General features: G+C 65.4%; 62 protein-coding genes, 1 tRNA gene and 1 pseudogene (1 of these 64 only partly in view). 40 read left to right on the top strand and 24 right to left on the bottom strand.

Going from position 1 to position 53,310, the window contains the following annotated elements:
* From ACZLZY_RS14970 to ACZLZY_RS14950, 5 genes are all read left to right on the top strand, one after another.
* Positions 1-507, top strand: partial view of a hypothetical protein gene (locus tag ACZLZY_RS14970; protein ID WP_472934529.1) — the 3' portion only. It extends 219 nt beyond the left edge of the window; the window shows 507 of its 726 coding nt (coding positions 220-726); its start codon lies beyond the left edge, outside the window; its stop codon occupies positions 505-507.
* Between the two features lie 43 nt (positions 508-550).
* A complete protein-coding gene (locus tag ACZLZY_RS14965; protein WP_472934528.1) occupies positions 551-799 on the top strand; it encodes a hypothetical protein in 249 nt (82 codons plus the stop codon).
* Positions 800-926: 127 nt separating this feature from the next.
* Positions 927-1,262 carry a hypothetical protein gene (locus ACZLZY_RS14960; protein ID WP_472934527.1) on the top strand — a complete coding sequence of 112 codons (336 nt, stop codon included), beginning with the start codon at positions 927-929 and terminating at the stop codon, positions 1,260-1,262.
* Positions 1,259-1,879 (top strand): hypothetical protein, encoded by a 621-nt coding sequence (locus tag ACZLZY_RS14955; RefSeq protein WP_472934526.1) that lies wholly within the window; start codon positions 1,259-1,261, stop codon positions 1,877-1,879. The genes ACZLZY_RS14960 and ACZLZY_RS14955 overlap by 4 nt, the downstream gene beginning before the upstream one ends.
* Positions 1,880-1,942: 63 nt before the next feature.
* Complete coding sequence (locus ACZLZY_RS14950) at positions 1,943-2,467, top strand: BRCT domain-containing protein (protein WP_472934525.1); 525 nt, start codon at positions 1,943-1,945, stop codon at positions 2,465-2,467.
* Positions 2,468-2,485: 18 nt separating this feature from the next.
* On the opposite strand, the gene ACZLZY_RS14945 is transcribed toward ACZLZY_RS14950, so the two are convergent.
* Complete coding sequence (locus ACZLZY_RS14945; protein WP_472934524.1) at positions 2,486-3,556, bottom strand: DUF4062 domain-containing protein; 1,071 nt, start codon at positions 3,554-3,556, stop codon at positions 2,486-2,488.
* A gap of 449 nt (positions 3,557-4,005) precedes the next feature.
* Here ACZLZY_RS14945 and ACZLZY_RS14940 point away from each other — a divergent pair, with 449 nt between their 5' ends.
* Entirely contained in the window at positions 4,006-4,662 is a 657-nt protein-coding gene (locus ACZLZY_RS14940) for an SOS response-associated peptidase (protein ID WP_472934729.1), read from the top strand.
* A 40-nt stretch (positions 4,663-4,702) separates the two neighbouring features.
* Here ACZLZY_RS14940 and ACZLZY_RS14935 read toward each other — a convergent pair whose 3' ends face one another.
* Positions 4,703-5,902 (bottom strand): Shedu immune nuclease family protein, encoded by a 1,200-nt coding sequence (locus ACZLZY_RS14935; RefSeq protein WP_472934523.1) that lies wholly within the window; start codon positions 5,900-5,902, stop codon positions 4,703-4,705.
* Positions 5,903-6,012: 110 nt separating this feature from the next.
* The gene (locus ACZLZY_RS14930) at positions 6,013-6,525 is read right to left on the bottom strand and encodes a hypothetical protein (protein WP_472934522.1); all 513 of its coding nucleotides are present in this window, start codon (positions 6,523-6,525) and stop codon (positions 6,013-6,015) included.
* Between the two features lie 171 nt (positions 6,526-6,696).
* Between ACZLZY_RS14930 and ACZLZY_RS14925 the strand changes: the two genes are divergently transcribed.
* The 3 genes from ACZLZY_RS14925 to ACZLZY_RS14915 are packed head-to-tail and all read left to right on the top strand — an operon-like array spanning position 6,697 to position 8,242.
* Complete coding sequence (locus ACZLZY_RS14925) at positions 6,697-7,206, top strand: hypothetical protein (RefSeq protein ID WP_472934521.1); 510 nt, start codon at positions 6,697-6,699, stop codon at positions 7,204-7,206.
* A gap of 23 nt (positions 7,207-7,229) precedes the next feature.
* Positions 7,230-7,931, top strand: coding sequence for a hypothetical protein (locus tag ACZLZY_RS14920; protein WP_472934520.1), 702 nt, complete (start codon positions 7,230-7,232; stop codon positions 7,929-7,931).
* Positions 7,931-8,242 carry a hypothetical protein gene (locus tag ACZLZY_RS14915; RefSeq protein WP_472934519.1) on the top strand — a complete coding sequence of 104 codons (312 nt, stop codon included), beginning with the start codon at positions 7,931-7,933 and terminating at the stop codon, positions 8,240-8,242. The genes ACZLZY_RS14920 and ACZLZY_RS14915 overlap by 1 nt, the downstream gene beginning before the upstream one ends.
* A 55-nt stretch (positions 8,243-8,297) precedes the next feature.
* Here ACZLZY_RS14915 and ACZLZY_RS14910 read toward each other — a convergent pair whose 3' ends face one another.
* Together ACZLZY_RS14910 and ACZLZY_RS14905 are read right to left on the bottom strand one after the other, a co-directional pair.
* Complete coding sequence (locus tag ACZLZY_RS14910) at positions 8,298-9,272, bottom strand: abortive infection family protein (RefSeq protein ID WP_472934518.1); 975 nt, start codon at positions 9,270-9,272, stop codon at positions 8,298-8,300.
* Positions 9,269-9,526, bottom strand: a complete 258-nt coding sequence (locus ACZLZY_RS14905; protein ID WP_472934517.1) for a hypothetical protein — start codon at positions 9,524-9,526, stop codon at positions 9,269-9,271. Before ACZLZY_RS14905 ends, ACZLZY_RS14910 begins: the two co-directional genes overlap by 4 nt.
* A gap of 71 nt (positions 9,527-9,597) precedes the next feature.
* On the opposite strand from ACZLZY_RS14905, the gene ACZLZY_RS14900 reads away from it, so the two are divergent.
* Positions 9,598-10,101 (top strand): hypothetical protein, encoded by a 504-nt coding sequence (locus ACZLZY_RS14900; protein ID WP_472934516.1) that lies wholly within the window; start codon positions 9,598-9,600, stop codon positions 10,099-10,101.
* Positions 10,102-10,510: 409 nt separating this feature from the next.
* Here ACZLZY_RS14900 and ACZLZY_RS14895 read toward each other — a convergent pair whose 3' ends face one another.
* The gene (locus ACZLZY_RS14895) at positions 10,511-11,071 is read right to left on the bottom strand and encodes a hypothetical protein (protein WP_472934515.1); all 561 of its coding nucleotides are present in this window, start codon (positions 11,069-11,071) and stop codon (positions 10,511-10,513) included.
* Between the two features lie 110 nt (positions 11,072-11,181).
* Between ACZLZY_RS14895 and ACZLZY_RS14890 the strand changes: the two genes are divergently transcribed.
* Positions 11,182-12,147: an SAP domain-containing protein gene (locus ACZLZY_RS14890; protein ID WP_472934514.1), complete on the top strand. Its 966-nt coding sequence runs from the start codon at positions 11,182-11,184 to the stop codon at positions 12,145-12,147.
* Positions 12,144-12,524: a hypothetical protein gene (locus ACZLZY_RS14885; protein ID WP_472934513.1), complete on the top strand. Its 381-nt coding sequence runs from the start codon at positions 12,144-12,146 to the stop codon at positions 12,522-12,524. Before ACZLZY_RS14890 ends, ACZLZY_RS14885 begins: the two co-directional genes overlap by 4 nt.
* A 9-nt stretch (positions 12,525-12,533) precedes the next feature.
* Here the strand turns inward: ACZLZY_RS14885 and ACZLZY_RS14880 are convergent, their stop codons facing one another.
* The gene (locus tag ACZLZY_RS14880) at positions 12,534-13,235 is read right to left on the bottom strand and encodes a thermonuclease family protein (RefSeq protein ID WP_472934512.1); all 702 of its coding nucleotides are present in this window, start codon (positions 13,233-13,235) and stop codon (positions 12,534-12,536) included.
* Positions 13,236-13,273: 38 nt separating this feature from the next.
* Here ACZLZY_RS14880 and ACZLZY_RS14875 point away from each other — a divergent pair, with 38 nt between their 5' ends.
* Positions 13,274-14,383, top strand: a complete 1,110-nt coding sequence (locus ACZLZY_RS14875; RefSeq protein ID WP_472934511.1) for a DUF4268 domain-containing protein — start codon at positions 13,274-13,276, stop codon at positions 14,381-14,383.
* Between the two features lie 482 nt (positions 14,384-14,865).
* Here the strand turns inward: ACZLZY_RS14875 and ACZLZY_RS14870 are convergent, their stop codons facing one another.
* Positions 14,866-15,348, bottom strand: a complete 483-nt coding sequence (locus ACZLZY_RS14870) for a hypothetical protein (RefSeq protein WP_472934510.1) — start codon at positions 15,346-15,348, stop codon at positions 14,866-14,868.
* Between the two features lie 188 nt (positions 15,349-15,536).
* Here ACZLZY_RS14870 and ACZLZY_RS14865 point away from each other — a divergent pair, with 188 nt between their 5' ends.
* The 7 genes and pseudogenes from ACZLZY_RS14865 (at position 15,537) to ACZLZY_RS14835 (ending at position 20,485) form a co-directional block, all read left to right on the top strand.
* A complete protein-coding gene (locus ACZLZY_RS14865; protein WP_472934509.1) occupies positions 15,537-16,121 on the top strand; it encodes a hypothetical protein in 585 nt (194 codons plus the stop codon).
* Positions 16,114-16,302: a hypothetical protein gene (locus ACZLZY_RS14860; RefSeq protein WP_472934508.1), complete on the top strand. Its 189-nt coding sequence runs from the start codon at positions 16,114-16,116 to the stop codon at positions 16,300-16,302. The genes ACZLZY_RS14865 and ACZLZY_RS14860 overlap by 8 nt, the downstream gene beginning before the upstream one ends.
* A 15-nt stretch (positions 16,303-16,317) precedes the next feature.
* A pseudogene (locus ACZLZY_RS14855) lies at positions 16,318-17,043 on the top strand (phage terminase large subunit family protein); the annotation flags it as partial.
* Positions 17,035-18,318: a terminase gpA endonuclease subunit gene (locus ACZLZY_RS14850; protein ID WP_472934728.1), complete on the top strand. Its 1,284-nt coding sequence runs from the start codon at positions 17,035-17,037 to the stop codon at positions 18,316-18,318. The pseudogene ACZLZY_RS14855 and the gene ACZLZY_RS14850, both read left to right, overlap by 9 nt.
* Positions 18,312-18,575: a hypothetical protein gene (locus ACZLZY_RS14845; RefSeq protein ID WP_472934507.1), complete on the top strand. Its 264-nt coding sequence runs from the start codon at positions 18,312-18,314 to the stop codon at positions 18,573-18,575. Before ACZLZY_RS14850 ends, ACZLZY_RS14845 begins: the two co-directional genes overlap by 7 nt.
* A gap of 23 nt (positions 18,576-18,598) precedes the next feature.
* Entirely contained in the window at positions 18,599-20,170 is a 1,572-nt protein-coding gene (locus tag ACZLZY_RS14840) for a phage portal protein (RefSeq protein WP_472934506.1), read from the top strand.
* 39 nt (positions 20,171-20,209) lie between these two features.
* Positions 20,210-20,485: a hypothetical protein gene (locus ACZLZY_RS14835; protein ID WP_472934505.1), complete on the top strand. Its 276-nt coding sequence runs from the start codon at positions 20,210-20,212 to the stop codon at positions 20,483-20,485.
* Positions 20,486-20,488: 3 nt separating this feature from the next.
* Here the strand turns inward: ACZLZY_RS14835 and ACZLZY_RS14830 are convergent, their stop codons facing one another.
* The gene (locus tag ACZLZY_RS14830) at positions 20,489-21,121 is read right to left on the bottom strand and encodes a hypothetical protein (protein ID WP_472934504.1); all 633 of its coding nucleotides are present in this window, start codon (positions 21,119-21,121) and stop codon (positions 20,489-20,491) included.
* 127 nt (positions 21,122-21,248) lie between these two features.
* Here ACZLZY_RS14830 and ACZLZY_RS14825 point away from each other — a divergent pair, with 127 nt between their 5' ends.
* From ACZLZY_RS14825 to ACZLZY_RS14810, 4 genes are all read left to right on the top strand, one after another.
* Positions 21,249-22,085, top strand: coding sequence for a hypothetical protein (locus ACZLZY_RS14825; protein ID WP_472934503.1), 837 nt, complete (start codon positions 21,249-21,251; stop codon positions 22,083-22,085).
* Between the two features lie 130 nt (positions 22,086-22,215).
* A complete protein-coding gene (locus ACZLZY_RS14820) occupies positions 22,216-22,653 on the top strand; it encodes a LexA family protein (protein ID WP_472934502.1) in 438 nt (145 codons plus the stop codon).
* A complete protein-coding gene (locus ACZLZY_RS14815; protein WP_472934501.1) occupies positions 22,611-23,912 on the top strand; it encodes a Y-family DNA polymerase in 1,302 nt (433 codons plus the stop codon). The genes ACZLZY_RS14820 and ACZLZY_RS14815 overlap by 43 nt, the downstream gene beginning before the upstream one ends.
* Positions 23,913-24,070: 158 nt before the next feature.
* Positions 24,071-24,463: a hypothetical protein gene (locus tag ACZLZY_RS14810; protein ID WP_472934500.1), complete on the top strand. Its 393-nt coding sequence runs from the start codon at positions 24,071-24,073 to the stop codon at positions 24,461-24,463.
* A gap of 14 nt (positions 24,464-24,477) precedes the next feature.
* Here ACZLZY_RS14810 and ACZLZY_RS14805 read toward each other — a convergent pair whose 3' ends face one another.
* On the bottom strand, positions 24,478-25,527 hold the full coding sequence (locus ACZLZY_RS14805; RefSeq protein ID WP_472934499.1) for a hypothetical protein: 1,050 nt from the start codon (positions 25,525-25,527) through the stop codon (positions 24,478-24,480).
* Between the two features lie 486 nt (positions 25,528-26,013).
* On the opposite strand from ACZLZY_RS14805, the gene ACZLZY_RS14800 reads away from it, so the two are divergent.
* Positions 26,014-27,135: a DNA cytosine methyltransferase gene (locus tag ACZLZY_RS14800; protein ID WP_472934727.1), complete on the top strand. Its 1,122-nt coding sequence runs from the start codon at positions 26,014-26,016 to the stop codon at positions 27,133-27,135.
* 342 nt (positions 27,136-27,477) lie between these two features.
* Here ACZLZY_RS14800 and ACZLZY_RS14795 read toward each other — a convergent pair whose 3' ends face one another.
* A complete protein-coding gene (locus ACZLZY_RS14795) occupies positions 27,478-27,834 on the bottom strand; it encodes a winged helix-turn-helix transcriptional regulator (RefSeq protein ID WP_472934498.1) in 357 nt (118 codons plus the stop codon).
* Positions 27,835-27,928: 94 nt separating this feature from the next.
* Here ACZLZY_RS14795 and ACZLZY_RS14790 point away from each other — a divergent pair, with 94 nt between their 5' ends.
* Complete coding sequence (locus ACZLZY_RS14790; RefSeq protein WP_472934497.1) at positions 27,929-28,678, top strand: SDR family NAD(P)-dependent oxidoreductase; 750 nt, start codon at positions 27,929-27,931, stop codon at positions 28,676-28,678.
* A gap of 497 nt (positions 28,679-29,175) precedes the next feature.
* Here the strand turns inward: ACZLZY_RS14790 and ACZLZY_RS14785 are convergent, their stop codons facing one another.
* The 3 genes from ACZLZY_RS14785 to ACZLZY_RS14775 all read right to left on the bottom strand — a co-directional run bounded on the left by ACZLZY_RS14785 (position 29,176) and on the right by ACZLZY_RS14775 (position 31,139).
* The gene (locus ACZLZY_RS14785) at positions 29,176-29,505 is read right to left on the bottom strand and encodes a GFA family protein (RefSeq protein ID WP_472934496.1); all 330 of its coding nucleotides are present in this window, start codon (positions 29,503-29,505) and stop codon (positions 29,176-29,178) included.
* Between the two features lie 39 nt (positions 29,506-29,544).
* On the bottom strand, positions 29,545-29,736 hold the full coding sequence (locus tag ACZLZY_RS14780) for a DUF3606 domain-containing protein (protein WP_472934495.1): 192 nt from the start codon (positions 29,734-29,736) through the stop codon (positions 29,545-29,547).
* 356 nt (positions 29,737-30,092) lie between these two features.
* Entirely contained in the window at positions 30,093-31,139 is a 1,047-nt protein-coding gene (locus ACZLZY_RS14775) for a YihY/virulence factor BrkB family protein (protein ID WP_472934494.1), read from the bottom strand.
* A gap of 466 nt (positions 31,140-31,605) precedes the next feature.
* Between ACZLZY_RS14775 and ACZLZY_RS14770 the strand changes: the two genes are divergently transcribed.
* The 7 genes from ACZLZY_RS14770 to ACZLZY_RS14740 all read left to right on the top strand — a co-directional run bounded on the left by ACZLZY_RS14770 (position 31,606) and on the right by ACZLZY_RS14740 (position 37,954).
* On the top strand, positions 31,606-32,328 hold the full coding sequence (locus ACZLZY_RS14770) for a Bax inhibitor-1/YccA family protein (RefSeq protein ID WP_472934493.1): 723 nt from the start codon (positions 31,606-31,608) through the stop codon (positions 32,326-32,328).
* A 22-nt stretch (positions 32,329-32,350) separates the two neighbouring features.
* Positions 32,351-32,977: a DUF2076 domain-containing protein gene (locus tag ACZLZY_RS14765; protein WP_472934492.1), complete on the top strand. Its 627-nt coding sequence runs from the start codon at positions 32,351-32,353 to the stop codon at positions 32,975-32,977.
* 85 nt (positions 32,978-33,062) lie between these two features.
* Positions 33,063-33,725 (top strand): DedA family protein, encoded by a 663-nt coding sequence (locus ACZLZY_RS14760; protein WP_472934491.1) that lies wholly within the window; start codon positions 33,063-33,065, stop codon positions 33,723-33,725.
* 226 nt (positions 33,726-33,951) lie between these two features.
* A complete protein-coding gene (locus ACZLZY_RS14755; protein WP_472934490.1) occupies positions 33,952-35,514 on the top strand; it encodes a TerC family protein in 1,563 nt (520 codons plus the stop codon).
* Positions 35,511-37,421, top strand: coding sequence for a potassium transporter Kup (locus ACZLZY_RS14750; RefSeq protein ID WP_472934489.1), 1,911 nt, complete (start codon positions 35,511-35,513; stop codon positions 37,419-37,421). Before ACZLZY_RS14755 ends, ACZLZY_RS14750 begins: the two co-directional genes overlap by 4 nt.
* A complete protein-coding gene (locus tag ACZLZY_RS14745) occupies positions 37,421-37,756 on the top strand; it encodes a hypothetical protein (RefSeq protein WP_472934488.1) in 336 nt (111 codons plus the stop codon). Before ACZLZY_RS14750 ends, ACZLZY_RS14745 begins: the two co-directional genes overlap by 1 nt.
* A gap of 27 nt (positions 37,757-37,783) precedes the next feature.
* Positions 37,784-37,954, top strand: coding sequence for a hypothetical protein (locus ACZLZY_RS14740; protein ID WP_472934487.1), 171 nt, complete (start codon positions 37,784-37,786; stop codon positions 37,952-37,954).
* Between the two features lie 9 nt (positions 37,955-37,963).
* Here the strand turns inward: ACZLZY_RS14740 and ACZLZY_RS14735 are convergent.
* Positions 37,964-38,038 (bottom strand) — tRNA-Gly (locus ACZLZY_RS14735).
* Positions 38,039-38,149: 111 nt separating this feature from the next.
* Here ACZLZY_RS14735 and ACZLZY_RS14730 point away from each other — a divergent pair.
* Positions 38,150-39,097, top strand: coding sequence for a cation diffusion facilitator family transporter (locus tag ACZLZY_RS14730; protein WP_472934486.1), 948 nt, complete (start codon positions 38,150-38,152; stop codon positions 39,095-39,097).
* A 1-nt stretch (position 39,098) separates the two neighbouring features.
* Here ACZLZY_RS14730 and ACZLZY_RS14725 read toward each other — a convergent pair whose 3' ends face one another.
* Both ACZLZY_RS14725 and ACZLZY_RS14720 read right to left on the bottom strand, forming a co-directional pair.
* Positions 39,099-39,353, bottom strand: coding sequence for a hypothetical protein (locus tag ACZLZY_RS14725; protein ID WP_472934485.1), 255 nt, complete (start codon positions 39,351-39,353; stop codon positions 39,099-39,101).
* Between the two features lie 162 nt (positions 39,354-39,515).
* Positions 39,516-39,956 (bottom strand): DUF2383 domain-containing protein, encoded by a 441-nt coding sequence (locus tag ACZLZY_RS14720; RefSeq protein WP_472934484.1) that lies wholly within the window; start codon positions 39,954-39,956, stop codon positions 39,516-39,518.
* A gap of 166 nt (positions 39,957-40,122) precedes the next feature.
* Between ACZLZY_RS14720 and ACZLZY_RS14715 the strand changes: the two genes are divergently transcribed.
* The 6 genes from ACZLZY_RS14715 (at position 40,123) to ACZLZY_RS14690 (ending at position 44,834) form a co-directional block, all read left to right on the top strand.
* Positions 40,123-41,130, top strand: coding sequence for an SDR family oxidoreductase (locus ACZLZY_RS14715; RefSeq protein WP_472934483.1), 1,008 nt, complete (start codon positions 40,123-40,125; stop codon positions 41,128-41,130).
* 123 nt (positions 41,131-41,253) lie between these two features.
* Positions 41,254-41,535, top strand: coding sequence for a hypothetical protein (locus tag ACZLZY_RS14710; protein ID WP_472934482.1), 282 nt, complete (start codon positions 41,254-41,256; stop codon positions 41,533-41,535).
* A 164-nt stretch (positions 41,536-41,699) separates the two neighbouring features.
* Positions 41,700-42,767, top strand: a complete 1,068-nt coding sequence (locus ACZLZY_RS14705; RefSeq protein ID WP_496253588.1) for a diguanylate cyclase domain-containing protein — start codon at positions 41,700-41,702, stop codon at positions 42,765-42,767.
* A 604-nt stretch (positions 42,768-43,371) separates the two neighbouring features.
* Positions 43,372-44,001: an NAD(P)H-binding protein gene (locus ACZLZY_RS14700; protein ID WP_472934480.1), complete on the top strand. Its 630-nt coding sequence runs from the start codon at positions 43,372-43,374 to the stop codon at positions 43,999-44,001.
* Between the two features lie 200 nt (positions 44,002-44,201).
* Positions 44,202-44,357, top strand: coding sequence for a hypothetical protein (locus ACZLZY_RS14695; RefSeq protein WP_472934479.1), 156 nt, complete (start codon positions 44,202-44,204; stop codon positions 44,355-44,357).
* Positions 44,358-44,381: 24 nt separating this feature from the next.
* Positions 44,382-44,834: a MarR family winged helix-turn-helix transcriptional regulator gene (locus ACZLZY_RS14690; protein WP_472934478.1), complete on the top strand. Its 453-nt coding sequence runs from the start codon at positions 44,382-44,384 to the stop codon at positions 44,832-44,834.
* Between the two features lie 111 nt (positions 44,835-44,945).
* Here the strand turns inward: ACZLZY_RS14690 and ACZLZY_RS14685 are convergent, their stop codons facing one another.
* The 7 genes from ACZLZY_RS14685 to kdpB form a co-directional block, all read right to left on the bottom strand.
* A complete protein-coding gene (locus tag ACZLZY_RS14685; RefSeq protein ID WP_472934477.1) occupies positions 44,946-45,212 on the bottom strand; it encodes a helix-turn-helix domain-containing protein in 267 nt (88 codons plus the stop codon).
* A 35-nt stretch (positions 45,213-45,247) separates the two neighbouring features.
* Positions 45,248-46,708, bottom strand: coding sequence for a RimK family ATP-grasp domain-containing protein (locus tag ACZLZY_RS14680; protein ID WP_472934476.1), 1,461 nt, complete (start codon positions 46,706-46,708; stop codon positions 45,248-45,250).
* 29 nt (positions 46,709-46,737) lie between these two features.
* The gene (locus ACZLZY_RS14675) at positions 46,738-47,877 is read right to left on the bottom strand and encodes a peptidase C39 family protein (RefSeq protein ID WP_472934475.1); all 1,140 of its coding nucleotides are present in this window, start codon (positions 47,875-47,877) and stop codon (positions 46,738-46,740) included.
* On the bottom strand, positions 47,874-48,587 hold the full coding sequence (locus ACZLZY_RS14670) for a response regulator (protein WP_472934474.1): 714 nt from the start codon (positions 48,585-48,587) through the stop codon (positions 47,874-47,876). The genes ACZLZY_RS14675 and ACZLZY_RS14670 overlap by 4 nt, the downstream gene beginning before the upstream one ends.
* The gene (locus ACZLZY_RS14665) at positions 48,584-51,316 is read right to left on the bottom strand and encodes a DUF4118 domain-containing protein (protein ID WP_472934473.1); all 2,733 of its coding nucleotides are present in this window, start codon (positions 51,314-51,316) and stop codon (positions 48,584-48,586) included. The genes ACZLZY_RS14670 and ACZLZY_RS14665 overlap by 4 nt, the downstream gene beginning before the upstream one ends.
* Positions 51,317-51,325: 9 nt before the next feature.
* A complete protein-coding gene (gene kdpC / locus ACZLZY_RS14660) occupies positions 51,326-51,898 on the bottom strand; it encodes a potassium-transporting ATPase subunit KdpC (protein WP_472934472.1) in 573 nt (190 codons plus the stop codon).
* A gap of 76 nt (positions 51,899-51,974) precedes the next feature.
* A partial coding sequence (gene kdpB / locus ACZLZY_RS14655; RefSeq protein ID WP_472934471.1) for a potassium-transporting ATPase subunit KdpB occupies positions 51,975-53,310 on the bottom strand: 1,336 nt, incomplete at its 5' end.

The raw sequence follows: 53,310 nt of genomic DNA, 5'->3' as shown, positions 1-53,310 counted from the left end.
CGCATCGGCGACGCCGGGGCCGCGACGATGTCGGTCGCAATCAAGGAGCCGGCCGGGAGCTACCTCTACCGCCAGATCGTCGGCGGCGTCCGAAAGACGGGCGAGGACGGCGGGTCCGGCCGGCACGACCTCTTCACGTACGCCATCAAACCGGATCGCTACGGCGGCGTGCCGCGCGGGGCGTCGCGGAAGTTGGCGGCGACGAACAAGGCCGAGAAGGCAGCGCGGAAGGCCGCTCGCGCCACGGGCAAGCGTTACGGCAGGAAGGGCGGCGTCTTCTTCGGCGAGATCAACGGGACGAAGGGGTATTGGCGGCGGCCGCGCGCGCACGACGGCAGCCCTATCCTGCTGCTGAAGGTGCAGGAGACGGCGCGGTACCGGAAGCAGTTCCGGTTCCAGGAAGTCGTCCAGAAGTCGTACCGCAAGTTCGTGACGCAGCGCGAGTTCAGCCACGAGCTCGACCGCCAGATCGCCCGCGCGCTGGCGACGAGCGGCGGCCGACGCTGACGGCGGCTTGCGCGGACGGGCGCCGGATGGAAGGAGTCTTCCCATGACCGAGACTCCTCCGAAGGCACCGCCCCGAGTATCCCTCGACCCCGCGACGCTCGCCGAGTTCCGCCGGCGGGCGGCGCGCTCCTCCGGTGACGTCACCTTCGTCGAGCTGGAGGCTCTGGCCCGACCGCTCCTTGGTCCGACATGGCTGTCGGAACTCAGGGCGATCCTCGCACCGTTCAAGCCGAAGACCGTTGGCGGGGCCAAGACGTCAGCTCCCCTCCATCAGACCGCGACGAAGAAGTAAAAAAGTCGCCGGCGCGGTGCCGTATTGGGTGTCCCCACTCCTGCCTCGACTTCCAGAGCTGGCGCTTGCCCGGCACCGTGCCCGGCTAGCCGAGGCGGAGGCAGAGGTCGTCACTTGGCGGCGGCAGATGAACGAGGTCGAAGCCGGATTGGAGGCCGCGCTGCGCGACGCGGTCCGAGCGGCGCTCCCGCAATACTGGCCACCGCCCGAACGCCTGCCTCCGCCGCCCAGAGAGCCGGGTGCACGGAAGCAGGAGCGGCCGGAGGTGTCGCAGGAGGAGATCGAGGCAGCCGAGGATGCCGGAAACCTGTCAGCGGGCGTCGCCCAGGGCGGGGACGACGAACCGATCCCGAGGCCGGATCATCCGGTTCTGGCGGACGCCTGGGATCGAGGATGGGTCGAACGGTACGACGACCTGATCGCGCAGTACGAAGCCGTCATGCAGAAGGAGAGCTTGCGATGACGGCCGATGAACTGACGGCGCTCGCCGCCAAGCTTCGAGCCGCAGCGGCCGATTGCGGCGCCCTCGTCGTTGACGCGGATCTAGGCATTGATGGCAATCGGCGTGTCGCCGAGATCGAGGCCGACGCATTCGTCGAGGTGGTCCGCCACCTGCGGCCGCGCGCCGTCTACCTTTCGGAGTCGTTGTTCAGCATCGAGGACGAGATCGACGGCGAGCTCGTCGACGAGGCCCGATTGAACGCGTTCGGGCGGAAGTGGAAGAAGCGCGAGGGTCAGCTCAGCCGGGTCACTGCGACGGCGTTCGCGGACGGGGTCTTCCATTTGGTCCTCGACGAGGCTGACTGGGTCTCCGACTTCCGATCCGAGCTGAGTGAGATCGCTGACGTCGTCTCGGTCGATGCCCAGGCGTTCCGCGACGCCGATGCCAAAGAGCGCCGTGACGAACGGCGGAAAGCCATGCGCATGCTGCTGGCGGACCCGCGCTTCAACGCGCCGAAGGGGAGCAAGGCGAAACGCGAGTTCCTTGCTGAGACGCTGTTCCCCGAGATGTCGCCGCGCGAGATCATGGACGTCGTGTCGGACGCGGAGTCGGCGCTGTGGCTGGAGGGCCAAAGCTGAGAAGCGCTTGCGCATGTGCCAAGGACGGATAGGCTCGTGGCATTGTTGCCGTTGGGAGCCGTCATGAAGATCGCGATAACCGGGACGCTGGAGGGCTACAGCAAAGACGAAGCGGGGAGGAGGATGGCGACCGTTGGCGCGACGCCCTCGGACAACGTCACGCAGAGCACCCATTACCTCGTCGTCGCCAAGCTCGGGCGCAGCGCGGCGGATCGGATCAAGCAAGCGAACGGGTCGACGAAGATCAGGGACGCCGTCCGGTTTGGTGTCCGCACGCTGACGCAGGCCGAGTTCGAGGATTTCTTCGAGGCAGGTGCGTTCCCGGTTTACGAACGGGCAGACCTGACGCCGCGCGTCCCGCCGCGTGTGCCCTGGGACACGTTGCCGGAGTCCGAGCGGTACAGCATGGCGATGACCTATCACGACGAGTTCGGGGTGATCTCGGAGCGGACCGTCGTCGTCATCGCAACAGGGGAACTCACCTGCCAGGCGGGCGTCCGGCGGTACCTGCAAGCAATCGACAAATCTGTAGGCAGCCTCCCACGTACTTTCCGGGAAGACCGGATCCTCGACGGGCGACGGCTTTGAAGCCTCTGGCGCGCCGGATCACGTATCCAGCGACTCGTCCCATTCCGAGCCCATTACCCACGACAGCGCTGACAGTCGACCACTAAGAAGTCCCCATTCGAAGTCGTCCCATCCAAGATTCTCGATCCCATACTTCTCTTCCATGCGCTTCGCGGCAGCCTTGGCGGTTTTGAGTATCGGCTCCTGCCCTTCCTTAAGCGGCTCGGTGCCGTTGGCGATGCCATGCAGCCAGTTCTGATGCCTGTTCCACCAGACCTTGTCCCAGAACTCCTTATGAGCGGCGAGGATGGCGTCGTCTGAGCGGCGAAGGATCATGGGCCAAACCTCGCCCTCGTTCTCGTCATCCGGTATCCACTCCACCTTGTCGCCTTCGGGTGAGTAGCCGATGGGGTAGCCGTTCGGCCCTTTCTCGCCGGACGGGATTGGATCTGTCGTCTGCCCCTTCGTTCTCGCTTTGCTCGTGAAGCTCTCGCGGAACTCGTCGAATTCAGCCGGCGTGATCCCGGCGCCCTTCAGAGCAATCGCCGTTTCGGCCAGTTGCTGGTGCCTTGGTCGCCGAGGAGCGACACGCGCGCCCTTCGGCAACGCTTTCCGAACCATGCCCGCCAAGTCGCGGAAGAGAAGGTGACGCAACTGAACAGCCGTACTGAAGTCGCCACACAGCGCTTTCTGATAGGTCTCGGCTTGGAAGTCCCGAAGGACGGCGAGCTGAGCGATGTCGATCTTCGCCGGATCCACTCCCCGTCGGGAGAAGTAGATCATGACAGCCTTTCCAGCGGCGACGACGCGGTCGATTTCCTCTACTGTACCGGACTGCGAAACGCCTGTTGCCGTTCCAATTTTGGTCCAGAACAAGCCGACGAGGATGTCGGATCCGTCAACGATCTGCTCGTTGATGATAGCCTGCGGCCGTCCGCCAGCCTGAGGAAACGTGTGAGTTTCCCACCTCACCGGAAGCAGGACGACTCCTTCTTCGGCGGCATGCGCAGCGTTCCAGTCATGGATGGCTAATTCAGCAGCGTTACGTTCGTCGGCTAGGTCTGATGGGGAGGCGATCAGGACCCTGAGGGTAGTTGCGTTGAACGGCATGCGGGCTCCGGATCTAAAGTCGGTGGCGCCTACGCAGGCACCATGGAGTTTCGTATCCAGAGCGACGTCATACGACCCGGGCACTGAGGTCAACGATGTACCCGCAGCGAGAGGTGCCTCCATCATGTGACGTTGTCGGCGTCCGCCAGTTCCCGCATCGCCCGCTGCCGCAGGAGCACCGCCAGCTTGTCGGCGGCGGGCGAGTCGACGGCCGTGGACCCGGTGTGGCCCCGACGGTTGACATAGCCGAGGCTGTACCCGGTAGCGGCGGTGATTTCGGCTTCGTCAGGCGGAAGGCGGCGCCGCTATTCGCACCGCGCGGACGAGACTACTTCCCGCGCTCCGCTTGCGATCCGAATACCCGCATGGAAAAAGTCTCACGTCGACCGAGACTCCCCCCGCTCCGTCGGGCATCCCGGCGCGCTGCCGCGAACGAAGGGACCGCTCCCATCTGCAATCTCTACTCGGTCACCAAGGGCCAGACGGCCATCCTCGAGTTCACGCGCGCGATGCGTGACCGGACAGGAAACCTTCCCCCGCTGCCCGGCGTGTTCCCGGACACGATGGCGCCCATCGTTCGGACGGTCGACGGCGAGCGCGAGCTGACGATGGCCCGCTGGGGCATGCCGTCGCCCGCCTTCGCGCTGAAGGACCGCAAGACCGATCCGGGCGTTACCAACATCCGGAACACCAAGAGCCCGCACTGGCGCCGCTGGCTCGGGCCGGAACACCGCTGCCTCGTGCCGCTGACCTCGTTCAGCGAGTACGACACCGTCGACGGCAAGAAGGTGCCGGCCTGGTTCGCCCTCGACGACAGCCGGCCGCTCGCGGTGTTCGCCGGCATCTGGACGAACTGGACGTCGGTGCGGAAGGTGAAGGAGGGCGAGGTGAACGCCGACCTCTACGGCTTCCTCACGACGACCCCGAACGACGTCGTGGCGACGATCCACCCGAAGGCGATGCCCGTGATTCTGACCGAGTCCGACGAGATGGACGTCTGGATGCGAGCGCCTTGGGCGGAGGCGTCAGCTCTCCAACGGCCGCTGCCGGACGGGGTGCTGACGGTCGTGGCGAAGGGGAAGCGCAGCGACGGCGGAGAAGACTGATGTCTGCATAAACTGACGGCGCCGCCGGAACGAGGCCCACTTAGAAGTCGATCTCGTCCTTCAGGCCATCCGGATCTGCCGAAGCGGCAGCCGCCTGTGTGTCGACGATATGCCGAGCGCGGTAGAGCAGCTCGTCGTACGTAAGGATTTCGGGCTGGTGCGTGTTTCGCCTGAAGGATTCGAACGACCGGAACTTCGACATGTTGAGCGTCGCGCCAACGCCGAACTCGGATAGCCGCCCTATGATGAGGAAGCACCTCGGGTGGACGCTGAGTAGGTCTTCGCCCGTCGGATCTCCCCCTTCATCGTTCGGGCGCAGCCGTTCGCCGAGGGCCTGTCCGGCGGCGTGCACAACGGCATGGCACTGCGCCACCCCTCCGACGAGGTCCGCGCCCGGCGGCCACGCGCCCGGTCGATAGGGGCGCTTCTGCACAAGCTCCGCCGTATGCTTCTTGATCTCGACGAACGCGAGAGAGCTGAGGTGCGCATGCGTTTTGAGAAGTCCGTCGGCGCGTTTGCCCGGTCCGGCGACGTCGAAACCCTTGACCACCTGCTCGAGTTTTCTGTCGTCCAGCTCGGTCATGAACGCGTAGCTAAGGCCATGGCCGAGGACCCACGGGTTCTTCTCGAAGAAGGCTTGCCACAGACCTTCCTCGCCTTTCCCTGTGCTTTGGCACTCGGCGGCGAAGAACTCGTCGTCGGTCAGAAGCCGCTCGAAGCGGACAAGCTGCCCCCGGCGATAGGCGAGCGCGATGATGTCCTGCCGAGTCACGTCGTTCGTCGCCGCTTCGATGACGAGATCCTGACGGTCTGCGAGAAAGCTCTTCTCCTGCGCAGGCGTCATAAGGACCGGGCGGAGGTCGTCGATAGCGGTCTTAAAGGGTGCAGCGCCGTCGAAGTGGAGGTCGCGCAGCCGTTGGACGAACTCCAGAAGGCGCGGTACCTCGGCCCCGACGAAGCTGAAGTGCTCGCGATCGTGCGGATAGCCGTCCTTCACCCTCCACTTCTGGATGGTGAGCGTCTGGATACTCCTGTCGTTCTCCCAGATGGTCGCCCTGATCTGGAAACGGCCGGCCGGCGGCTCGCGGATGACCAACTCCTCGCCGACCTTCGCGAACCGCGGCTCGGTGTCGGTCTCCACGATCTCGTCGAGGATGCGTGCGCCGTTTGTGAAACGAGGGCTTCCGTAGATCCATCCGGGCTTCTTGGACATGAAGTACCGTCCGTCCTCGTCGCTCATGCCGCCTCCCGATATACGGTTGCGACGTCAGCCGAGTCCCGCGCGCGGGTCAAGTAAGGCAGCCTTTGACGCCCGCTCCGCTGGACAGGAGTCCGTCAGCGGGTACTGGTTCAGCTTCCGGCCTTGGTGCAGGACCCGAAGTCGGTCAAGGCCGCTTGGCTCCCCTTGCCGCTGGTCTTGAAGACCTGCGCGCCGTTCGGGTTCTTGACCTCGAGGCTCGACGTCAGCGCGATCATGCCGAGGATTGAGAGGTATGACTGGTTCTCCGTGAAATCGTGCACGTACGCGTCGGCATAACGGTTGCCCATCAGCTCCGCGCGGAGGGACTCTCCCTTGATCACGAAGTCGATGGCGAACTTCGACTTGCCCTCGATCAGGCTCCACGAGGGGTTGTGAACCTCGAGGAAAGTGTCGCCGGCGTCGTCCTTGTAGCGCGAGACCCGGAAGACGGTGCCGCCCGCGTTCGCCTCGAGGGCGCAGAACTCCCGGCCGCTGCTCTGGTTGCGATACAGGATCGCCGACCAGTCGCCGGACTTCCGCTCCTGCACGACGTCGAACGACGCGGCGGACGCTGGAGCCGCGATCGCGAGCGCCAAGAGGACCATCGGAAATCGTCTGAGCATGCTGTCCCCCAAACCTGAGCGTGTGGTGCTCGATAGCCGAGGCCGCAATCGTTGGCAATTTGCTCGCCAGTCCGGCTCCCGCGCCGCCTTCTCCGTGGCGGCGCCCGCCGGCCGTTTGACGCCCGCCTCGCCGGCACACACGCTTTCCCTCTGCACTTGAGGGAGAGCACAATGGCATACACCCGCTACACGCCGACGGGCATTCGTCTCAGCCGCACGCCGCCGAGGCCGGCCGCGCTGCGCAAGGCCCGCAACGACGTCATCCTCCAGAACTGGCTTGCGGTCACGGGTGAGTTCCGCGCCAAGCGCCTTCTCCACGCCATCCAGCCGACGTCCAAGAAGATCGAGAAGCGCTCCCGCGAAGGGCTGCGCACCGCCATCAAGATCATCGGCACCGACCCGGTCGAACTCCGGCACGTCGGCGGCATCCTTCGCGGCATGGGCAGCGGCGTCTCGTACCTGGGCAACGCCCGGCTCGGCTACCTCGGCGACGCTTCCCTGTGGGAGGACGCCGAGGTCGCCATGTCCATCGCCGAGTTCGCGGCGACGCGTCGGCGTGCAGGATCGCGTGAAGTATCGGGCGCGGTCAGGCTGTTGGGCAAGAGCCTCGCGGTCGTCGAAGCGCTGCTCTCGGTGCCGGAGGGCGAGCGGGCGGCGGTGGTGGGAAGGGAGATGGAGTGATGGAGTGATGGAGTGATGGAGTGATGGAAACGATCGCGGTCAACGGGATTCGGTGGAAACTAGGGAGCATCGACTTCGTGGACGTGGACGGTCGCAGCATCTGCCCCTGGGCGGACGATGCTCCGACTTCGAACGCGCGTTCCTCCACCGCCCTCACGCCGCCCGTCATGGACGGCGTCGAGCGGTTTCCTTTGACGAACACCATTGCGGTCCGGCTATCGAAGCCCGTCGATATCCGCGCGAGCCTCGTGCGCCTCGATGACCTCGAGGCGTACCGGGATGCGGAGAAGGTGCGCAGCCAAGCCGTCAGTTCCTACATGCAACGGATGGCCGAGAGCTTCTCCAACACGTGGATCATGCACCACGCGCGGGCGCTCGAGGCCGCAGGAGTTCGGAACGTTGACCGGGTGCTTCCGGGGAAGTCAGACAGGCCGGAGTACCATTGGACACCAGAGGTCCATTTCCTGCTGGAGCTCGCGGAAAGCATCAGCGCACCCAACGAGATGCCCGACACGTACGCGGACGTCGAGTTCGCGGCCCGTGACGGCTGGAAGGTGACGATCTTCTACGACTGCTGCGAGCTGGACTACATCGACCACTTTACCCGGCCGGACGGCACTGTCATCGCTTTCTGGGACTGGCCGGATGACACGCCTGGCCGTGGCTTGCTGATGTCTTGGCGCGGTGTCGGCGACTACGAGCGCCTGAAGCGTGAGGTGGCGTGATGGGCAACGCTTTCGGCGCCACCGCCCTGACTCCGCCCGTCCTCGCTGACGGCGCCTACGTCATGACGAAAACGGTCGAGGCCGCGCCTGCCAAACCCGTCGACAGCAACCAGGTGCTCGACGACGTCCGCGCCCTCCGGGCAGCCGAGACGGCGGAGAGACGACGCTACGTCCAGGCAGCCACAGACACGGTTGCAGGGCGGTTCGCGCGAGGCCAGAACGATCAGGTGATGGCGATCCTGCGGTCGCTTGCCCGCCCGGAGCCGTTCTGGGCGACGTGGTTCTCGCCACCCGACCGGAGGCACCCGTGACAGACGACCGCCTCCCCGAAGACATGCGGCGGCCTCGTCCAGACTTGATTACGCCTCAGAACGGGATGTAGTCGTCATCGTCAGCGGTTGTCTTGGCGCCGCCACCGCGAGCGTAGACTGCCGCAGGCTCAGGCGCTTCCACCTCCTCCGGCGGCATCCGCGCCAGGTGCTGGGTGACGATGAAGTGGTTTATGGCGGCCGCCAAATGGACGGCGAGTGCACCATACGGCGCTGGCACCTTCATGATGTCCTGTCCTTGGCCGTGCGCACCTAGTTCGTTCCGAAGGACGCCGACGGCTTGCAGAGCTTTCGCGGCCGCCTTCGCCTTGGCGTGGTCGATGTCGCCCATGCCGTACCCGACGAAGGCGTGGACCAACTTTCCCAAGTCTCCAGAACCCCCAGCGACCGCTTTCAGCGTGCTCTCGACGCTGCTTCCGGCATAGGTGATGGCATCCCGAGCGTTGCCGTCCGTCAGGTGGTCGCGCGCCTTCATAAATTCGTCGTGCGCCCCCGCCAACCCCGGAGACCCGAGGATGTCCGTCGCGCGCTCCAGCACCTCCTCCTCGAGGAAGGTCGAGTCCAGCTTGAAGAACATGCCGTCGGCAAGCCGCCACGGACATGCGAAGTCGACGAAGGCGTCATTGATCGAGCGCTGAAGCGCCCGCAAGTCTGTAGGCTCGCCACCATGCAGCGCCATGTAAACCTCGACGACGTCGAGCACGCTGTGGTCGTCGCCGTGCTGCACGATGGCTTGCAGATCAGTGCCGACGCGATGACCGTTGCTGTCATAGACGCTCACGCCCAGCAGACGAGCATACTCACGATCCGCCTCTTCGATGGCGCTGGTCGAGTTCCACCAATTCGGGTTGTCCTTTGTGGTGTAGCCAATCTGCTCGTCCATCGTCGTCATCGTCAGCCAGATACGGCTGCGTAGGCGCTCGGGCAGGGTGACCCGGATGCGTCCGTTGGCGATGGCCTTCTGATGTCGCAGCGAGAACGGCCGTATCTGCGCTGTCGGCAAATCTGTCATCGCCCGCTTTCTTTCCGCGCCAGCGCCGCGCGGTCCCGCCCCGTCCCAATCCGGTTGCCGATAAGCCCAAGGACGACCGCCCCGGCGACGAAGCCCCACACGCCGATGGCGTCGCCCCGGCCGGCGATCCCGATGCCGCCGAAGAGGAAGCCTGCGACCATGCCAACGACGATGCCTGCAAGCGTCCAGTCGAGTTCGGCCTTACGGTTCAGTGCCGTCGCTCGCGCTGCGGCCTTCGCGTAGATCTCGCGCATGAGTCTCCTTCTTGGTTGGACGCCAGCTCCGCCGGCAACGACGCTTGTCGCCTGAGGAGCGGGAGACATCAATGCCAGACCACGACGCCATGGCGCTCGCCGTCGAAGCCGCCTTCGACGACTGGACCGACCTGCATTGCCACAGCGGCTGGGCGACCGACGCCGCGCGCGCGATCGTCTCTGACCTGCGAGGACGGTCCGGCTTCGACGGCGTGTTCGACAGCCTGAACGAAGACACGGTCGAGGACGTCACCGACGACATCGACCATGCGGTCCGCATGGCGCGCCGCGACCATGAGCAAGCGATCCGGGGTCGCCGCGTCGAGCTGGTCGCCGAGATCGTTCGGGTGACGGACGACCGGGCGCGCGCCTATCGGCAGTACGCGGGCGAGCTCGGCGACAAGTTGGACGCGGCGGAGACCGAGCTGGCGCGGCTGCGCGACATCTTCCTCGTGATGTCACGCCGCGGGTTCGGCCTCGACCAGAACGCGACGTGCGAAGATCAGGCGGATTACTGGTACAGGCAGACGGAGCGACTGCGCAGGAAGGCGCGCGGCGTATTTGGCGTCGCCTGAAACGGCAACGGCCCCTTTCGGGGCCGTCCGACCGTGACGGTCTCAGGGCGCAGCTCTCGGGGCCGAGGCCCTTTCCCCGCATCCGCAGGGACCGGAAAACTATTCCGGTGGCGCTGGCTATCTCACGCCCAATGACCAGCGGGATAAGGTAGCGCGCCGGGCGGACTGATGCCCTCCCGGCGGCCGCGGGTGTCGGTGGCGCATGGCGGATGCCAGTGGGGCCAGTCGACGAAGATGGCTCGGTAGGCGTGCCTTACCGTGGTTTTCGAGACCAGCGCGGGGCTGGTGCACATGCGCCCGTCTACCCTTGCGGGTGAGCCGCGGACAGCGACGCTGTGATGACCGTCGGCGCGCGGCTTGCAAGATTCCAAAGGCGGTCGAATATGGCACTCGCGCCACCGCATCTCATTCAGCCGGGCTGGTAGTCGACCATGCGCCCGGCGTCATCGAGAAGGATCCGGCTACGCCCGCTGCGCTGTCCCTTGATCCGGAAGATGAGGGCGTCCGTGCGCAGGTCGTGAATGACCAGCTCGCGATCCTCGTCGTCGAGCCAAGTCTCCTCCCTGCCTCCCACGTCGCGGAACCCGAGCTGCTGAAGGAAGCGCTCGTTGTGCGCATCGACGGCTTCCTCGGCCAACCTTCGCCTCTTGGCGGGCGCGCCTACCATCCATCCGATGAGGAACACTACGCCCTGCCAGATCAGGCCCGGCTTACCCAGTATACCTGCCGACAGGGCGACGCTGATCACAATGAGCGCGACACCGATTGCCGTTGCCCAGGCCCCCAGCCTTCGGCTTCCGCGCAGGATTAAATACATCCCAAGACCGGACCCTGCCCCTAAGGTCGCAATGAAGAAAAGCGCCGGCGCACTCTTCTCGAGAGTTCGCCAGAGCGAGCGTCCTCCGGAGAAGCCGAACCCCGCCGCTCCAGAGGCAGTGGCTATGGAGGCAAGTTGGCGCAGCGTGGACAATGGTAATCTCGTTTGCATAGGTCGGGTCGCTTCACTCTTGCCCAAAGGAACTCCATCGATCAATCCTTGCGCGCAGAGACAGAGAATCATTCCACCAGACGGGGAATTTCATGGCGACACTTTCGGATGTTCTGGACTGCTTGAATGCGGCAGAGCTCAAGCACATTCTGGACACGTTCGACATCGCGTCACCGAACCGCAGAACGCTCACCGTCATGCGTCAGGCGATCCTGGATGGAGGCCTCGATCCGGCCGAGGTGTTGTCGGCCCTCACAGTCGAGGAATTGAAGTGGATCGCCGAAGCGTTCGAAGTCCAGACATCTGGAAGGAAGGCTGCGCTCGTCGATCGCATACTCAGCGACGTTGGCGATGACGCAGGGGACGAGGAAGAGCTGGAGGAAGACGTTGAAGTCGCGGCGCCCGTGAAGCCTTCGGGGTCGCCGCCGCGCTCGGCGGTAGAGATCGAGGCAGACACGCTTCCCTCGACTCCGGTATCGGTACCATCGCGCGGCACGCGGACCGATGTGGACCTGTCGATCTTCAGAGCGTGGCTTCAAGGCGCGCTCAACACCGGGCGCGTCTCGGAAGGCCAGATGAACTTCGCGTTCTGCCGTGCATGCTCAAGGAAGCATCCGCGCCGCTGGTTCAACTATGAGGGCAGCGACCGGAGCTTCTACCTCTGCTACGCGGGCGATCCAATTGTGGTTGAGTCCGTCGAGATTGGTTCGAAGCACACGACGCATTCCCCAACTGCTTACGCTAAGGCGAATGAACTGAACGAGCAGTTCACGCGGGAGATCGCGAGGGTTGAAGCTCTTGCTGATGATCCGACGGCGACGCTTTCAGCAGACTTCGTAATCGAGACGACGGAAGCGCTCGTCGCGGCAGCAGAAAGCCCGCCGGAGCGGTCTTTCCTGTCGAGGCTCTTCGGCTCCGGCGTCGAGGCGGGTGGGCACCTCGTGCGGCACGTCCGCATCACCGCCATCACCAGCACGCCGCCCTTCATCGAAATGAAAGTCGACATGGAGCATGTCCAAGCGGCGATCCAGAAGGGCAAGGAAAGCTGGAACTCATGAAACTCGGCCCTGTCTTCCGCACGTTCCCGAAGCTCATGAACTCAGTGTCTTTCGTCGTGGTTGTCAGCTTTGCGTTCTCCGCGACTGCGGATGCGCAGGAGTACCTTACCGAGGCCAAGGCTCATGCCGCAGCCGTCGACATCCTCATCGGTAATCCGTACGGGAGCTCTGTGACCGAGGTGTCGAGAAACCTTCGGCGGGCGAGCTTGATCGTCTCCGGAAGCTCGGCATGCGGCGGTGTTATCACCACCGCCGTATGGTCTTTCGACGTTCGTGTCGAACCCGTGCGTCACGGCGGTCAGGTCATTGAGGGAACGCTCGACATCGATGCCGTGACGGGGGAACTCGCTTGTGCGAGCCTGCCGTTCCTGAGCTGAACTTGGATCTCAGCACCATGGGTTCGATGAGTTCGGCCAAGGCTGCGCTAGCCCCTCGTCAATGAGTACCCGCCCGGCGTCGCGCCCATCCGCCAGCGTCACGGTGACGAGCCGCCGGCCGTGCTTGTCCGTGCTCCCGCCCGACATGGTGTAGCCGCCGGACATCAGGGCTTGCAGCCGTTGCGTCGCGCGGTCCCCTGCCGTGCGCTCGGCCGCGCATTCCGGCCGGCCGACTTCAGGCGCGTCGACGCCGCCGGACCGGGTTGTCAGCCACCAGGGTTCACCGTCGGCAACGCCAGAGTCGCCGTCCGTGATGCACGTGACGCCGCCTCCCCCGCGCCGGAACTTGGGCGGGCAGAGGGGAACGCTGCGGGCGGCGGTGGGCGTTGCCGCAGAGCCGGATGCCGTCGTGCCCTGGGCGTCGGCCCATTCGAGCCAGCCTTGATCCTCGGCGGCCATGAACCCGAACATGGCGACGACCACGCCGATACCAAGTGCGAGATCGCGGAGCCTGCGTGGGGTGCGGGGCCGACGGGGACCGCGCGGCGACGGTTTTCGGTCGCTCCGACTGAGAGGCTGGCGGGGGCGGTTATCATGCGAATTGAAGCGGTGCAGCGTCATTGAGTGATCGTGGTCGACGAATATGAAGACGGCACGAACGTCCACCCCCCAATTGAACACTTCCCCATCTAGCGCGGCGATGTCCATCATGCCAAACGGTAGCCATAGGCTGGTTTCGGAGGGCGTACATGTTCAAGATAGATCGTGAGGCGAACAGCATTTCTCCCATGCCGACGCGATCTTTTGCGGACCTCGGATTCCGGGAACGCGCGCACTTGCAGGAGTGGATTGCGAAGTTCCCGAAGGCCCTTGGCGAGGACCTGCTGATCATTCAGAAGGAGTTTTCTGGCTTTTCCGACACGAACGAGCGACTGGATCTGTTGGCGCTCGATAAGGCTGGATCACTCGTCATCATCGAGAATAAGCTTGACGATGCCGGGCGCGACGTGACGTGGCAGGCGTTGAAGTATGCGTCTTACTGTTCGTCGCTCACGCGCGAGAACATCCGGTCGATCTTTCAGGACTACCTTCAACGGCACGACCCGTCCGCGAACGCCGAACGCCTTCTGTGCGAGTTCCTCGATGCCGACGATTTCGACGAGCTGATCCTCAATAAGGGCGTGACTCAGCGGATCGTCCTCGTGGCGGCGCATTTCCGCAAGGAGGTGACCTCTACTGTGCTCTGGCTGGCGAATTTCGGCATCCGCCTTCAGTGCTTCCGGGTAACGCCGTACTCGCTTGGAGACGACTTGTTCCTCGATGTCGGCCAGGTCATCCCGACGCCAGACGCCGAGGAGTTCCGGATCGGCTTCGCCGAGAAGCTGCGCGAGGAGTCCGGCGCGGTGGAGGCGGAGGTCGCTCGTGGAAGCCTGCGACGGGAGTTCTGGACTGCATTGCTCGCCGCCATAGGCGAGCGGTCGACCCTCTTCCAGAACAACGGCCCGGCGGCTCAGAACTGGATCGCCGCAGGTTCAGGTATTCGTGGCGTGTCGTATCAGATAGCGGTCACACGTCACGAAGCGCGGGTGGAAGTCTATCTCGACAGCGGTGACAGCGATCAGAATACCCGCAGACTGGAGCGTCTGCTAGATTCGAAGGAGACAGTAGAGGCAGCTTACGGCTCCGCCCTTGAATGGGACGATATGAGCGACGCTCGCGCATGCCGGGTGCGCGCAAAGATCATCGGAAACGTCTTCCTGCGAGAGACGTGGCCCGATCTCATCGCCGCTCTCGTCGAGATGACGATCAGGTTTGAGGCGGCAATGCGGACGCCGTTGGCTGGCTTAAAGAACGCATAGCGTGGTCGCTTCGCACCTCGGCTGAGTTCGTCATCGTTTCTTGCACGACGGCCCCACAGTGTTCCCGCGGGTTGCCGACCCGGCTGAAATGGAGGCACCCCGCCGCCGCGACATGCGGCCCCGTCAAATACTTGGGGGACGGCATCTGCGGATGCCAAAGAGCCTGCCGGGATGCGTCAAGTCACAAGGCATAGCGGCTTGGAGGGGTCGACGTCCGAAGGGGTGTCGTCCCCTTCTCACATTCCGATAAGTCCACATAACGGACTTTTCGGAATGTGAGACCCTGTACGCGCTGGTCGACTGATTGGTCTTTGCGGGCGTCGCGGATGCTGTTGTGTGCGCATCGGGATGGGCGCCGGGGTCCCTGGGCGAGGGTGCCGGGTGCGGGTTCATTTGCGGCCGCACCGCCGCGCCGTCCAAAAATTTTGGGAACCCGCCCCAGCATCATCGCTGCCCGGGGTTTCAGCGCGCCGTTGCCTCACTCAACGCCCATACGCGCCGCTGCCGTCGGGCAGAGCATCTTGAATTGCGCCATAAGCGGCGGCATGCCCGAGGGCGCAGGACGTGTCGGCATCGGTCCCGAGGGGAAAACGGACGGACTGCGGCGGATGGCCGGACGCCTTCAGGGAGAGCGTGCCGCGCTTGCAGTCGGCCGAGGCGGCAAGCTCGGTGCCGCGCTCCTTCTTCCAGTATGACTCTACGCATTGCGCGATGGTCAGCGACCCGCCGTACTGGGTCGTCTCGCCGCCGGGGTCGCGCTCGCAGTACTCGCGGATGTCCGCCTTCGTGACGGTGCCCTCCATGCGGGCCTTGCGGGTGTCGATGCCCAGGATGTCCGTTACGGTCCCGCCCCATCCCTTGCAGGACGCGAGCGGGAAGTCGCCTGCGGCGCGGGCGTCACGGGCCAACGAGGATCCGGCCATGAACGCGAACGCCGTGACTGCTATGGCGTGGACGGTGCGCATGATGGTCTTCTCGCTCTTCGTGCTGGTCTGCGGGGCAACGTAGCACACACTGAACTATGGGGATGCCGTAAAGCCGCACCATAACCCCGTCAACAATATACGAAATCCCATTCCAGCATCATCACGCCCGCCGTCGAAAGTTGCGCCAAAACCTGCCGGAGTCCTTGCAACAAAAGGAGTCCGAACGGATGGCGAGACGACCGCGCAGAGGCGCCGGGGTGGTGATCGAGAGCGGCGACGAGACCACGCCGCGTGGCGCTAGCGCCTCCAACCGGGTGATGTCGCTCGCGGCCATCGCCGCGATGCTTGACCGCGACCGGAACACGATCGCGAAATGGCTCGAACAGGGCTGCCCCGCCATCCAGAGGGGCAACAAGGCGACCGGGACCCCGTGGGAGCTGGACATCGCCGACGTCGTGAAGTGGCTGGTGCGCCGGGTTGCCGAGGTAGATGCCGCCCGAGCAGGACCCAGCGATCCGGACGGCCTCACCGAGGACGAGGCGAAACGCCGCCGGGTCATTGCCCTCATGAAGCAGGACGAGATCGACGCGGCCGAGCGGCTGCGCGAGGTCGTCGCCGTGTCGCTCGTTTCCCAGATCGTCGCCCGCGAGTACTCCGACGTCCGGAAGTCGCTTCTTCCCATCGGCGCCAAAGCTGGTCCGCGATGCGAGGGCAAGACGGCCCGCGAGATCAAGCTCGTCGTCGATGGCTTGGTGTCGGCCGCGCTCGAAAATCTCGTCTACGATCAGAACGTCCCCACCCCCGATGCCTGAAGCCTCCTCCGCAGCGCTCGACTTCTCGCTCGGCCTCGAATTGCTCGAGGCGGAGATGGCGAACCTGCGTTCGTCGTCGGTCCTCCAGGTGCCGAAGCCGATGCTCGGCAGCACGTGGATCGAGGATAAGGGCCGCATCTCGGCGGAGACGTCGGGCGAGCCGGGCAAGATCTTCCTGTAGGGCTACCAGCGCGAGCCGGCCGACGTCATGTGCGGCAACGATCACGATCAGGTCACCGTCCTCAAAGGCACCCGCGCCGGCTACTCCAACCTGCTGAAACAGTGCACGGCCTACCACCTCGTTCACGAGGCGACCTCCGTCTTCATCGCGCTGCCGACGAACAAGGAAGCCGAGGACTTCTGGAGGCAGGAGCTGGCGCCCCTGTTCCGCGACGTGAAAGAGCTGGCGGACCTCCGTCGCCGGGCGGCGCGCGGCCAGCCGGCGGACACGATCACCGACGTCATGCTCGCCAACCATGCGATGCTGTACCTGCGCGGCGCCGAGAACGACAACAACTTCCGCGGCAAAGCGGCGCGGCGCCGGATCGCCGACGAGTTCGATGCGAACGGCTGGATGCCCAAGAAGGGTAGTCAGGGCAGCAAGCTCGACCTCCTGCGATCGCGCGGCGAAGGCTTCTTCGACGGCTGCGACATCGTCGGGTCGACGCCTCTCGACATGGCGACGTCGAACGTGTGGCGGGAATGGCTCCGGTCCGACCAGCGCCACTTCCATGTCACGTGCCCGCACTGCCAACGGTTCCAGAAGCTCGTCTTCGGCGGCCGGAAGGAAGGTCGTGGCATCTGGTACGACCTCGCGCCCAACCTCGCGAACGGCACCCAGCGCGTGGCGCGCGCCTACTACAGGTGCGAGTCCGACGCCGGGTGCGAGATCGAGGAGACCGACAAGTTCAAGATGATCGACGAGGGCGTGTGGGTTCCCGACCGCCCCGACGTCGGGCGGCACGCGGGTTTCCACATGTGGCAGGGGATGTCGCTCCACCCGAAGGCGGCGTGGAAGCGGATCGCCCAGCGGTGGGTCGACGCGCAGGGCGATCCCGCGCTCCTGAAGCCGTTCTTCAACAACGTCCTCGGCATGCCGTGGACCCCTATCGAAGGGAAGACCGTATCCTCTTCATCGCTCGTCGAGCGGTGCGAACCGTATCCGGCCGCCTGCCCGGACGATGTCGTCGTCATCACGATGGGCGGTGACACGCAGAAGGGCTCCGAAGACCAGTCCCTTGTCGGGGCCATGAAGGAGCGCGTCGAGATCGCCGTTTGGGGTTGGGGTCGCGGGAAGGAATGCTGGCTGCTGAGCTACTGGATCCTCGACCAGCACGAGCCGTGGTCGGACAAGTGCGCCGAGCAAGTCGACGCGATCCTCAAGCGGCCGTTCGCCAAACGGAACGGGACCGAGCTGTTCGTGCAGGCTGCGGCCTTCGACATCAACGGTGGCTTTGGCGACGCCGTGAAGAACTTCTGCGCCAACCGCCCCCGTCGAAACCTCTGGCCCGTGCAGGGCGCGAACATCCCGAAGGGTTTGCGGCGCGGCTTCATCTGGCCGAAGGCCGCCAGCCGGGCGGCGAAGGCGGCGCGAACGCAATGGTTCAGGCTCGACACTGGCTTGGCGAAGGACCAGCTCGAGGTGACCATGAAACGTGGCGGACGTGGCCCCGGCACCGTCCATTTTCCGTCGTGGTGCGCGACGACCGACTTCTTCGAGGGCCTCACCGCCGAGCACAAGACCTTCATCAAAGCGAACTCCGGCTGGCACTGGGACCTCAAGAACAAGAAGGCGAACAGCGGCGAGGAATGGGACTGCTGGGTCTACGCGCTGTCGGCGCTGGAAGGCCTCCAAGTCTCGGACCGGAAGTTCCTGGACTTGAATGTTGCGGCGGCCAAAGCCGGAGTTGCCCCATACGTGCCGCCGCACGACCCCGAGACCGGGGAGATCCTCGAGGAGCCGCTGGTGACCGTTCACGAAGTCGGGCCGGATCGCTCCGCGCAGTCCGAGGACCATCTCGACGCCGCGCAGATCGACGTCGCCCGCGCGGTGACGGCATCCGAGGTCGCGGCGGCCGTCCCCTTGCCGACGCCCTTCCCGGTCGAGGCACCCCAACCCCCGCCGGGCGCGCCGCCGCGCAAGGTCAAGCAGCCCATCCGTCGCGCCGGCGGCGGCCTGATGAGGTCCTCATGGTAACCGCCGCCCGCCCTCCCCTCCGCTACCGCTACTGGACCCGCGACGAACTCATCGCGGCCGTGCGCGGCATCGAGGAGGGCCTGTCGACGGGTGCGGCAAGCGTCGCGTACAACGCGGCGGGCAAGGTTGACTACGTGACCCGCGCGAACGCGATGGCGACGCTGCGCGACCTCTACGACCGCATCGACCAGTTGGAGGGCATCGGCTCGGCGCCCGTCGTCCGGCGCGTGCGCATGCTCACCTCGAAGGGCTACTGATCATGGCGAAGCCCCGCAGCCTGATGCCCGTCGTGCCGCCTGCCGCCGCAGCAACTACGAAGGAACCCCGCCGGCTGACGCGCACGATCCAGCGCGCGGGCGTCGCCATGCGCTCGGCGTTCGAGCTGCGCGGCAAGTTCTCGCCGAAGAGCCAATACGAGGCAGCGTCTTCCAGTGAGCGGGTCCAGCACGTCGCCGACAGCGGTCCGAACGCCAGCGTCGGCGAGCTGGAGCTGATCCGCGCCCGGTCCAGGCACGCCGTCCGCAACAATGCGCATGCCAAACACGCCCTTTGGGTCCTGATCAGCAACGTGGTCGGCTACGGCATCAAGCCCCTCACGCCGTACAAGGAATTGAGCGAGCTATTCGAGGACTGGGCGGAGGAGACCGGCTTCTATCGCAAACAGGCACTCGTCTGCGGGACTTGGCTTCAGTCCGGCGAGGGCCTTGCACGCTTCCGCACGCGCCTAGAAGGCGACCTCGACTCCGTGCCGCTGGACATCCAGATCATGGAGCCGGACCACCTGCCCTTGAACAACAATGCGATGGCGACGAACGGCAACGCGATCTTTGCCTCGATCGAGGAGGACCTCCTCGGTCGGGTCGTCGCCTACCATCTCTACCGGGACCACCCGACGGACTACGTCACCGGACGCAGCCAGGCGTGGACGACTTCGCGTGTTCCGGTGTCGGAGGTCATGCATGTCTTCTTGCAGGAGCGACCGGGCCAGCGGCGCGGTGTGCCCGTTTTCGCGACGGCCCTGAACACCCTCGATAGCCTTGCGGTTTACGACGACGCCGAGCTGGAGCGGAAGAAAGGCGCCGCGATGTTCGGCGGCTTCTATCGCAAGCCCCTCGACTCCGAAGGCAGCATCCCCGACGCCTTCGGGGAGATCGACGACGACGGCCTCGTCCTCCAGCCGCTCCAGCCGAACACCTGGTTGGAGTTGCCAGTCGGGTACGAGGTCGACATGGCGACGCCGCCCTCCGGTGACGCGAATTACAGCCCCTACCGCCGGGAGCAGCTCGCCGCCGTCGCCGTGTCCCTGCACATGTGCTACGAGCACCTGACGTGGAATTTTGAGAAACTGGGAGACCGCCAGTATAGGGCGGCCATGCTAGAGTTCGTCCGTCTCGTGGAGATGTGGCAGTACCACGTACTCATCGATCTCTTTTGCTGCCCGGTCTGGAAGCGTTTCGTGCAGACGGCGATCCTCTCCGGACGCTGGATTCCGCCGGAGGGTGCCCGCCCCCGCGACTACCTTCGTGCGCAGTGGACACCGCCAGCGCGCGGCTACGTGCATCCGGTGCAGGACATTCAGGCCTACAGCGCCGCTATCCGCGCGGGCATCACCTCCCGCAAGCGCGTCGCCGGGCAGCTTGGTGAGGACGTCCGGCAGATCGACCTCGAGAACGCGCAGGACCAAGCGGCGGCCACCGAACTGAAGCTCCGGTACTCGACCTACGTCGGGCAGGACGCGGATCAGGTGGCGATGTCGGCTGCGGACACCGAGGCGTCGGAGAAGCTGGCCGCCGTGGTGGCGGCAGAGACCGAGGCGGATGTCGGGCGGTTCGCGGAGGCGGAGGCGGCCTGACGGTCGCCTCGCGAATCCTGTGGGCCGGCGGACGACGCCGTGAACTTCGACTCCCGCCGGCGAGCGGCACGTGGCACCCTTCGGATCCCGACTGAAGGATCCGCCGCCATAACCACCGCCGCTCAGCACCTCGAACCCAACCAGAGCGGCGCCGACGTCGAGGCGATCCTCGCCACCCATGGCGGTGACGCGATGGCGGCGCTGCGGGCGGTCATGGAAGAGGCGGCGAAGGCTCGAGCCGACGCAGATCGCGTGCTCGAGCATGTCAGCGAGGGTTACGTGCGCGGCCAGCGCCGGGCGGCTCAGCCGACGTGAGCGCTAGTCGGCCGTCTCAGTTTCCATTTCTTCCCAGAACTGCCGATTGCGAGCTTCCCGTTTTCGATCCTCGTTGAGCACATACATCCGATTGTCGCGCAGTGCTTTTGGGAAATCCCAAACGGGCTTGAGCGCCGCAAGATCATGGGCGTTGCGGAGGTTCACCGCGATGTCCCAAGCCTCAAGTCCGAGGTCTGTCGCGTGACGCGCAACCTCGTTCTGGATTCGCTCTTCCACGTGCTCGACGGTGCTTCTCAGCAGCGACTGGCATCCATCGATCGTGTTGGGCAGCCGAAGGCATCGGTCGGCGAGTTCTCGCCGGATTGCCTTCCAGCCGACTAGATCCTCCGGGTAGGCACCCATCGTTGGGAGCTTCGTGCTCCAACGAGGGTACTGATCATTGTCGAACTGCGGCGCCTCGTCGTTGGCGTAGATCAAGTCGACGCATTCCGCCGCGTATGCCTCCAGAACGTTCGCAAGGCGCATCGCCATGTAGGACGCGTCCTTGCGGTTCTTCCACCAGGATCCGGTTGCGTCGCGGATCCCGCCAAAGACGTTCGTTAGCAGCGCCGAGATCGCCCCGGTCGCGACGATGGCCGTCACTACGTCCTTGGTGGTCCATCCGGTGAAGTCCATCGTTGCTCCGTCAGCTAGATTGGCATCGGACACAAACACGCTGATGCCGTCAATTCGATCGATGGTTGAAAGCCAAGGTTACGACGTCCCGGGGCACGATCAGGCACCAACCTCCTGTGGAGTTTCCATGCGCGCAGCCGTCATCCTTACCCTCGCCACCGTCATCGCGTCGCCCGCCTTGGCCGCATCGACGACGTCCACCTACACAGACGTCGCAGCCTGCCGCTCAGTCGACTTCCAGCCAGACGAGTTCGCTCACTTCTGCCGAGGTCCGGCCGGCATGGCCGCAGTCCTCTACTACGCCGACGGCCGCGCGGCGCCCACCTTCGGCCCAGCGGCCAAGGGCAAGCGCGACGAGGTCCGCGACGGCGCCGGCGGCGACATGGAGCCGCTTGGCATCGGCGCGTCCGGGAAGCCGTATGGCGACAAGATCGAGTGGGTGTCGGTCGGCGCCGCGCCGTGCGCCACGGTCGTGCGCATGAACTTGGAAGCGGGCAGCCGCCTCGTCGTCACCAAGCTCGGCAAGTCGCCAGAGCGCGTCGCCGTCGTTAAGGGCAACAAGGAAGCGCAGGCGGCTGCGGCCAAGGCGTGCGGCGGCTCGGGCGGCGGGCAACGCGCGGAGGTGGCGGCACCGTCTGCTAAGACCACCCCACTTGCCTACAAGGAGATCGGGATCGACGACCCGCTGTCGCAGAAGCTCTGGGCCGACAGCATGTCGGACATCAAGGCATCTGGCGGCCACGCTTTCGTTCATCGGGCCAGCTTCAAGCGGGGGTCTGACGAGTTCGTCGTCGCTCAGATCTCCAATGGCTACATCTGTGGCACCCGCGTTTGTGACACGCGCATCCTGAAGAACGGGCGCGAGATCAAAAGCGAACTGTTCTGCGACGCGACGGACTTCCACGTGCTCTCCGCCGACAAGCGCAAGATCACCTTCTGCGACGTCGACGTAAGCCTCCGGTAGCATGGCAGCCAGCGGGGCATCGCGCCGCCGCACCAATCTGTAGGACCCGGCGAGAAAGCCTATTCCCACCCTCCATGTTCATGATATGTTCGTTTGCTAGCCTCACCTGAGTCGCCCCAGGATACCTAGCATGCTCGCATTATCGATCCGCCCTGTTCCCGTCACCGCGATACCGCCCGGCTACAAGCTGCGGATCGTTTCGACCGCCGCCGCCGGCTTCCCCTCGCCGGCGCAGGACTGGGAAGACGACGCCCTTTCGCTGGTCGACCTGCTGCGCCTCGACCGCGCGGCGGCGTTCGTCTTCCGGATCGCCGGGTCGTCGATGGTGGAGGCCGGGATCAACGACGGCGACATCGTCGTGATCGACCGGGACACCAAACCTCGCAACGGTTCGCTTGTCATCGCGGTCGTTGAGGGCGGTTTCGTCTGCCGCCAGCTCTGCATCCGCGACCGTGTCGGATACCTCGAAGCCCGCAACGCCCGGATGAAGTACCCGCTGTGCGTCTGCGACGAGACCGTCGAGATATGGGGCGTCGTCCGCGCCGGCGTGCGGGACTACCAGCGATGACGTGGGCGCTCGTCGACGTCGAAAACTTCTACGTCAGCTCGGAGCGCGTGTTCGACCCGACACTGCGCGGCGTGCCCGTCCTCGTCCTATCTAACGGCGACCACTGCGCCATCGCCCGGTCCGGCGAGGCCAAGGCGTTCGGCATCAAGATGGGTGCCCCGGTCTTCAAGATGCGCGCCCTGATCGAGAAACACGGCTTCGCGCTTCGGTCGTCGAACTACGAGCTCTACGCTGACATGAACCGCCGCTTCAACGCGGTCATTGCGGAGTTCTCCGACCAGATCGAGGTCTACAGCATCGACGAGAGCTGGTTCCGGTTGCCCGTGCTTGCGGACGGCCTTGGCGACACGTCGACCGCCGTAGCCGTCATCGCGAGGATCAAGCGCGACACCGGGCTGCCGACACGCATTGGGCTGGGGCCGACGCGAACGCTGTCGAAGGTTGCGAACGGGCTTGCGAAGGCAGGCGAAAAGATCTTCGGCGGCGTGATCGACTTGCACGACGAAGAGCTGCGCCGCCGCCTCCTTCATGCAATGGCCCGTCAACGAGGTGTGGGCATCTGCCGGGCGCTGACTGAACGCCTCCATCCGTTGGGGATCCGCACGACGGCTGACCTTGCCGCCATGGACCCGCACCAAGCCCGCGACGTCGGCACGGTCGTCCTCGAACGTCTTGTCCGCGAACTCAACGGCGTCGGCGACGATCAGCTTGTGGTCGAGCCGGAGAAGCGACAGGCAACGGCCGTGACCCGCATGTTCGGCGAACCCGTCAGCAACATCGAGGACCTGCGCGAGGCGATGGCGCGCCGCGCCGCGCGGGCGGCCGAGAAGGTGCGAGAACAGGGATCCGTCGCCGCCCGGCTGATCGCTTTCGCGCACGGCAACGGGCGGAAAGCGAACGCCCCGTCGGCGCAGCGCTCGTGCCGCCTGTCGCCGCCGGCGAGCGATACCCGAGTCATTGTGAAGTGGGCGACACGCATGGTGGACTCGATGTGGCAGCCGGGCGGCGTCTATACGAAATGCGGGGTTATGCTGGAGGACCTGTCCGATGCCGGGACGGAACAGACGGATCTCTTTAACGCGCCGGACCCTCGCGCCGCCGGCCTCCTCGCCGCGATGGATGGCCTGAACGCCCGGTTTGGGCGCGACACGTGCGTGCTGGCGGCGCAAGGCATCGGGGCGCGTTCGTTCGACACGAAGCGGGCGATGAAGTCGCCGGCGTGGACGACGCGTCTGGCGGAGGTCCCGGTCGCACGGTGAGGGCGTCGATCGCAGACTCGTGATTAGGTCCCTGCCCGCCGGCGCCTGACGCTTATGTGGGACAGGGAGAGCGGACATGATGACGAGCACGAGCACGGCTAGCAACACGATCGACATCGGGCCTGTTTATCACCGACGAAGATGAGTTCGACGCGCACATGGAAGCGATCGAGGAAGACTTCGCCGCATTCACGCGCGGGACCGAGAAAAGTCGCGACATCCATTTCCACGTCCCTGGCAACGAGGACGGCCAGGCGGCCTGCAAGGCCCGGCTCGAGCATCACGGCGTGACGCTCGCCAGCGCAGACGCCGAGGCGGCTGAGTGGTCCGACGAGCTTCGCGCCCTCCTGTACGCAATCGCCGACGACCTGCATGCGCGCCAGGCGTTCTCGAAGCGCTGGCAGCGCGTCGGCGAGGCGGCCACGCGGCTCCCGGCGGACGTCCGCGCGGCGCACCCGGGTTACGCCCAGGTCGCGTTCGAAGTCATGGAGTGCCATTGCTCCAAGCTGGTCGTCGAGCACCGCCGGGAGCTGTATGCCCTCGGGTTCTGAGACCGCTGGTTTCGTTAGGCGGGTGGCAGCACAGACCGGAACTCGGGGCGCCGTTTAGTGAACTGGTCGGTGTTCTGGTTTCGCTTCCAGTACTCGAAGACGTCCTCTGCCTGTAGGTTCTCGAGGTGGAGGATCTGGTCAGTTGACTCCTCGTCGTAGGGCGCAGCCAGCCCAGCCAGCGTGGATGCTTCCCCGCAAATGACGTACTCGAAGGTCTTCTCGTCCGCTTCTGCTGGAACGAGGCGGGACCTGTCAAAGGCTATGGTCGCGTCGGGAACGACTCCGAGGCGGACCACCTCGGGAAGGATGGCCTCGTAGTAGGCCATTTCGCCGAATGGACTGAACTTCAGAAGATGGTTGGGAGCCATCGATCCCACAGGCACCCACCGGGTCATCTTCGCCTCCCTGTTGCGGGTGCTGCTGCGGTAAACCTTCATCTCGACGACCGGGTCTTGGAAGCCAGGATTTTCCGTCATCCCGCGCTGCACGATCATGCCCTCGCTCGCCATCGCGATGCGTTGGAGGTCAGCTTCGTCGCGGATGCGGTCAAGGGTAGTGAAGTAGACGTAGTGGACGTTCGCGAGTTCGCGGGTTCCTTGTAGGTTCCACCGGGAAGCCCGGAAGTGTCCGCTCTTCTCAATCAGAGGTACCGTCTTCCGCAGGGTGTGGTGAAACAGACGGATTTCGAAGTCGTCGCCGACGCGCCGTGCGGCACCGGAGCGGTTCGGGTGCAACGGGACGTCATGCTGGATGGCGCACGCCGACAGTTGGGATCCGTCCCGGTAGCTCTTCACCCTTCCGGTCGAGCGGATCTCCAGGTTGACGGCAAAGGCCTCGTTCTTCCGAGGGTGGCCCACGTTGGCGTTCATCTCTAGCAGGTCGAACGTCGATGTCCCGTCGCCAGACGGCATGCCGAACGTCAGGTATGGGGCGCCGTAAAAGATGGGCAGATGGAAATTCCAGCCGACCATCGTTGAAGGGTTCGGCGTGAAGAGAGCATCGACAACGACGAAGCTACCCCAAGGGGAATGCGCGAGGCGGTACTTCACGAAGCCTTCGGTCACACTCGCGGCGCCGAGGTTCATTGGGCGTGAATAGCGGACCGGGACAGCTACCCGGGTCGTGTGTGTCGAACGGCTCAAGCCTATCCCCCATGCATGCTTCGCCTACCGAGCGCGCTTTCGATACCAACGTCTCGGCGGATCTCAAATAGTTCGCGACCGCCGTCGAATGTTGCACGGTGCCCCTGCTGACTGTCCTCACGACCACCTCGTGAGGCCTCCTCCCCGTGCCGCAGCCCACCGCTCCGAACGCCGCCCTGATGTCGACCCGCGCCCTCTCGCGCGGGCCGTCAAGCGTTGTCGTCGAGGCCCGGACCTTCGAAGCCATCCTCACCTCGGAGCATCCGGTCCGCACGTGGGTCCCGGCACCTTCCAGCGACGGCTACATCGAGGTCGACGGAGTCCTGCGAACTTTGAGAGGTGAAATCCTTGGTGCACGTGGGCTACTGTTTCTCGAGCACAAGCTAACCTCTCTCGAGATCTGTACCCCTGCCGGCGACTGCACGGCTTAATGCGGGCCGGCATCGTGCACCGTGCGCTCGTCGGGCTGGCCCCCACGCCTCCATGACGTTGTGGGCGGCCTTCCAGAAAACGAACAACATCGAGGCCGACCTGAACGAGATGGACCTCGGCGAGTTCGCCGGCGTTGACCTTATCGCGGGTGGCCCGCCGTGCGTCTCCTTCTCGAAAGCGAGAAAGCGCCTCGGAGCGAAGGACTCGCGGGACCTCATGCCGCGCGCCGTGGAACTGGTGGAGACGCTGCGCCCGCGCGCGGTGCTCCTCGAGGACGTCACGGGCATCCTCGAGCGGGGCAACCATTTCCATCGCATGGACATCCTTGGGCGCCTCGCGAACGCAGGCTACCACTGCGAGTGGCGCACCGTGCGGGCCATGGAGTTCGGGGTCGCGCGAGCGCGCGAGCGGGCCATCCTCGTTGGGTTCCGGGAAGCCGAGGCGATGGCGCGGTTCTCGTGGCCGGCGCCCGCACCTGTCTCGATGGACGACTTCTACGCCATGTCATGTGTGCTTTACGACCTCATGAAGGCCGACGGTTACGAGCCGACGGAGGAGTTCATGGCGAAGCTCGATCGACTTGCGCCCACCATCACCGGCGGTAGCCCGAAGAAGCAGGGAGCCGACCTCGGGCAGGAGAACACGCGCAAGGTCTGGCGCACGATGGGCATTGATCCCGGCGACGTGCCCTTTGCGGCGCCGAAGGAGGGACACGAGGGCCCCGTCAAGCTGAACATCGCGATGGTGGCGGCGTTGCAAGGCTTCCCGAGCGGCTACCCTTTCAAGGGAAGCCGGACATCGCGGTTCAAGCAGATTGCGAACGCCCTTCCACCGATCGTCGCGCTGCATCTCGGCTGTGCCGTAGCCGACGCGCTGACGGGTGAACGTCATGACTACCGCAAGGAAGTCGGTCGGATAGCGGCTTGGATGCGGCTGCGGCCCTGGTCGGAGAACATGATGCGGCAGGACGACATCCGTGTGCCCCACGACGGAGAGGCCTCGGCAACTTCCACGAGAACGATGGACATACCGTTCGCGCTCCTGCGGCAGACATCCTCAATACTCGAGCCGCAGGGGGCGGACCTGGCCGTCCGCTGACAGACGGGGGGTTCAACCCGCCTTGGCGTAGCTTGTGGCGATGCGTCTCGGGGGCTAGCTTACCGTCAACATCAGTGGTTTCGGTCCCGCTCGTTCTGCCCGGCTCCTAGCACCTCCGGCAGCCACGTCTCCCGATGGACAACCAGTTCTCGTACGTCGGTGCCAGGTCCGTCGGCGCGGCGTCGAGGCACCCGAGGCGGACCTCGACCTCGCCGTTGGCCTCGACGCTGAAGAGCCTCGAACCGAAGGTCGGCAACGGTAGGGGTAGGCCGAGCCGTCCAATCGTCGCGGATCTCGCCTTTGATCCGCGGCGATGCATGCGTTGCACGATTGAGGAAAAGTTCAAGCTGCTACCGATGCCGCGAGCGGGTCCACGCCCAAGAGACGAGTGACCTCCGATCGGTTCTGCGTTCCCCAGTGACAAAGGGGCATGAGAGCATGAACGAGCGTCATACCGAACGGCGTCACGGTGTAGTCGACCCTCGGCGGCACCTCCTTGTAGTCGTGCCGTACAAGCACGCCAGCGGCCTGGAGGTCGCGTAACTGTTGGATCAGCACCTTCTCGCTGATCCCGGCCACGAGCCGCTTGAGGTCCCCAAACCGTTGGGGACCATGCTGTAGATGGTACAGGATGAGCGGCTTCCACTTCCCGCTCATCACGGCCAGGGCGATGTCGAGGCCACATACCGGGTCGCTCATGTTCACTCCAAATCTCTCGCTTACCTTTAGGTAGGTACTAAACACAAGGTTGGCGACAGTCCATATCTGGTTTCCACGACATCAGGAGACGGACATGGGCAGACTCGACGGCAAGGTGGCGGTCATCACGGGCGCGAACAGCGGCATCGGGCTCGCGAGCGCCAAGCGTTTCGCCCAAGAGGGCGCACGCGTCTTCATGACGGGTCGGCGGCAGGCCGAGCTCGACCAGGCGGTTGCGGAGGTCGGGCACGGCGCGCATGGCGTCCAAGGCGACGTTGCGAACATGACGGATCTCGACCGCCTCTACGAGAGCGTCGGCCGGGAGGCTGGCCGCATCGATATCCTCTTCGCCAACGCAGGCGGCGGCGAGTTCGCTGCGCTCTCCGACATTACCGAGGAGCACTTCGACCGCACCTTCGCGACCAACGTGAAGGGTACCCTCTTCACGGTGCAGAAGGCGCTGCCGCTTCTGCGCGACGGTGCTTCGGTCATCCTCACAGGATCGACCACCGGGACCATGGGCGGGGCGTCGTTCAGCGTATACAGCGCCAGCAAGGCGGCCATCCGCAATTTCGCTCGGAGCTGGATCCTCGACTTGGCACCGAGGCGCATCCGCGTGAACGTTCTTGTTCCGGGTCCCACCTCGACTCCGGGCCTACACGGCCTTTCCTCCACCGAGGAGGGGAAGAAGGCGTTTATCGCCGCAATGGAGGCCCAGATCCCGCTCGGACGCATGGGGACGCCCGAGGAGACGGCGGCCGCCGCCCTCTTCCTCGCCTCGGACGACAGCAGCTTCGTCAACGGCAGCGAGCTCTTCGCTGATGGCGGACATGCACAGATCTAGGCGCACCTGCCGAACGTTGGCGAAGAAGCGGAACACTGCATCCGCCCGCCCACTTGAACAGGCCAGCACTTCCTCTCATCTCGTCACCATCGACGGGATGGGATCCAAGCGTTGGCACGCAAACACCGTAAACCGGGACACTGGGTCGAGCTGGCGTCGGAGTCCGCCGCCGAGCCCGAGCCCTGCTGGCTTTGCGCCCGCCCTCTTGGACGCCGGGTCGAGTGGCATCATCCTCTTCCCAAGAGCCGAGGCGGGCGGGACACGGTTCCCGTCCACCCGATCTGTCACCGGACGATCCATGCCTGTTTCACGAACCTGGATCTGGAGCGACATGCGGCAGCAGCGATCCCTCTGGATACCAACCCAGAGGTAGCTCGCTTCCTGCGCTGGGTCGCCAACAAGGCTCCGGACTTCCACGCTCCGACCCGCAAGTCTCGTTGATCTCCGCGGGGGTCGACGCGCCCATCAGGAGCCGCCCTTCCCAGCACCTGCGGCAGTCACCTCTCCCGATGGACGACCGAATTCTCGTACGTCGGCGCCAGATCCGTCGGCGCGGCGTCGAGGCATCCTAGGCGGACCTCCACCTCCACGTTAAACTCGATGCTGATGAGCCCTGAGCCACAGATCGGACAGAAGTGACGGCGGACGAAGTCGTCCGCCCAGACCCGGGTCTCGCCCGTGACCCTGACCGCAGCTTCAGGAAAGACGGCGAACGCGAGGTAGGGACCGCCTGTCTCTGTCCCGCAAACGGTGCAATGGCAGAGGCCGACACGGATCGGCTCGCCGCGCATCTCGAGGCGGACCGCGCCGCAGTTGCACCCGCCCACCTTGTCGTCATCGCCGCCTCGCTGGTTCGAGAACTTCGGCTACCGCTTGCGCTTGGCGGCCGCGTCGCAGGCTTCGCGGCTCCGCCCGTGCTTCTCGATGATCTCGCGGGCCTGCTCCAACGCCAAGCCATGCTTCTTGGCGAAGTAGCTCACAGCGAGCGGCTCGCTGGCGGAAACCTTCGCCCTGTCGCGCCGGTCCGCGGTAAAGCTTGGGTCATCAGACCTGGCCACCATCTCAATGCAGCAAGAGGAAATCACTCCCCCGCAGGAGCCGGATGGCCCAACGACAACGCTTTGGACCGCCTGTCGTAGTCGATGGGATGGCCGGCCCCTCGAAGGAGGCTGATCTGCTGTCTCGTGCGCGCGATGCACGTCTTGCCATCCATTCCGTAGACGCGTCGCGAGAGTTCAGCCAGACCGATGTTCGGCGAGGCTCTCAGGAGCTCCAGGATGATTTCGCTCTTTAGAGCCTTCACGGTGCTTTCATCCAGCTTGGCCAGTCGTGCGGCAGGGGTTAAACAGTTCGCCGTTCGGTTGGGAATTTGGTACCGCCAGCTTCTGCTGGGGTGCGACGTTTCTTCAGTGCTTCAGGACGTCGCCTCGCCGACGGTGTCCGCCATTTCGGCTCCACGTTCTCCCAGTGGTCTTTCGGGAGTGTGCGTCGTGTCGCGGGCGGTCTGGTGCTCGAGCTCAGCATTCAGCTCGGCGCCGAATAGGACCACGATGCAGGACAGCCAAGTCCAGGTCATGAAGCCGATCGCCGCACCGAGACTTCCATACGTCTCGTCGTAACTTCCGAAGTTCGTCGCGTAGAATGAGAACGCGATTGAGAACAGGACCCAGACGATAGCGGCGAGGCCCGCTCCCGGCGTAACCCAGCGCCACTTCGCCTTGGTGCGGCTTGGCCCGTAGCGGAACATGATCGAGATGCCGACGGCGACGATCACGAGCAGGATCGGCCAGCGCAGGATCAGGAGGAACGTCTCGAGACCGCCGAGGCCGATGTACTCAAAGAGGATCGGCATCAGGATGACGGCACCAAGCATGAAGGCGATGAAAACGAGCATTGAGAGTGTAAACGCGAGTGAGATCAGCGTCAGCCTGACGAAGCTGCGCTTCTCCTTCTCGGCGTAGACGATGTTCAGTGCGTCGAAGAAACTCTTCATCCCAGCGTTCGCGCTCCAAAGGGCAACACCGAGACCGAACACAAGGCCAAAGCCGAGCGTGACGTCGCCCTTCTTGACCGTGCGCTCGAGCTGTTCGCCGATGATCTGCACCGCCCCGGACGGCAGGATCCCGGACATCGACTGCAAATGGTCGTTCACGGTGCCGAGGTCGCTGAAGAGCCCGTAGATGGAAATGAATGCCGTGATCGCGGGGAACAGCGCGAGCAGCAGGTAGAAGGTCAATCCCGCAGCCACGAGCATCAGGCGATCGTTCGAGAACTCGGCGTAGACGCGCCAGAAGATGTCCTTCCAGCCAGTCGCCGGAATCTCGGTGGGCTTGGCCGCTTCCCTACCCCGGCCGCGTTCGGAGGCCGCCTCTGCGTGCGCCTGCTTCTGTTCGTGCAAGACCTGCTTCTCGGCCGGCGTGGGCGGGCTGTCCTGGTCCGGCGCAAAACCTGTATCCGTCATGTCGATCCCCTCATCGGCGCCCCGGTCAACATCCAAGGCGGCGTTATGATCCCGGCGAACGTGCAGCTTCCCTGCATTTTAAGGTCGTTGGCTGAGGGCATTTTTCGGCCGGGTGAAGATGGGAGGCCGCCCCGCTCGCGGAAGTGCCGAACCGACGGCGTCGCGCCTCATCGGGGGCAGGCCGCCGCAAACGTCGCGCATGCGGGAACTCCAGTCCCAAAATAATGCTCGGCCCCTCGGGATGGAAATCCCCGGAGCTCCGTATACGGGTCATGACGGAAGCAAACAGCACCTGTGCGACGACCGACCGTGATCCGGTCCGTCCTTCCGGCGACGGATGCCTCAAACGCACCTGCCCCGGTCGCCAGCGGCCCTTCCGTCAGTGCGTAACCGTGCATGCCCCGCGCCCTGCGCGCGTCGGCTGAGGCTCGGCATTGCGACACTGTCACCCATCAGGAGAACCATCATGAACACGCCGATCCGCGGATCCGGCTGGGGCGCTACCACCGCCCAGCAGTCCGGCGTCATCTTCGACGAGGGCCTGCGCCAGCACATGCTGCGCGTCTTCAACTACATGGGCCTCGGCCTCGTGGTCACCGGCCTCGTCGCCTACATCGTCGGCACCACGCCGGCGCTCTACGTGCCGATCTTCAACACCCCACTGAAGTGGGTGGTGATGCTCGCGCCGCTCGCCTTCGTGCTGGTGTTCTCGTTCAAGATCCAGACGATGTCGGCCGCCACCGCCCAGTTCGCCTTCTGGGCCTTCTGCGCCGTGATGGGCCTTTCGCTAGCCTCGGTGTTCCTGGTCTTCACCGGGGCCAGCATCGCCAACACCTTCTTCATCGCCGCGGCGATGTTCGGTGCCACCAGCCTCTACGGCTACACGACCAAGCGCGACCTGACGAAGATGGGCTCGCTGCTGATGATGGGCCTCATCGGCGTCGTCATCGCCAGCGTCGCCAACATCTTCATCGGCTCGTCGGCGCTCCAGTTCGCCGTGTCGATCATCGGCATCATAGTCTTCACGGGCCTGACGGCGTGGGACACCCAGACGATCAAGGAGCAGTACGCCGAGAACCATTCGGCGGAATCGCGCCAGAAGATGGCCGTGTTCGGTGCCTTCTCACTCTTCCTCAACTTCATCAACATCTTCCAGCTCCTGCTCAACTTCACGGGCGAGCGGGAATAGGTCGGACGGACAGGAGCCCATCATGGACACGAACGACAAGCAGGCCATCCAGGGCCTATTCACGAAGCTCGGCGACGTCGAGCGGACCGCCGGACCCCGCGACGCTGAGGCCGAAGGCTTCATCGCCGACCGTGTAAGGGAGCAGCCGGGCGCGCCGTACTACATGGCCCAGACCATCGTCATGCAGGAGATGGCGCTCGAGGCCGCCCAGCGGGAGATCGAGGAACTGCGTCGGCAGCCAGCGGCCGCACCACAGGAAAGCGGTGGCCTCCTTTCCCGGCTCTTCGGTGGCGGACAGTCGCCGCAGCCCCGTTCTCCCGCCGCGCCAATGACGTCCGGGGCCGGGACGGCTAGCGGCCCATGGAACGGCCAGGGGCAGACGCAGAACGCCCAGGCCGGGCAGATGCAGCAGGCGCGTTCCGGCGGTGGCGGCTTCATGGCGGGCGCCGCGCAGACCGCGATGGGCGTCGCGGGCGGCGTGCTCCTCGGCAACGCCATCGGTGGCATGTTCGGCGGCAACGAGGCGCAGGCTGCCGAGGCGACCCCGGCGGAACCTGCGGCTCCGGCCGAGACCGCGGCCGCGGAGGAACCAGCAGCCGACGAGGGCGGCGGCTTCTTCGACAGCTTCGGCGGCGACGAGGAACTCTGAACCTCGGCAAATGTCTGACGGGAGCGGGCGACAGATGTCGCCCGCTCCCGTACTGTTTCATAGCGTCGCTCCAGCGAAAGCACCGATGGAAGCCTTCCTCTCCGATCTCGGCGAAATCGTCCGGACCCATCAGGTCTGGGCCGGCCCGATCGTCGCCCTCATCTCGCTCGGTGAATCCCTGGTGATCGTCGGCCTGTTCATTCCCGCGACGGCCGTCATGCTCCTGATCGGCGGCCTCGTGGGATCGGGCGTCCTCGATCCCGTCACCGTCGTCGTCGGTGCGATCGTCGGCGCGGTTCTCGGAGACATCGTCTCGTACGTCCTCGGACGCTGGCTCGGACCCGGCGTCGTCCACCGCAAGCCCCTTCGTCGATATCGGCACGCCGTCGCCCGCACCCGGCTGTTCTTCCGGAAGTACGGGTTCGCGGCGATCTTCATCGGCCGTTTCCTTGGCCCTATCCGGTCGACTGTGCCCCTCGTCGCCGGGATGATGGCGATGGACCACAAGCGGTTCCAGGTCGCCAACGTCCTCTCGGCCGCCGTGTGGGCGCCCTTGATGCTGGCACCCGGCTGGCTCGGCGCGCGCGGGATGGATCACGTCCCGGGCTTGACGGGAGGCCACATGATCGGGCTTTTCTCGTTGCTCCTGGCGGCCACCGCCGTGGTGACGCTTCTCGGAGGGAAACACCTCGTCCGTCAGAGCGCCGTCCGCGGCGCCGCCCGTGCCGCCCGACGGAGAGCGTCTTGATCGTCCTTGCCACCACCGAGCCCGCGGTGCCTGCCGCGAACTCAGCGGACTCCGCCGACCCCCTCCGACGTTGCGCACCGTGGCCGATATGGGCCCGGTGCAGCGTTCGACGCAGGTCGACAGCCTCTTCCCATGATCGCGGACATACCAACGCACCCGGCCACCGCCGAGGGCGCGTTTCCGCTTGTCCCGATCCCATCATCCGCACACAGGAACATTGACCGCCATGGAATGGATCGCAGACCCGAACGCCTGGATCGGGCTTGCCACGCTGGTGGTGCTCGAGATCGTGCTCGGGATCGACAACCTCGTCTTCATCGCGATCCTCGCCGAGAAGCTGCCGCCCGAACAGCGCAACCGTGCCCGGCTAATCGGCCTCTCGCTGGCGCTGATCATGCGCCTGGCCCTCTTGGCCTCGATCTCGTGGATCGTGACCCTGACGTCGCCCCTGTTCTCGTTCGGCGCTTACAGCTTCTCCGGACGTGACCTCATCCTGATCGTCGGCGGCGTCTTCCTTTTGGCCAAGGGCACCATGGAGCTGCACGAGCGGCTCGAGGGCCATGAGGCGAAGTCGGGCGGCAAGCGTCCCGCCGCCGTCTTCTGGCAGGTGATCGCGCAGATCGTCGTCCTCGACGCCGTGTTCTCGCTCGACAGCGTCATCACCGCCGTCGGCATGGTCGAGCACCTCTCGGTCATGGTGATCGCGGTCGTCGTGGCGATGGCGATCATGATGCTGGCCTCGAAGCCGTTGATGAGTTTCGTCAACCGCCACCCGACCGTGGTCATCCTCTGCCTCGGCTTCCTCCTGATGATCGGCTTCAGCCTCATCGTCGAGGGCTTCGGCTTCCACCTGCCGAAGGGCTACCTCTACGCCGCGATCGGTTTCTCCGTGCTCGTCGAGGCCGCCAACCAGTTCCGCGTCCGGAACCGCGACACCGTCGTCACCACCATGGACCTTCGCGACCGCACGGCCGCAGCCGTCCTGAAGCTGCTCGGCAGTCGCCGAAGCTCCGAAGATGCCGAGACCACCAGCGACTTCAGTACGGAGGAAGGCGAGGTGCCCGTGTTCGCTCCGGAGGAGAAGGACATGATCGCCGGGGTGCTCAGCCTCGCCGACCGCCCGGTCCGCACCATCATGTCGCCGCGCAACGAGGTGCAATGGCTCGACATCGACGATCCCGACGACGTCCAGCGCGCCGAGATCCTCAAGCTAACCCACTCGACCATCCTGCTCTGCCGTGGCGAGCTCGACGGCTTCATCGGCGTCGCCGACACGGCGGACCTGTTGCACGCGCTCGCCGAGGGCAAGCCGATCGACTGGCAGGCCGTCATGCGCCAGCCGCTCGTCGTGCACGAGCGCTCCAACGTACTGCGGGTCCTCGAGCAGCTTCGTCGCTCCCGGGTGGCGATGGCCATCGTGCTCGATGAGTACGGCTCGGTCGACGGCGTCGCGACCCCGGCCGACATCCTCGAGGCCATCGCCGGCGAGTTCCCGGACGAAGACGAGGAGATGGCCGTCGTCGAGCGCTCGGAGGATGGCAGCCTCGTCGTCGACGGGTTCATCGACATCCACCGCTTCAGCGGTCTGGTGGACCGGGACATGGTCGACGAGAACCACCGCTATGCCACGCTGAACGGCTACTTGCTCTGGCGGCTCGGCGACCTTCCGAAGGTCGGGCAGCGCATTGTCGCCGACGGCCATGAGTTCGAGGTGGTCGGGATGAAGGGCCGAACGATCGACAAGGTTCGCGTCGTCCCGATCCCCGAAGTGACGGAGGAAACGTCGTGACCTTCGATAGCACCACGGAGGCCGGCGTCGCGCTTGCCGAGATTGAAGAGCCGCACCATCCCAAGCGCAGCCTGCCCGTCCTCATCCTCGGCAGCGTCGGCATCGTCTACGGCGACATCGGCACGAGCCCGCTTTACGCGATGAAGGAATCTCTCCTGCATGTCGGCGGCACCCCTTCGCCGCAGGAGATCGTCGGCATCGTCTCCCTTCTGGTCTGGTCGCTGATCGTCGTCGTGACGATCAAGTACGTCTTCCTGATCCTGCGAGCCGACAATCACGGCGAGGGCGGTGCGCTCGCGCTGATGGCGCTGACCCAGAGGGCGCTGGCGAAACCCAGCACTGCCATCCTCGTCCTCGGGATGCTCGGCGGGGCGCTCTTCTATGGCGACGCCATCCTCACCCCGGCGATCTCCGTCCTTTCGGCCGTCGAGGGCCTGAAGGTGACCACGCCGGCACTCGGGCCTTACGTGGTGCCGATCTCGCTGGTCCTCATCGTCGGCCTGTACGCCGTCCAATCGTACGGCACCTCGAGGGTCGCCGGCTTCTTCGGCCCGATCATGTCGACCTGGTTCGCGGCGCTCGCCGTCATCGGCGTGTGGCACCTCGTCGCCAACCCTTCGATCCTCGCAGCCCTCAATCCCATCAACGGCCTGTGGTTCATGACCAGCCACGGCATTGTCGGCTTCACGGTGCTCGGCTCTGTCTTCCTCGCCGTGACGGGTGCCGAGGCGCTCTATGCGGACCTCGGCCACTTCGGCAAGAAGCCCATCCGCTACGCATGGCTCGCCATCGTCGCTCCGGCCCTCCTGCTGAACTATCTCGGCCAAGGCGCCTTCGCGCTGTCGGACCCGGCGGCGATCGAGAACCTGTTTTTCCTTTCGGCGCCCGAGTGGGCGCGGTTGCCGTTGGTCCTGCTGGCGACTGCGGCGACCATCATCGCGGGCCAGGCCGTTATCACCGGCGCCTTCTCGCTGACCCAGCAGGCTATCCAGCTCGGCCTGCTCCCACGCCTCGAGATCGAGCACACCTCGGCATCCGAGCGGGGGCAGATCTACCTGCCGACAATCAACTGGCTGATGCTGGCGGGCGTCGTTGCCCTCGTCCTGTCGTTCGGTTCGTCGTCGGCCCTCGCCTCAGCCTACGGCATCGCGGTCACGGGCACGATGGTGGTCACCAGCCTCATGGCCATCGTCGTGTTCGCCTATGGCTGGAAGTGGGGCCTCGGCCTTGCTATCGCGGTCGTGCTTCCCTTCCTCGCGATCGACAGCGCTTTCCTGCTCGCCAACCTCCTGAAGCTCCTCGACGGCGGCTGGCTGCCGCTGGTCATCGCCGGGATGATCATGGTGCTGATGTCGATCTGGATGCGGGGTACGCGCATCGCGACACGCAAGGCGGTCGAGGGCAGCGAGACCATGGCGCACTTTGCCGCTGCGATGAAGGAGTCGTCCGTGATCCGCGTCCCCGGGACGGCGATGTTCCTGACGAGCGCGCCGACCATCGTGCCGGACGCCCTGCGCCACAACCTCAAGCACAACCATGTCCTGCACGAGAGCAACGTCATCCTCACTGTCCGGACGATGTCCTCGCCCTACGTCGCCGACGCCCGCCGGGCGCGGCTGGAGAGACTCGACGACAGCTTCTGGATCCTGGAACTGCGCTACGGGTTCCTTGAGGAGCCGAACATCCTGAAAGCGCTGATCCATGTCCGCGAGGGCATCAAGTTCGACATCATGTCGACGACGTTCTTCGTCGGGCGCAGGTCGATCAAGCGCGGCCGTGTCCGTCTCATGCCGCGCTGGCAACGGTCGATCTTCATCAAGATGGCGCGCCATTCCTACGACGCGATCGACTACTTCCAGATCCCGGCGAACCGGGTCGTGGAGCTCGGCACCCGGGTGAACCTCTGATGTCGCGGACGGTCACCGAGGCCACGCCGCGGGCCGGGAGGTTCGCTTACTGGCGTGACGCTTGGGAGGGCAGCGTGCCGCTTGGGCCGCTGTTCTTCGTCGACATGCTCGTCTGGGGAACGATCCTCAATCTCACGACGACCGGCGTGTCGCTTGGACTCGTTGCCTTCGGCGCACCGAACCCGCTGATCCTGATGGTCTGGGCCTCCTCTTGGCCGTGGAACGTTTACCTTTGCATCAGCGTCTGGCGCAGCGCCGCGAATTCCGCTGGCTCGTGGTCCGGCTTTGCGGGTCCGCTGGCAACGCTTTGGGCCGCGGGCGTGTCGATGGTCTGAAGGTCGGCTCAGGGTTGGGCTCTTGGCGTGCCGCTCGCGCCGATCCTTGCGGTGCTCGCTGCGACCCTCACCTTCATCCCAAATATTGGCCCGGTGTTGGCCACGCCCTTCTCAGCGGTGCTGCTGCGGGTCGGCCAGAAATTCTACGTCGAGGACTACCTCGACAAGGAGCCGGGCACGGTCACTCTGGCCCCTTGAGGCCAACGCTGGAGCGGGCGACCGGGATCGAACCGAATCTCTCCTGCCGGGAAGGCAATCGCTTTGCCGCAAAGCTACGCCCGCATGAAACCTTCCTAACGGAAGTGGCGCCACACGGCACTTCCGGCGAAGGTGTTACCTCTCGTTCGCCGGACTCTTGGCCCCGCGAACCACCATCCTCTCCGGAACAGAACAATGGCAACTCACGGGTCCAAGACTGTCATCTACGCGGCGCTTGCCGGAAACGCGCTGGTCGCCGTCACGAAGTTCGGTGCCGCGTGGTTCACCGGATCGTCCGCCATGCTGTCGGAAGGCGTCCACTCGGTCGTCGACACGGGCAACCAGGTGCTGCTCCTCTACGGCATCAAGCAGTCCGCCAAGCCCGCAACCGCGAACCACCCGTTCGGCTTCGGCCTGCGCCTATACTTCTGGGCCTTCGTCGTCGCGGTGCTGATCTTCGGCCTCGGCGCCGGGGTGTCGATCTACGAGGGCATCTCGAAGATCCGCAACCCGCACCCGATCGAGTCGGCCTGGGTGAACTACCTCGTGCTGGCGTTGGGGATCCTGTTCGAAGGAACGGTATGGGTGATCGCGCTGAAGGCGTTCAAGGCGGAGAAGGGCGACCGCGGCTGGATCGACGCGGTACGGGCCAGCAAGGACCCGACAGTGTTCACCGTTCTCTTCGAGGACTCCGCCGCCCTCCTCGGGCTCTTCGCGGCGCTGATCGGCATCTACCTGTCGCAGGCGCTGGAGATGCCCGTCCTCGACGGCGTCGCCTCCGTGGTGATCGGACTGATACTCGCCGGGACCGCGGCGTTCCTCGCCTACGAATGCCAGAGCCTCCTGACGGGCGAAGGCGTGGCGGCGCCCATCAGGGACAGCATGCGGTCGATCGCGACAAGCGGCGCTGGCGTCGAACGGGTCAACGAGTTGCTGACGATGCACTTCGGGCCGCGGGACGTGCTTGTGGCCCTCAGCCTCGACTTCAACGACCGCCTGCCGGCCTCGTCGGTCGAGCGGACGGTCACCTCCATCGAGAAGGCCATCAAGGCCGCGCATCCGGAGGTGACAAGGGTGTTCGTGGAGGCCCAGAGCTTTGATGCCCACCGTCGAAACGCGGAGGCCGCCCCCGAAGCTTTCTAGGTCACCGCTGGGAGGTCCTCAGTGCCTCGATGACGTTGCCGAGTTCCGTTGCGCCATCTTCGGTGAAGCGGGCACGTGCGCCGTTGACCTCGACCAGTCCCTTGGATTCCAGTTCCGAGAGACCTTCCCGATCAGCGGTATGGCCGTTTCCATCGTCCACCACGACCTCACCGACAACCTCGCCGCTCTCCAGCGAATGATAAGCCGCAAAGGCGAGGATCGAGAGTGCCTTGTCGCCCAGGTTACTTTTAGACATGTGTTCGTTCTCCGTTTTGTCCCAGTGCCGCAATGACGGAAACGGCAACAAGGTTCACCGAAGGACGGAGGATGGAATCCTGCCTCCGATCGTACGGGGGCCGGTGAGACGAAGGCCCGCTACACGACGCAGCGAGCCTTTTCTCCAGCGCTCGAAAGCGTCCTAGGCGTTTGCGTCCATCCAGTCCTTGTGGCGGGTCTCGTCCGCAAAGGCCTTCCGGAAGTACGCCTGCGCCTCGGCGGGAGCTGCGGTGTTCTTCGAGGCGTGGTCATAGGCCATCTTCGTCTCGATCTCGTTGGTCGACATCGCCTTGAGAATGGTGCCGTCGCCGATGATCGAGGCGAGCGCCACCTTTCCCGTGGTCAGATACTCCTTCATGTCGCCCTCGGTAGGGGCTTCGACGCCAAGACGCTGTGCCATCTTGGTGAGCTCGGCGACGTGGGCGTCGTGATCGGCCTTGAACTCGGCGATCTTCGTCTTGAAGTTCTCGCTGTCCAGCTTGGCGATCGTGCTCTCATAGGCGGCGATCGCGTCATGCTCGAGGATGATAAGGTTCTGGACGAGCTTCTCGAATGTGCTTTCGGTGCCGACGGTGGTGACCATGGAAATTCTCCCGGTTGAATGGAATGGGGGAATGCCTTCGACGCAAACGGTTTCGTCGCGGGCCTGTACCGTACAGTGCCGTCACTTCAAGATGAGACGGGAGCGATCTCCCTCCGACGACGTTCGCCACGTGGGACATGACCCTTCGAACGGACGGAGACTTCAGATGACCGATCACCATATGACCCGCCGTGCTGTGCTCGGCAGTGCTGCCGTCGGCCTCGCCGTCGGTGCCGCCTCGTCCGCTGACGCGCAGACTGGCAATGCGGGAGCGACAGCCGGAGGTACGGCACCGTCGCTCGTCGATCCGCGCGACAGGTTTACTCGCGAGCCCTTCCCCGAACAGAAGCAGCCTTGGCCCGCGCTGGCGAGCAAGATGGACCCGGTGCCGGACCATGGCGAGAAAAGTTATCGTGGTTCGGGAAAGCTTACCGGACGCCGCGCCCTGGTGACGGGTGGCGACAGCGGCATCGGCCGCGCAGCGGTTATCGCATTTGCTCGGGAGGGCGCGGACGTCGCCATCAACTACCACCCTGACGAGGAGTCCGATGCCCAGGAGGTGATCGCGCTGATCCGCGAGGCCGGCCGCAAGGCCGTAGCCATCCCCGCCGACATTCGGACACAGGCTGCCTGCGAGGAGGTCGTCCGCAAGGCGATCGCCGAACTCGGCGGTCTCGACCTCCTCGTCAACAACGCTGCCTACCAGCAATCCAAGGCGGACATCATGGAGATCTCGGACGAGCAGTTCGTCCGGACCTACGAGACCAACGTGTTCCATGTGTTCCGCTTCAGCAAGGCGGCGATCCCGAGCCTTCCGCCCGGTTCGGTGATCATCAACACGATCTCGCAAAATTCCTACGATCCCGGCGAGGACTTGATCGACTACGCATCGACCAAGGCGGCGATCCAGAACCTGACCCGCGGCATGGCCAAGCAGCTCGCCAAGAAGGGCATCAGGGTCAATGCGGTCTCGCCCGGGCCGATCTGGACGCCGTTGCAGGTCGCCGGCGGCCAGCTCCCCGGCAAGATGGGCGAGTTCGGCCAGCAGACGTCTCTCGGGCGCGCGGGCCAGCCGGCCGAGCTGGCGTCGCTGTATGTTGCCCTTGCGTCCGGCGAAGCGACCTTCAGCACGGGTACGGCGGTCGGGGCGCATGGTGGCAAGGGTTTCCCCTAAAGCCCGCCTGGTACGAGTCTTCGCCCGGAATGTCGCGAACTTCGGCGCGACTTCCATCTCAGTCGGTTAGCTCAGGCGACGCCGATGTGATCTCGGACGCCGCCCTGACCGACGAGATCGGTGATGAGCCAGAAGTTCCTCTCCTCAAACCTGATCCGGCCGGCGATGATGGCCGGACTGATCGCGCAATTGCTCGCACACAGCCCAACCGGCCGGATGATGGTCCTGTGGATCTTGATGGCCGCCAGGCTATTGAAGGACCGTCGTGTCGTCTCGTGGGGCTACGTTTCCAAAGCATGGCTGGGGGCTGGTGATCAGCGTTCCGAAACACGGAAAGGCTTGGCTGATAACGAACACAAGAACGCTCGCATCGGGGAGCTGATGATAAAAGGCCATCGGTCATGAGTGCTACCGGCTACGGTGGAAAGGGCCCGGGAGCCTTCTTCCGGCCGTGAGAGCCACGACCGCGTCGCTAGACCGATGTCGGCTATCAATTGATGTACTCGTGGGCCCGTCTCTTTACCGATCGGCCCGTAGATGCGGGCCTCTATGGACGGGAGCACGTGACGATGGGTTGGCCGAAAAAGGTTGAGCACGAACTCCTGGGCATGTTGCTGAGCCCTGTCGTGCCCGTATCGGCGATGGGGGCAGCGACGTTTGCTATCGGTTGTCTCACGGCAATGGCCCTTGCCGACGGTACGCTCCTCGTCCTCACGGCAGCCTCTACGGCTGTGACCGTCGTCCAGCTCGGCGTGATGGTTCTCCACCGGGTGCGACCACACCTGATCGACGTATCCCGATGGCGCGCCCTCTACGCGTCGATCGCATGTGTGCATGCCCTTGCGCTCGGGTTGATCGGAGCCCGGATCATGCTTGCGCCTGTCTCGGACTACCGCATGCTGATGCTGGCGGCCACGTTCAGCTACGCTGCGGGCGTCGTCGTGCGCGGCTCCGTGCTGAGGTGGATGTGCATGTCGTGCCTCGCCCTGGCGGTCCTTCCGGTCGCCGCCGCCCTTGCCCTCGGATCGAAGATCGACATCGGCGTCGCCATCTTGCTGGCCGCGATGATGGTGACGAGCTTCGAGACCGTCCAGACTGCTTATGTCGCGACCGTCGAGCTGCTGGTGACCCGGGCAAAAAGCGTCCAGCTCGCTGGATTGGACTTCCTCACGGGCGTATCCAACCGCTTCTCGTTCGAAGCGTATCTGGATGCCGCACTGTCGGATCCGAGCGTCTCCAAGACAGCGTTGCACTTCATCGACCTCGACCGCTTCAAGGAGGTCAACGATCGGCACGGCCACCCTGTCGGGGACAAGGTTCTGGTCGAGGTGGCGACACGGCTGTCTCGGCTTGTCCGAGAAGGCGACAGGATCGCCCGGGTCGGCGGCGACGAGTTCGTCATCGTGCAAAAGGCCGTATCCTCAAGGGAAGCTGCGTTGGCTATGGGCGCGCGTGTCGTCGAAACCTTGGGTGCCGCATTTCTCATTGACGGGCTCACCATCGACATCGGGGCAAGCGTCGGGATCGCGATCGCCCCGGACGATGCCGACGCCCGGCGCTCGCTGGTCGCCAAAGCCGATGCCGCCCTCTATCGAGCCAAGCGTTCCACCCGGGGCCTGGTCGTCATGGCTTCATAGCTCCGTGCGTGGTCTGGGTAGGGTCCCCGACGGTCCGCCGACCAAGGTTCTGTCGCAACCCCGCGCCGCGCTCGCCGTTCGGATCACGGAACGAATGGGAGGAGACGGATGACGAAACCATCGACATGGCACGAACGGCCCGCTGTATGATTGCCCCCTTCGTCATGGGCATCGTTGCCGGGTCACGATCGATGACCCCGCTTGCCGCGGTATCGTTTCTCGCGCGAAGGCAACGCCCTCCCGGCCAGGGACATCTAGCCACGTTACTAGCGAGCCCTTGGGTCACGGCAGGCGCAACCGCGCTGGCAGTCGCCGAACTGTTGGGAGACAAGATGCGCTCGGCACCCGACCGAACTGTCCCTCCCGGCATGTTGGCCAGGTTAATGACGGGCGGGATCGCTGGAGCGGCCCTCGCCGACGACCAGAAGGCCGGAGCGGTGGTGGGTGCAGCCGCGGCCGTCGCATCCTCGTACTTCACGCTTGCGGTCCGTAAACGCTTCATCGCCAGCTACGGCCAACGGCCGACAGGCGTCGTAGAGGACGCACTTGTCGTCGCGCTCGCCATTTGGGTTGTCAGCCGGGCTGGAACGGCGCGGAGCCGGCCATGAGGTTGCTTCTCCTTGGAGCCACGGGCCTTGTCGGAAACAACGTTCTTGAGCGAGCGATGCGTGACCCCCGGATAATGGAAGTGACGGCTCCGGTGCGCCGGGCGATACCATGGCGGGACGGCCTCAATGCAGTTCAGGTCGACTACGAGAACCTGCCCGAGCGGGCGGACTGGTGGCAGGCTGACGCCGTCATCTGCGCCCTTGGCACCACCCGTCGGCTGGCAGGCTCGGCCGAGGCGTTCCGCCGTTTCGACCATGACCTCGTGCTCAAGGCGATCCGACTGGCGCACGAGCACGGGACGCCGACCCTTGCGCTTGTCTCGGCAGCAGGCGCGAACTCGAGCTCCCGGTTTCTGTACCCGCGAGTGAAGGGCGACTTGGAAAGGGATGCCGCTGCCTTGGGGTTCGGATCGGTGACGATCCTGCACCCGGGGCTGATAGCGGGCGACCGAGTGGGAAGCCGTCCCGTCGAGCGGGCAGCCTTGGCGCTCTCCCGCGCTCTCCACCCGATCCTGCCGAAGGACTGGCGGGTCAACCAGGCCGACCGCATCGCCAGCGCCTTGGTCGAGGCCGCCACCCTGCCCTTACCCGGCCATCACATGGTCAAGGCTCGAGAACTCGCGTGAATGCGGAGACGCTTCACCTCTCTGGCCCCAGCCTCTTGGCCAGCTAGATGGACCACGCGCCTGCCGAATTGATGCAGGACGCCCAAAATCCGTATCGAAAACTTATACGCAAAAGCCGATCTTCCGCATGACACGCGTCGACCGAGGCATCCCTTGCCCCGGTGCCGCGTCGAACTGGGCCAATCGGCCGGGAAGATCCAATGCTCCTCCACCTTCGCAACGCCATCGTCCTATTGGGGCTGCTCGCGGCCGTCGTCGGACTGACCTATCCCACCGCCACGGTCGGCATCGTCAGCGCGATGCTGCCCGGCAACGCGGCCTCGTTTGCATCGAACGAGATGCAGAGGGGGTCCTGAGTGAGCGTCCCTGTAAGTCACCCCTTGGTCGCGACGGACACCGAGCTCGTCGACCTTCTGACGAAGCTCTCCAACACGACCAGAGCCTTTTCTGCACACGAGCTCGCGGCTATCGGTCTGTGGGTGGGCGAAGACGAAATCCTGATCGCGCTCGACGAGGCACGGCTCGTGTCCGTGTCTCAACTCGCGACCAAGCTCGATACGCCGCCGTCGACGGCTTCAAGGATCGTCGACCGTATGGCGTCGGTCGGGTACGTGGTGCGGATGGACAAGCCGGGCACGCATCCCGAGACCTTGGTGCGTCTCTCCCCTGCCGGGGCGGCGATGAAGCTCGAGGCTCTGGCGGTACGGGCAAAGATGGAGGAGTTTCTCCGCGGCGCGTCGACTCCCCAGCTTACGGCGGCGCTCGTGGAATCGTTGCCAAGCGCGCATGACCTGATCGCCAGTCATCTGAGGGAACTCGACCCCAAGATGTGAGACACGAGGCGGCATTCTCTGACGAATGCTGCCTCGCCAGAGGCGAACCCGTCCCAACGGCAGCAGATGAGACAAGTCGCGTTGCCGCCCCTACGGTCCGACAGGATATGTTCAGCGCTTGAAACGAACTCCCAGGCCGCCCGTCCCATCGAACAGTAGCTCAACCCCCGCATTTTCAAACGTCGCGACCAGCAGCTTCTCGGAGGATCGTTGGAGACAGTGCCGTTGCGCCTCGAAATCCTTGGTCGTGCTGCGGGAGACGCCTGCTGCGAGCGCCAGCTTTTCCTGGCTCCAGTTGAGCAACCCGCGGGCGGCGCGGCATTGCTCGGGGAGGATAGGGGAACAGGCGGGCACATTGACCTTGGTGGGATCAACCAAATCCCGCTCGCGGGATCGAGCGGTCTGAGCCCACCTCACCGCTCCAGCCTGTCGATGAACCACTTCGTCAGCCGGATCCACACCTCGTCCTTCTCCGCCGCGTCCTCGACGCCGTGGTCGAGGTTGGGGTTGTCGTTGACCTCGATGACGAAGATGCCGTCGTCGGTCTGCTTGAGGTCGACGCCGTAGAAGCCCTCCCCGATGCAACGGGCGGCGCGCAGGCCGGCGTCGAGGACCTCCGGGGGGACGTCGCCGAGCGGCACCGCGCGGGTGCCGCCGTCGATCGTCGGCTTGCCGCCGGCGACGTGCTTCACGATCTGCCAGTGGTCCTTGACCATCAGGTACTGGGCGGCGAACAGGGGCTCGCCCCCGAGCACGCCGATCCGCCAGTCGAAGTCGGTCGGCATGAACTTCTGGGCGATCAGGAGATCGGTGTCGTCGAGCCATTCCTGGCAGAGCGTCTCGAGCGCCGCGCGGTCGCTGACCTTCTTCACGCCGCGGGAGAACGACCCGTCCGGGATCTTTACCACCATCGGGAAGCCGAGGAGGTCTGCCGCCCGGTCGAAGTCCTCGCGGCCGCCGATCATCACCGCGGGCGGCGTGGCGATGCCGTTCTCGAGCATGAGCTCGTTCAGGTAGACCTTGTTGGTGCAGCGGATCATCGAGATCGGGTCGTCGATGACAGGCATACCCTCCTGCATCGCCCGCCGGGCAAAGCGGTAGGTATGGTTGGAGATCGACGTCGTCTCGCGGATGAACAGCGCGTCGAAGTTGGCGAGCTTGGCGAGGTCGCGCTTAGTGATCGGCTCGACGTCGACGCCCATCTTCCCCGCGACCTTCGCCCAGTGCTTCAGCGTCGCCTCCGAAGACGGCGGCAACGCTTCCTGGGCGTCGTACAGCACCGCGAACGAGTACTTCGCCGGGACCTTTGCCTTGGCGGCGCGCCATTCGCGAGCGGTGTAGCGCTCCATCGCGGCCAAGAGCAGCGCCTGCTTCGCCTCGCATAGCTTGCCGAGCGGCGTGAAGCCGATCTTGCGGATGCGAATCTGCCCGTCCCGGCGCTCCAGGGTAACGTCGAGCGCAGGCGCCCTGAACCAGTCGAAGACGAGGCGGCCGAAACGCTCCAGCCGGGGGTCATCGACGTAGCCGAAATAGATCCGGACGGGCGCCTCGCCGATTTCCTCGTCGGCGTCGAGCGCCTTGACGAGCGCCGCTTCGAGCTCCGGCAACGCGTTCTCGTAGAGCTTGCGCTCCGACAGGTCGATCATCGTCTCGACCGAGGGGATGATGCGGTGGCCCCGTGCCTCGGCGAGCAGCGAGGCGTAATAGCCCCGGCTCTGGTAGGCGAAGGATCGGGAGAGGTTGATCACCTTCGGGCGCTGGCCGCGGAACAGGCCAGGGTGGGCAAGGTAGTCGCGGCTCGTCATCACCTTGTGCGGTGTCGCGGCATTGTCGATGTCGCCGGAGCGACCGACGAGAATGACCCATTGAGACATAGAACTGCTTTCGGAGATGCCCCGGAGGGCTAAAGGACGTTACGGCCCGGCGCGGGCGCGAGGACTCGCGGACCGAGGAAGACGGCGGCCCTGAGGCCCACCTTCCCGAAGCGGGCGATGCGGTCGAAGGTCTGGTAGGGGATCGGAAGGTTGGCCGCGTCCGCGATGGACTCCCCCCGTTCGTCGGCGACCCAGGGGTCGTGGATGACGATGTGGCGGCCGTCGTCGCCGTGGGCCAGGACCCAGTGCGGCACCTTCACGCCGAACATCTGGTAGCCCGAGATGAGGACGACGGCGGTCTTTCCTGCGGCTATCGCACGGCGCAGCTCGTCGAGGGTGAAGGCCTTGGAGACGACGCGGATCCCATACGCCGCGGCGCGACGCCGGAAGTCCTCCTGCGCCAGCGCCATCACCCGCTGCTTGGCGGGGCTGCGCACGCTGTCGAGGAATAGGTTGCCGGGAGTGGAGACGTTGATCTCGGCGTCGAGCCCCGCTTCGTGGGCGGCGACCGCGAGCCCGAACGGCTCGCAGCCCCCGGGTCCGGACATCATGAAGATCGTCGTGGACTCACGCCAAAGCCGGACTTCCAGCACCGGGTCAAGCTGAGGCCCGACCCCCTCCTTGGCCATCGCCATCATCAGGCAACACGGGCCGCACGTGAACTCGGTGGTCTGCTGGTAGAAGGGCACGCCGCCGTCCACCGCGTGATCGCCATGCAGGGTCTTCTCGAACCGAAGCGCGGGCATGCCGTCGTCGTAGTAGGCGGGGTACACGCCGATGTCGCGGTAGCCCTCGGCGCGATAGAGGCCGATCGCCACCGCATTGTCCTCGCGCACCTCGAGCCTGACGGCGATCCGGTCACGGTCGTAGGCCTCGGCCTCGACATGACGCAGCAGCGCCCGGCCGATGCCGCGTCCGGCGGAGTCCTTCGCAACGGCTATCGAATAGAGGCGCGCCATCGCAGTGCCTGCCCGAAACAGGAGCGTGGCGTATCCGACGGCACGGCCCTCGCTTCCGTCGACGACGACGACCGACGCGCTTGTGGACTGGATCAGAGATCGGAAGGAGCGCCGCGAGATGCGGTCTCCCTCGAAGCTCGATGCCTCCAGTTCCTCGAGGGCGTCCAGGTCCTCGACGCGGGCTTGCCTGATGACGGCCGGCTGGGTCACTCCGACGGTGCCCTTTCAGAATACGAGGCCTCGCCCGTCCGGTACCCGATGCCCGGCTCCGTGAGGATGAGGGCGGGACTCGCCGGGTCCGCCTCGAGCTTGGCCCGCAACTGTCCAATGTACACCCGCAGGTACGGCGTGTCGTTCTCGTGCGGCGCGCCCCAGACCTCATGCAGGATGTGGCGATGGGTCACGACCTTGCCGGAATGGCGCACCAGCATCGACAGGAGGTCGAACTCCTTCGGCGTCAGCTTCACCTCGACGCCCGACCGCATGACGCGATGCCGCGGAATGTCGATCTCGATCTCGCCGAGGCGCAGCACCGGGGTCTCGCCCTTCGACTGCATCTGGTTGCGGATGGCGGCGCGGATACGGGCCATCAGCTCGCCGACGCCAAACGGTTTGCTGACGAAGTCGTCGGCGCCGAGATCGAGGGCTTCGATCTTCGAGCCCTCACGGTCACGCGCGGACAGGACGATGATCGGCACATCCGTCCACACCCTGAGGCGCTTGATCACCTCGGAGCCGTCAAGGTCCGGCAGGCCAAGATCGAGCACCACGACGGTCGGCTTGTGGCTGGCCACCATGGCGAGTCCCTCCTTCGCGTTGTCGGCGCGCAGCGGCACAAAACCGTTCGCGCTGAGGGCGGGCGTCAGGAAGCGATGAATGGCGGGTTCGTCGTCGACGACGAGAATGGTGGCACCGATCATGATGGCGATCCTTCGGGAATGGGCAGGCGTATGATGAACGACGCGCCGCGCTTGCGGCCCGGTGGCGGGCTGGCAGCGACGACGGTGCCGCCGTGCGCCTCGACGATGCCCTTGGTAATGGCGAGCCCGAGCCCCGATCCCTCGCCGCCGTCGGCAGCGCTCGAGGCGGCCCGGACGAACTTTTCGAACACGTGCGGCAACACCTCGGGCGGTATGCCGGGGCCGTCGTCGTCGATCCTTACCTCGACCGCATCCTCGTTGCGTCGGACAGACAGGTCGACGATGGCCTCGCGTCCGGCATAGCGGACGGCATTGCCGATGACGTTCGCCAGCACCTGATCGAAGAGGCTTTGGTCGGCGAAGATCAGCGGCAAGTCGGAAGCGATGGACACGGTGAAGCTTTGGGGAGCGCCGCGCTTCTTCGCCAAGGCAACAGCCCGGTGAACGGCCTCCTCGACGTCTAGCCAGTCTCGGCGCATGTCGAGGCCGCCGGCCTCCAACCGGGTCATCGACAGAAGGTTGCGGACCATGCCGTCGAGGTGCTCCGCCTCCTCGCGCATCTGGACAAGGAGATCGCGTTTTCCGGCCTCCGAGATCTGGCCGCCGTACTCGATGAGGCTGGTCGCGGCCCCCAGCACCGACGCCAGCGGCGTGCGGAAGTCGTGGCTGATCGAGGCGAGGAGGATGTTGCGCACCCGCTCGGTCTCGGCCGCAGTGCGGGCGGTGGCCACCTCCGTCGAGAGCGCCGTGCGGGCAAGCGCCGCGGCGGTCTGCTCGGCCAGGGTCTCGATCAGCACCATGGCCTCGCTGTCCAACGCGTCGTCCGCGGCGCCGCGCTCGACGCCGAGGACACCGACGCGGCGTCCCGGCACACGAAGGGGCACGAACAGCCAAGGTGCGTTCGGCAGGGTCCCGGTGTTGGCGCCGGCGTTCTCCCCATGCAGCAGAGCCCAATGGGCGGCCGTCATAGAGGCCGTGTCCAGCCTGTCCTCAGGCGGCCATGCGGCAGCTATGCTCAGGTCGTCCACCGCAGAAACGCTATCCTCGACGACCTTGCTCCGTTCGCCTTCAGCCTGTTTCGGTGGGACAAGCAGGATCACCGTGGAGCGGTTCACGGCGGCGTGGACCTCGGCGACCGCCGTGTCTGCCACGGCCTGTTCCCCCGGGAGAGCGGACAGGCGCCTGGTGAACTCGTAAAGCCGCCGTGTCGCCCGCGTGCGACGTACCGCAGCCTTCGCCTGCTCGCGCGTCTGCCCGGCGATCGCCGACATCGCGGCGGCGATGCCCAGAAAGATGAAGAGCGTCACCACCTCGTGCGGCCGGGCGACGGTGAACGAGAAGGTCGGGGCGATGAAGAAGAAGTTGTAGGCGAAGAAGGCGAGTCCGGAGGCGAAGACCGCAGGCCAGACGCCGAACCGGAACGCTGGAACGATCACCGCGATCAGGTAGAACATCGACATGTTCGGCAGGGCGATGACGCGGGACAGCCCCTGCCCGATGATCGTGGCAAGCGCGACGCAGGCAAAGGCCACCAAGTATCCCCGAAGCTCGCCGACCGGAGGAAGGGTGAACCGTGTCGCCTGCGTGCAGTCTGCCTCTTCGGCGGTGACGATGTGAATGGCGATGCCGCGCGCCTGACGGGTCAGGGCGTCGGCAAGGTTGCGCCGGAACCACTGGCCGATGCCGAAGCCGCGCGCCTGACCGATGACGATCTGGGTGACGTTCTCGAAGCGTGAGGTCCGCAGGAGCTCCGACGGCAGGTCGTCGGCGACGAGGGAGCGGGTCTCGGCACCGAGGCTCTCCGCAAGCTGCATGCCCGCATCGAGCAAGCGCCGCGCTTCTGCCGAGACGGTGACACCCGGGCGCTCGATCGTGACCGCCATGAAGGGGGCATCAAGGAGATCGGCAAGGCGCTTGGCCTGCCGCACCACCCGCTCGGCCATCTTGTTCGGCCCCACGCAGACGAGGATCTTCTCGCCCGCCGCCCAGGGTCCCTGGATCGCTCCACCCTGCATGCGCTCGAGCAGGTCTGTGTCGACATGCGCGGCGACACGGCGCAGGGCCAGCTCGCGCAGGGCGCGCAGGTTGCCCGGCTTGAAAAAGCTCTGTATGGCGCGCTGCGCCGTGTCCTCGACGTAGATCTTGCCGTCGGCCAAGCGCTTCAGGAGCTCGTCCGAGGGCAGGTCGACAAGAATGATCTCATCGGCCTTCTCCAGTGCCGTGTCCGGCACAGTCTCGCGAACCCGCACGCCAGTGATCCGCTGGACCACGTCGTTGAGGCTCTCGACGTGTTGAATGTTCAGTGTGGTCCAGACGTTGATCCCTGCGGCCAGTAGATCGCGAACGTCCTGCCATCGCTTCGGGTGACGGCTCCCGGGGACGTTGGAGTGCGCGTACTCGTCGACGAGGAGCAGAGCAGGACGACGGGCCAGTGCGGCATCGACATCGAACTCCTGAACGAGGCGTCCGCGGTAAGGCACCCCCTTCTTGGGGATGACCTCGAGGCCTGCGACCATCGCCTCGGTCTCGGCCCGGCCATGCGTCTCGACAAGGCCGGCGACGACGTTCACGCCGTCGGCCTTGGCCGCCTTCGCCGCCTGGAGCATGGCGTAGGTCTTGCCGACGCCCGGCGCGGCGCCGAGGAAGATGCGCAAGGATCCCCTGCCCTCGCGCTCGGCAGCGGCGATCAGTGCGTCGGGCGAGGCCCGTTGGGGTTGGTCGGCACCCATCGGCTCGCCTTACGGCTTCGGCACTTCTTGGTCGAGCGCCATGTTCAGCTCAAGAACGTTCACCCGGGGTTCGCCGAGGATGCCGATCGTGCGCCCCTTTGTATGGGCAGCGACGAGTTCGGAGACCTTCGCCGGGGTCATGCCACGAGCCGTCGCAACGCCAGCGACCTGCATCTCGGCATAGGCTGGCGAGATGTCGGGATCGAGGCCGCTGCCGGACGTGGTGATGGCATCGGCCGGGATCGGGCCGGTGATGCCAGCGGCGCGCAGGGCATCGGCGTCCGTCTTGAGGCGTTCGGCGAGCTTGGCGCTGGTCGGGCCAAGGTTGGTGCCCGACGAGGCGCTGGCGTCGTAGCCAGTCCCGGCGGCAGAGGGACGCGGCTTGAAGTATTCCGGACGGGTGAAGGACTGCCCGATCAGGCTGGAGCCGACGATCTTGCCGTCGCGCATCACCAGGCTGCCGTTGGCGGCATCCGGGAAGACCACCCCGGCGACACCTGTCATGGCGATGGGATAGGCGAGGCCCGTCAGGGCGACGAGGATGACGAGCATACTGAGGGCGGGACGAAGCTGGGTGAGCATGGGAGTTCCTTTGGAACGAAGATGTGGAGCCTGACAGGCGGCCCCTCCCCGCATCGGGAAGGGGCTGGGCTTGCCGTCAGACGAGGCCGAGGCCGGCGATGACCATGTCGATCAGCTTGATGCCGACGAAGGGCACGAGGATGCCGCCGAGGCCGTAGATCAGCAGGTTGCGGCGCAGGATCGAGCCGGCGTCGCCAGGCGTGTACTTCACCCCCTTCAGGGCCAGCGGGATCAGCGCGACGATGACCAGCGCATTGAAGATCACCGCCGAGAGGATCGCGCTTTCCGGCGAGGCGAGGCCCATGACGTTGAGGAGGCCGAGCTCCGGGATCGCCGCGATGAACAGCGCCGGGATGATCGCGAAGTACTTGGCCACGTCGTTGGCGATCGAGAACGTCGTCAGCGCGCCGCGGGTCATCAGCAACTGCTTGCCGATGCCGACCACCTCGATGAGCTTGGTCGGATCGCTGTCGAGGTCGACCATGTTGCCGGCTTCGCGGGCGGCCTGGGTGCCGGTCTGCATTGCGACGCCGACATCGGCCTGCGCCAGCGCCGGGGCGTCGTTGGTGCCGTCGCCGCACATCGCCACTAGCCGGCCCTGCCGCTGCTCGTTGCGGATGTAGTTCAGCTTGTCCTGCGGCGTCGCCTCGGCGATGAAATCGTCGACGCCAGCCTCCGAGGCGATTGCCGCGGCGGTCACCGGGTTATCACCGGTCACCATGACGGTGCGGATACCCATGCGGCGAAGCTCGGCGAAGCGCTCCTTGATGCCGGGCTTGACGACGTCCTTGAGGTGGATGACGCCGAGCAGGCGCGATCCCTCGCAAAGGCCGAGCGGCGTGCCGCCGGAGCGGGCGATGCGCTCGACGGCCTGGGTGAAGGCGGCCGGCTCGGCGCCCCTGTTCCCGGCATCCGCCACGAACTTGCGGATCGCGTCGATCGAGCCCTTGCGAAGCTGCCGCCCGCCGACATCGACGCCGGACAGGCGCGTCGCGGCGGAGAACTCGATGAACGTCGCTCCGGTCTCAGCGGTGGCAGGGACGTTCACGCCGTACTTCTCGCGGGCGAGCGTCAGGATCGAGCGACCCTCGGCGGTCTCGTCGGCAAGGCTGGCCTGAACAGCGGCAGATGCAGCGTCAGCGTCGGTGACACCCGGGACCGCGACGATCTCGGACGCCATGCGGTTGCCGAAGGTGATCGTTCCCGTCTTGTCGAGGAGCAACGTGTCGACGTCACCGGCCGCCTCTACCGCGCGGCCGGACATCGCGAGCACGTTGTGCCGCATCAGGCGGTCCATGCCGGCGATGCCGATGGCCGAGAGCAGGCCGCCGATGGTGGTCGGGATGAGCGTGACGAGGAGCGCCACGAGGATCGGCACCGGCACGATGGCGCCGGCATAACGGCCGAGGCCG

The organism is Mesocryomonas lacus, assembly GCF_055730135.2.
This window is presented reverse-complemented; position numbering and strand designations above follow the sequence as displayed.

What these genes read in the sequence shown, in the direction of transcription:
- ACZLZY_RS14965 (WP_472934528.1), top strand. Translation starts at nt 551, where the DNA reads ATGACCGAGACTCCTCCGAAGGCACCGCCCCGAGTATCCCTCGACCCC.
- ACZLZY_RS14960 (WP_472934527.1), top strand. Translation starts at nt 927, where the DNA reads ATGAACGAGGTCGAAGCCGGATTGGAGGCCGCGCTGCGCGACGCGGTC.
- ACZLZY_RS14955 (WP_472934526.1), top strand. Translation starts at nt 1,259, where the DNA reads ATGACGGCCGATGAACTGACGGCGCTCGCCGCCAAGCTTCGAGCCGCA.
- ACZLZY_RS14950 (WP_472934525.1), top strand. Translation starts at nt 1,943, where the DNA reads ATGAAGATCGCGATAACCGGGACGCTGGAGGGCTACAGCAAAGACGAA.
- ACZLZY_RS14945 (WP_472934524.1), bottom strand. Translation starts at nt 3,556, where the DNA reads ATGCCGTTCAACGCAACTACCCTCAGGGTCCTGATCGCCTCCCCATCA.
- ACZLZY_RS14935 (WP_472934523.1), bottom strand. Translation starts at nt 5,902, where the DNA reads ATGAGCGACGAGGACGGACGGTACTTCATGTCCAAGAAGCCCGGATGG.
- ACZLZY_RS14930 (WP_472934522.1), bottom strand. Translation starts at nt 6,525, where the DNA reads ATGCTCAGACGATTTCCGATGGTCCTCTTGGCGCTCGCGATCGCGGCT.
- ACZLZY_RS14925 (WP_472934521.1), top strand. Translation starts at nt 6,697, where the DNA reads ATGGCATACACCCGCTACACGCCGACGGGCATTCGTCTCAGCCGCACG.
- ACZLZY_RS14920 (WP_472934520.1), top strand. Translation starts at nt 7,230, where the DNA reads ATGGAAACGATCGCGGTCAACGGGATTCGGTGGAAACTAGGGAGCATC.
- ACZLZY_RS14915 (WP_472934519.1), top strand. Translation starts at nt 7,931, where the DNA reads ATGGGCAACGCTTTCGGCGCCACCGCCCTGACTCCGCCCGTCCTCGCT.
- ACZLZY_RS14910 (WP_472934518.1), bottom strand. Translation starts at nt 9,272, where the DNA reads ATGACAGATTTGCCGACAGCGCAGATACGGCCGTTCTCGCTGCGACAT.
- ACZLZY_RS14905 (WP_472934517.1), bottom strand. Translation starts at nt 9,526, where the DNA reads ATGCGCGAGATCTACGCGAAGGCCGCAGCGCGAGCGACGGCACTGAAC.
- ACZLZY_RS14900 (WP_472934516.1), top strand. Translation starts at nt 9,598, where the DNA reads ATGCCAGACCACGACGCCATGGCGCTCGCCGTCGAAGCCGCCTTCGAC.
- ACZLZY_RS14890 (WP_472934514.1), top strand. Translation starts at nt 11,182, where the DNA reads ATGGCGACACTTTCGGATGTTCTGGACTGCTTGAATGCGGCAGAGCTC.
- ACZLZY_RS14885 (WP_472934513.1), top strand. Translation starts at nt 12,144, where the DNA reads ATGAAACTCGGCCCTGTCTTCCGCACGTTCCCGAAGCTCATGAACTCA.
- ACZLZY_RS14880 (WP_472934512.1), bottom strand. Translation starts at nt 13,235, where the DNA reads ATGATGGACATCGCCGCGCTAGATGGGGAAGTGTTCAATTGGGGGGTG.
- ACZLZY_RS14875 (WP_472934511.1), top strand. Translation starts at nt 13,274, where the DNA reads ATGTTCAAGATAGATCGTGAGGCGAACAGCATTTCTCCCATGCCGACG.
- ACZLZY_RS14870 (WP_472934510.1), bottom strand. Translation starts at nt 15,348, where the DNA reads ATGCGCACCGTCCACGCCATAGCAGTCACGGCGTTCGCGTTCATGGCC.
- ACZLZY_RS14865 (WP_472934509.1), top strand. Translation starts at nt 15,537, where the DNA reads ATGGCGAGACGACCGCGCAGAGGCGCCGGGGTGGTGATCGAGAGCGGC.
- ACZLZY_RS14860 (WP_472934508.1), top strand. Translation starts at nt 16,114, where the DNA reads ATGCCTGAAGCCTCCTCCGCAGCGCTCGACTTCTCGCTCGGCCTCGAA.
- ACZLZY_RS14850 (WP_472934728.1), top strand. Translation starts at nt 17,035, where the DNA reads ATGATCGACGAGGGCGTGTGGGTTCCCGACCGCCCCGACGTCGGGCGG.
- ACZLZY_RS14845 (WP_472934507.1), top strand. Translation starts at nt 18,312, where the DNA reads ATGGTAACCGCCGCCCGCCCTCCCCTCCGCTACCGCTACTGGACCCGC.
- ACZLZY_RS14840 (WP_472934506.1), top strand. Translation starts at nt 18,599, where the DNA reads ATGCCCGTCGTGCCGCCTGCCGCCGCAGCAACTACGAAGGAACCCCGC.
- ACZLZY_RS14830 (WP_472934504.1), bottom strand. Translation starts at nt 21,121, where the DNA reads ATGGACTTCACCGGATGGACCACCAAGGACGTAGTGACGGCCATCGTC.
- ACZLZY_RS14825 (WP_472934503.1), top strand. Translation starts at nt 21,249, where the DNA reads ATGCGCGCAGCCGTCATCCTTACCCTCGCCACCGTCATCGCGTCGCCC.
- ACZLZY_RS14820 (WP_472934502.1), top strand. Translation starts at nt 22,216, where the DNA reads ATGCTCGCATTATCGATCCGCCCTGTTCCCGTCACCGCGATACCGCCC.
- ACZLZY_RS14815 (WP_472934501.1), top strand. Translation starts at nt 22,611, where the DNA reads ATGGGGCGTCGTCCGCGCCGGCGTGCGGGACTACCAGCGATGACGTGG.
- ACZLZY_RS14810 (WP_472934500.1), top strand. Translation starts at nt 24,071, where the DNA reads ATGGAAGCGATCGAGGAAGACTTCGCCGCATTCACGCGCGGGACCGAG.
- ACZLZY_RS14795 (WP_472934498.1), bottom strand. Translation starts at nt 27,834, where the DNA reads ATGAGCGACCCGGTATGTGGCCTCGACATCGCCCTGGCCGTGATGAGC.
- ACZLZY_RS14790 (WP_472934497.1), top strand. Translation starts at nt 27,929, where the DNA reads ATGGGCAGACTCGACGGCAAGGTGGCGGTCATCACGGGCGCGAACAGC.
- ACZLZY_RS14775 (WP_472934494.1), bottom strand. Translation starts at nt 31,139, where the DNA reads ATGACGGATACAGGTTTTGCGCCGGACCAGGACAGCCCGCCCACGCCG.
- ACZLZY_RS14770 (WP_472934493.1), top strand. Translation starts at nt 31,606, where the DNA reads ATGAACACGCCGATCCGCGGATCCGGCTGGGGCGCTACCACCGCCCAG.
- ACZLZY_RS14765 (WP_472934492.1), top strand. Translation starts at nt 32,351, where the DNA reads ATGGACACGAACGACAAGCAGGCCATCCAGGGCCTATTCACGAAGCTC.
- ACZLZY_RS14760 (WP_472934491.1), top strand. Translation starts at nt 33,063, where the DNA reads ATGGAAGCCTTCCTCTCCGATCTCGGCGAAATCGTCCGGACCCATCAG.
- ACZLZY_RS14755 (WP_472934490.1), top strand. Translation starts at nt 33,952, where the DNA reads ATGGAATGGATCGCAGACCCGAACGCCTGGATCGGGCTTGCCACGCTG.
- ACZLZY_RS14745 (WP_472934488.1), top strand. Translation starts at nt 37,421, where the DNA reads ATGTCGCGGACGGTCACCGAGGCCACGCCGCGGGCCGGGAGGTTCGCT.
- ACZLZY_RS14730 (WP_472934486.1), top strand. Translation starts at nt 38,150, where the DNA reads ATGGCAACTCACGGGTCCAAGACTGTCATCTACGCGGCGCTTGCCGGA.
- ACZLZY_RS14725 (WP_472934485.1), bottom strand. Translation starts at nt 39,353, where the DNA reads ATGTCTAAAAGTAACCTGGGCGACAAGGCACTCTCGATCCTCGCCTTT.
- ACZLZY_RS14720 (WP_472934484.1), bottom strand. Translation starts at nt 39,956, where the DNA reads ATGGTCACCACCGTCGGCACCGAAAGCACATTCGAGAAGCTCGTCCAG.
- ACZLZY_RS14715 (WP_472934483.1), top strand. Translation starts at nt 40,123, where the DNA reads ATGACCGATCACCATATGACCCGCCGTGCTGTGCTCGGCAGTGCTGCC.
- ACZLZY_RS14710 (WP_472934482.1), top strand. Translation starts at nt 41,254, where the DNA reads ATGAGCCAGAAGTTCCTCTCCTCAAACCTGATCCGGCCGGCGATGATG.
- ACZLZY_RS14705 (WP_496253588.1), top strand. Translation starts at nt 41,700, where the DNA reads ATGGGTTGGCCGAAAAAGGTTGAGCACGAACTCCTGGGCATGTTGCTG.
- ACZLZY_RS14700 (WP_472934480.1), top strand. Translation starts at nt 43,372, where the DNA reads ATGAGGTTGCTTCTCCTTGGAGCCACGGGCCTTGTCGGAAACAACGTT.
- ACZLZY_RS14695 (WP_472934479.1), top strand. Translation starts at nt 44,202, where the DNA reads ATGCTCCTCCACCTTCGCAACGCCATCGTCCTATTGGGGCTGCTCGCG.
- ACZLZY_RS14680 (WP_472934476.1), bottom strand. Translation starts at nt 46,708, where the DNA reads ATGTCTCAATGGGTCATTCTCGTCGGTCGCTCCGGCGACATCGACAAT.
- ACZLZY_RS14670 (WP_472934474.1), bottom strand. Translation starts at nt 48,587, where the DNA reads ATGATCGGTGCCACCATTCTCGTCGTCGACGACGAACCCGCCATTCAT.
- ACZLZY_RS14665 (WP_472934473.1), bottom strand. Translation starts at nt 51,316, where the DNA reads ATGGGTGCCGACCAACCCCAACGGGCCTCGCCCGACGCACTGATCGCC.
- kdpC (WP_472934472.1), bottom strand. Translation starts at nt 51,898, where the DNA reads ATGCTCACCCAGCTTCGTCCCGCCCTCAGTATGCTCGTCATCCTCGTC.